Here is a 45,573-nt window from a genome sequence, read left to right as displayed (position 1 = left end):
TGCTCGCGTTCGTGCAGATCATCGTGCACCTCGTGTACTTCCTGCACATGAACAGCTCGTCGGGCCAGCGCTGGAACGTGATGGCGTTCAGCTATACGGTGCTCACGGCGGCGATCCTGATCGTCGGCACGCTGTGGGTGATGCACAACGTCAGCATGAACATGATGTCGCGCTGAGCGGCATCGCGGCGCAAGGCGCCATCCGGGAAAGCGGCACGCGAGTGCCGCTTTTTTTTCGTCCGCGGCGCGGCGCCGGCGCGCGCGGACGGTATGATTCGGCGCGGCCGCGGAACGGCCCGGGCCGTGGGCGGCAGGGCGATGACGCCTTCGCGCCGGCCCGCTGATTGTTACAAGACGTTAGCGGGTACGTCGGGTTGCGATGCCGCGCATCAGTTCTTACAAACTGGAAATATGCGGCGGCGGCGCTTGCCGTTATAGTCGAATCACACATCAAACAACCCCAAAGAGGAATCCATGAAGACCTTGCGTGTTGCCTCGCTCTTGACCGGTATGGCGGCCTTGCTCGTGTCGGGCGCAGCAATGGCGGGTGTCAGTGTCGGGATCAATGTCGGCGTACCGGCTCCGGTTTACGTCGCACCCGCGCCCGTATATGCGCCGCCGCCGCCGCCGGTCATCTACCAGCCGGCGCCGGTTTACGCGCCGGCCCCGGCGATCGTGATCGGCTGGCACGGCGACCGCTACTGGGACGGCCGGCGCTACTGGGGCCGCGACGAGTGGTATCGCCGTCATGGCGGCCGTCCCGGCTGGGATCGCGGGCATGGTCACTGGGATAACGGCCGCCACAACGGCTGGCACTGATCGAGGGGTTGCGCGCGCGTGATGCGTGCGCCGTCCGCGCACGATGAAACCGCCCGCGTGGCGGTTTTCTTTTGGCTCGCCGGGTTGAATGGGTAGAATCGTCCTTCGTTACTACCCTCATTCGACCGACAGGGCCTCTATGACGAAGGGTTCGCCCCGGGCCGCCGCCACGCGAGCCCGTTTCGGCGCGTGGCGCGCCGTACGGGCCGCCGGCCGGATCGCCGCGGTGTGCGTGGCGCAGGCCTTGCTGGCCGCGACGGCCGCACACGCAGCCTACGCGATCGCGCAGTACGGCGAGCCGAAGTATCCGCCGGGCTTCAAGCATTTCGACTACGTCAATCCCGACGCGCCGAAGGGCGGCACGCTCGTGCTCGCAAACCCGAACCGGCTGACGTCGTTCGACAAGTTCAACCCGTTCACGATGCGCGGCAATCCGGCGCCGGGCATCGACATGCTGTTCGAGAGCCTTGCAACGGGCAGCTCGGACGAACCGGCGTCCGCGTACGGGCTGCTCGCGGACGACATCGCGGTCGCACCGGATCGCCGGTCGGTCACGTTCCACCTGAATCCGCGCGCGCGCTTTTCCAACGGCGATCCGGTCACGGCCGACGACGTCAGGTTCTCGTTCGAGACGCTGAAAAGCAAGCTTGCCGCGCCGCAGTTCGGCGCGTATTTCGCGGAGATCACGAAGGCCGTGGTCGTCGATCCGGCCACCGTGCGCTTCGAATTCCGCAGCGCGAATCGCGAGTTGCCGCTGATCGCGGGCGGCGTGCCGGTGTTTTCGCGCAAGTGGGGATTGCGCGCGGACGGCTCGCGCATCCCGTTCGACCAGCTCGCATTCGAGCAGCCGATCGGCAGCGGCCCGTACGTGATCGAGCGCTACGACAACGGCCGCACGATCACCTATCGGCGCAACCCCGCGTACTGGGGCGCCGACCTGCCGGTGCGGATCGGCACCAACAACTTCGAGCGGATCGTCTACAAGCTGTACGGCGACGGGGTCGCGCGGCTCGAGGCATTCAAGGCCGGCGAATACGACGTGCTCGTCGAGTACATCGCGCGCAACTGGACGCGGCGCGACGTCGGCAAGCGGTTCGACAGCGGCGAGCTGGTCAAGCGCGAATTCCGCCAGCATAACGGCGCGGGCATGCAGGGCTTCTTCATGAACCTGCGCCGGCCGCTGTTCCGCGACGTGCGCGTGCGCCAGGCGCTCGATCTCGCGTTCGACTTCGAATGGCTGAACCGGCAGCTGTTCTACAGTGCGTACACGCGGCTCGACAGCTATTTCGCCGACACCGACCTGCAGGCGACCGGCGCGCCGGGCGCGGGCGAGTTGAAGCTGCTGGAGCCGCTGCGCGCGCAGCTCGACCCGGCGGTGTTCGGCCCGATGGTCACGCAGCCGGACACGAACCCGCCGGGCTCGCTGCGCGCAAACCTGCTGAAGGCGCGCGCACTGCTCGCACAGGCCGGCTGGACCTATCGCGACGGCGCGCTGCGCAACGCGAAAGGCGAGCCGTTCACGTTCGAGATCCTCGACGATGCGGGCGGGGCGATGGAAGGCGTCGTGACGGCCTATCGGCGCAACCTCGCGAAGCTCGGCATCGACGTAAGCTTTCGCACGGCCGATTTCGCACTGCTGCAAAAGCGCCTCGACGCATTCGACTACGACATGACGACGATCCGGCTGCCGGGCGTGCAGGTGCCGGGCGCCGAGCAATATTCGCGTTACGCCAGCAAGTTCGCCGACGAGCCGGGCTCCGACAACGTCATCGGGCTGAAGTCGCCGGCCGTGGACGCGCTGCTGGAGGCGCTCGGCGCCGCGCAGACGCGCGAAGACCTGCTCGACGCGACGCACGCGCTCGACCGCGTGCTGATGCACGGCTACTACGCGGTCCCGCAGTGGTACAGCACGACGCACCGGATCGCGTACAAGCGCACGCTCGCGTATCCGCAGACGCTGCCGCTGTACTATTCGGCCGAGGGCTGGGTCGTGTCGACGTGGTGGGCGAAGCCCGATCACTGAGCCGCGCCGGCCCTTCGTCCAACCCCGCCTACCGATCGCGAGTCGACGCCCTATGTGGAGCTACATCCTCAAACGCCTGCTGCTGATGATCCCGACGCTCGTCGGCGTGCTGACCCTCACGTTCGCGGTGATCCAGTTCGTGCCGGGCGGCCCGGTCGAACAGGCCGTGCAGGAATTGCGCAAGGGCGCGACGGAGCAGGGCGCGGTGCCGTTCGGGATGCGTGCGCACACCGGCGTCGACGCGCAGCAACTCGCGCAGCTCAAGGCGCTGTACGGTTTCGACAAACCGCCGCTGGAACGCTACTGGCTGATGCTCAAGCGCTTCGCGCGCTTCGATCTCGGCGACAGTTACTTCCGCCACCAGAGCGTGTGGTCGCTGGTCGTGCAGAAGCTGCCCGTATCGATCAGCATCGGGCTGTGGACGTTCTTCCTCACGTACCTCATATCGGTGCCGCTCGGCATCGCCAAGGCCGTGCGCAACGGTTCGCCGTTCGACGTTGCGACGAGCCTCGTCGTGCTGGTGGGCTATGCGATCCCGGGCTTCGTGCTCGGCGTGCTGCTGCTCGTGCTGTTCGGCGGCGGCTCGTTCTGGCAGCTCTTTCCGCTGCGCGGCCTCACGTCGGACAACTTCGCGCAACTGTCGCTCGTCGGCAAGGTGCTCGACTACCTGTGGCACATCGCGCTGCCGATCGCCGCGTCGGTCGTCGGCAGCTTCGCGGTCGTCACGATGCTCACGAAGAATGCGTTCCTCGACCAGATCCGTCGGCAATACGTGCTGACCGCGCGCGCCAAAGGGCTCTCCGAGCGCAGCGTGCTGTGGAAGCACGTGTTCCGCAACGCGATGCTGCCGCTGATCGTCGGCTTCCCCGCCGCGTTCATCGGCGCGTTCTTCACGGGCAGCCTGCTGATCGAGACGCTGTTCTCGCTCGACGGTCTCGGGCTGCTGTCGTACGAGTCGGTCGTGCGCCGCGACTATCCGGTCGTGCTCGGCACGCTGTACCTGTTCACGCTGATCGGGCTCGCGACCAAGCTGATTTCCGATCTCTGCTATGTGTGGGTCGATCCGCGCATTCAATTCGACAACCTGGAGCGCTGACATGAAACCGTCCGTCTGCATGCCCGGCGCCACCGGGCGAGGTGCGCGATGAACCGGGCCGTCGTGTCTCCCCGCATCGACGCGGCGCGCGCACGCGTGTCGCCGTCGCCCGCGCGCCGGGTGTGGCAGCGCTTCCGGCAGCAGCGTCTCGGCTACTGGAGTTTCGTGATCTTCGTCGTGGCCTTTGCCGCAAGCCTCGCGGCGCCGCTGTGGTCGAACGACAAGCCGCTCGTCGTGCGCTACGACGGCCAGTACTATTTCCCGCTGTTCCATGCGTATCCGGAGACGACATTCGGCGGCGACTTCCCGACGCCGGCCGACTATCTCGACCCGTACGTGCGTCAACGGCTCGAGGCGCCCGGCAACTTCGTCGTCTACCCGCCGAACCGTTACTACTACGACACGCTGAACTATTTCTCGAACGTGCCGAACCCCGCGCCGCCGTCGCGCGCGAACTGGCTCGGCACCGACGCGCAGGGGCGCGACCTGCTCGCGCGGCTCGTGTACGGGTTCCGCGTGTCGGTCGAATTCGGGCTGATCCTGACCGTGATCGGCACGCTGCTCGGGATTGCCGCGGGCGCCGTGCAGGGCTTCTTCGGCGGCCGCATCGACATCGTCGGGCAGCGGCTGATCGAGATCTGGAGTTCGTTGCCGGAGCTGTATCTGCTGATCATCTTCGCGTCGATCTTCGAGCCGAGCTTCCTGCTGCTGATCGTCCTGCTGTCGCTGTTCGGCTGGATCGGGCTCGCCGATTACGTACGCGCGGAATTCCTGCGCAACCGCACGCAGGACTACGTGCGCGCCGCGCGCGCGATGGGGCTCACGAACTGGCAGATCATCTGGCGCCATGTGCTGCCGAACAGCCTCACGCCGGTGATCACGTTCCTGCCGTTCCGGATGAGCGGCTCGATCCTCGCGCTCACGAGCCTCGATTTTCTCGGGCTCGGCGTGCCGCCGCCAACGCCGAGCCTCGGCGAGCTGCTCGCGCAGGGCAAGGGCAACCTCGACGCCTGGTGGATCTCGCTGTCGACGTTCGGCGTGCTGGTCGCGACGCTGCTGTTGCTGACATTCATGGGCGACGCGCTGCGCAACGCGCTCGATACGCGCATCGCCGCGTCGGTGCGCGCGGCGGGGGGGCAGCGATGAGCGAAGCGGTCGTATCGACGCAGCACGAGCCGCTGCTGTCGCTCGAACATCTGCACGTGCGCTTCGGCGACACGGTCGCGGTGGAGGACGTGACGCTCGCGATCGGCCGCGGCGAGCGCGTCGCGCTCGTCGGCGAATCGGGGTCGGGCAAGAGCGTGACCGCGCTGTCGATCCTGCGCCTGTTGCGCGACGCCGAAGTCGGCGGCGCGATCCGCTTCGCGGGGCAGGACCTGACGGGCAAGAGCGAGCGCGAGATGCGCGGGCTGCGCGGCTCGGACATCGCGATGATCTTCCAGGAGCCGATGACGGCGCTCAACCCGCTCTATACGATCGGCGTGCAGATCGGCGAGACGATCGTGCTGCACGACGGCGTGTCGGCCGTCGAGGCGCGCAAGCGCGCGATCGCGCTGCTGGCGCGCACGGGCATCGCGGAGCCGGAGAGGCGCGTCGACAGTTATCCGCACCAGTTGTCGGGCGGCCAGCGGCAGCGCGCGATGATCGCGATGGCGCTCGCGTGCCGGCCGCGCCTGCTGCTGGCCGACGAGCCGACCACCGCGCTCGACGTGACGATCCGCGCGCAGATCGTCGACCTGCTGCTGGAACTGCAGCGCGACGAAGCGGAAAAGCGCGGGATGGCGATCCTGCTGATCACGCACGACCTGAATCTGGTGCGGCACTTTGCGCAGCGCGTCGCGGTGATGGAGCACGGCCGGCTCGTCGAGAGCGGGCCGGTCGAGCGGATCTTCGCGGAACCCGAGCATCCGTATACGCAGCGGCTGCTGAACAGCCGGCCGCAACGCGCGGTCGCGCCGGTGATGCCGATCGCGCCCGTGGTGCTCGACGCGCGCCACGTGAGCGTGCAGTTCGCACGCAAGCGGCCGGGCTTCGCGGGCTGGTTCGGCACGGTGCCCGTGACGGCCGTTGCCGACGTGTCGGTGTCGGTGCGGCAGGGCGAAACGCTCGGTATCGTCGGCGAATCCGGATCCGGGAAGTCGACGCTCGCGATGGCGCTGCTCGGGCTGCAGAAGACGGCCGGCGGCGAGATCGAGTTCCAGGGGCGCGCGCTGTCGACCTATCGCGGCCGCGAACGGGCCGCGCTGCGCTCGAACATGCAGGTCGTCTTTCAGGATCCATTCAGTTCGCTTTCGCCGCGTCACACGATCGAGCGGATCGTCGGCGAGGGGCTCGAGCTGCATCGCCCGGAATTGACGCCCGATGCGCGCCGCGCGAAGTCGCTCGCGGTGCTGCGCGAAGTCGGCCTCGACCGTACGGTGCTGCATCGCTATCCGCATGAATTCTCGGGCGGGCAGCGTCAGCGGATCGCGATCGCGCGCGCGCTGGTGCTGGAGCCGCGCATCCTGATCCTCGACGAGCCGACCTCCGCGCTTGACGTGTCGATCCAGCAGCAGGTGCTGAAACTGCTCGCGAACCTGCAACGAAAATACAACCTCGGCTATGTATTCATCAGCCACGACCTGGAGGTGATCGGGGCGATGGCGCACCGCGTCGCGGTGATGCAGGACGGCGCCGTGGTCGAGTCGGGGGACGTAACCGACATCTTTACCACACCGTCACATCCTTACACACAAAAACTATTGAAAGCGGTCTGGAAAGCGTGATAAGCCGCCAATGGTCTGACCATCTCGATTGTATTTATTAATTTGTTTTGACAAACGATTACGCGCTGGCTAGTATCGACCGAAATTTTCCGCCAATCAGCTGATTTTTAAGCAAATTCCATCGACCAATGCAGCATCGATCCCTGACCCAGGCATGCGCGCGCACCGTCGCCGGGCTGTTCATCGGCGCCCTGTTCGCAGCAGCTTCCGGCGCGTTCGCCGACGAAGTCAGCAGTTTTAACCAGAATGTCACGAATTCGACCCAGAACGGGTCGGGTTCCTCCCTCCAGCAGACCAGCGCACAGCCGTCGAGCGGCGGCGCGAAGTCGTTCCTGTCCGGCATGGCCGGCAAGGCCGGCGACGTGGTCGTCAGCGCGCTGAACATGATCGGCGTGCGTTATCGCTGGGGCGGCAACTCGCCGGATTCGGGCCTCGACTGCAGCGGCTTCGTGCGCTACGTGTTCCAGGACACCCTCGGCATGTCGCTGCCGCGCCGTGCGGAAGAAATGAGCCGCGTCGGCGAGAAGGTGAGCATGAGCAACCTCAAGCCGGGCGATCTCGTGTTCTTCAATACGATGCGCCGCACGTTCTCGCACGTCGGCATCTACATCGGCGACAACAAGTTCGTGCACTCGCCGTCGACGGGCAGCACCATCCGCGTAGACGATCTCGACAGCGGCTACTGGGAAAAGCGGTTCACCGGCGCGCGCCGGATCGAATCGGAGTTCCCGATGAAACCCGAAGATCTGCGCCAGCGCGTACGCGCGACGATCGGCGACGATTCGGCGAACGGCAACAACTGATCTTTGCCGGTCAACCGGCCGGATCGAAACACCCTGTCACCGAAAGGCGGCAGGGTGTTTTGTTTTGGGCGGCGCAAGCGGCGGGCTGAATGCCGTACCGCCTTCCTGCGGCGGGCCGGCGGTGCGCGCCGGCCCGGGACATCGGGTGCTTCTTATGCGGCGGCGACGCTGCGTGCCGCCGCGAGCTTGCGCTGCAGTTCGGGCATGATGCGCGCGACCGCTTCCTCGCCCGCGAGGATCGCCGCGTTGCGCTGGTTGAAGTCGCTGCCGCCCATTGCCGCAAGGTTCGGCCGGATCACGACGTCCGCATATTTGTCGAGCTCGTAGGTCTTGATCGTCTGGCCCATGATCGTGAAGGTCTGCAGCAGCATCTCGATCGGGTTGCCGGTCGCCGCGCCCTCGGGCCGTGCCGAGATGTCGACCGCGATCACGAAGTTCGCGCCCATCTTGCGTGCATACGAGGCGGGCACCGGGCTGACGAGGCCGCCGTCGACGTATTCGCGGTTGCCGATCTTCACCGGTTCGAACACCGACGGCACACTGCACGACGCGCGTACCGCGAGCCCCGTGTTGCCCTGCTGGAACAGGATCGGCTGACCGCTCTGCAGATCGGTCGCGACGATGCCGAGCGGCTTCGCCATTTTCTCGATCGACCGGTTGTTGAGCGTCTTGTTCAGGAAGTTCTGCAGCGCGACGCCTTGCAGGAGGCCGCGCGAGCGGAACGGCAGCGCCCAGTCGCTGATCGCCGCCTGATCCATGTCGAGCGCGATCTTGTTGATCTGCAGCGCGCTCATGCCCGACGCGTAGAGTGCGCCGACCACCGAGCCCGCGCTCGTGCCCGCGACGATTTCGACCGGGATGCCGCGCGCCTCGAGCGCCTTCAGCACGCCGATGTGCGAGAAGCCGCGGGCGGCGCCGCCGCCGAGCGCGATGCCGATCTTCACGGGCTTGTCTTGCGACTGCGCGGTGCCGGACGGGTTGCCGGGGCGGGACTTGTCGCCGAACGAGGTGCAGGCGGCGAGGCTGGCGGACGCGCACGCGATCGTGAAGTGGCGGCGTGACAGGCGAGGGGACGACATCGAATGATTCTCCGGCGACTTGGCGGCGGGTCACACGGCCCGCGGCGGCGATAGGTTCCGAGCAGCCGCACGGCGGTCCCGTGCGGCCGGCGCCGCGCCGGCTGGCGGCCGCGGCGCGCACATCATAAAGCAAGCGGCGCCCTTGGCGCGATGTCCGTCGCGAGTATAATTCCGGCTTCTTTCCCGTTCCGGGCGTCGCCGGCTCCATTGCTGTCCGGGCTGCCGCCGTCGTCCCGCGTCGAATCATTCACGCGCCCCAGGCGTCCGAGTTACCGTTTATGACCCGTCCTGTCCGTACCCGCTTCGCGCCGAGTCCCACCGGCTTCATCCACCTCGGCAACATCCGCTCCGCGCTCTATCCGTGGGCGTTCGCCCGCAAGATGAAGGGCACGTTCGTGCTGCGCATCGAGGATACCGATGTCGAGCGTTCGTCGCAGGAGGCGGTCGACGCGATCCTCGAGGGAATGCAATGGCTCGGCCTGGATTTCGACGAAGGCCCGATCTACCAGATGCAGCGGATGGATCGCTATCGCGAGGTGCTCGCGCAGATGCTCGAGAAGGGGCTCGCGTACCCGTGCTACATGTCGTCCGAGGAACTCGACGCGCTGCGCGAGCGCCAGCGCGAGGCGGGCCTGAAGCCGCGCTACGACGGCACGTGGCGCCCGGAGCCCGGCAAGGTGCTGCCGGAGCCGCCGGCAGGCGTCAAGCCCGTGCTGCGCTTCCGCAATCCGCTGACGGGCACGGTCGTGTGGGACGACGCCGTGAAGGGGCGTGTCGAGATCTCGAACGAAGAGCTCGACGACCTCGTGATCGCGCGCCCGGACGGCACGCCGATCTACAACTTCTGCGTGGTGGTGGACGACATGGACATGGGCATCACGCACGTGATCCGTGGCGACGACCACGTGAACAACACGCCGCGCCAGATCAACATCCTGAACGCGCTCGGCGGCGAGGCGCCGGTCTACGCGCACCTGCCGACCGTGCTGAACGAGCAGGGCGAGAAGATGAGCAAGCGGCATGGCGCGATGAGCGTGATGGCGTATCGCGACGCGGGTTTCCTGCCCGAAGCCGTCGTCAACTATCTTGCGCGTCTGGGCTGGTCGCATGGCGATGCCGAAATCTTCTCGCGCGAACAGTTCGTCGAATGGTTCGACCTCGAGCATCTGGGCAAGTCGCCCGCGCAGTATGACCACAGCAAGCTGAGCTGGCTGAATGCGCATTACATCAAGGAAGCGGACGACGCGCGCCTGGCCGGGCTGGCCAGGCCGTTCCTCGCTGCCCTCGGCGTGGACGATGCGGCGCTCGCGACGGGCCCCGCACTCGACGCCGTGGTCGGGCTGATGAAGGATCGCGCGACGACGGTCAAGGAGATCGCGGAAGGCGCCGCGATGTTCTACCGTGTGCCGGCGCCGGACGCCGATGCGCTGGCGCAGCACGTGACCGACGCGGTGCGGCCGGCGCTGGCCGATCTCGCCGTCGCGCTGAAGGCGGCCGACTGGACGAAGGAGGCGGTGTCCGCCGCGCTGAAGGCGACGCTTGGCGCGCACAAGCTGAAGATGCCGCAACTCGCGATGCCGGTGCGTCTGCTGGTGGCGGGTACGACGCATACGCCGTCGATCGATGCGGTGCTCGTGCTGTTCGGTCGCGATGCCGTGGTGTCGCGCATCGAGGCGGCGCTGGCTTGAGATGCGGGGCGAGCGAAGCTGCCGATGCGTGACCTCGCGGCAGCTTCGCAAAAAATTTCGCTCGAATCGCAAAAAGGGTATTTACAAGTTCAAAGTTGGTCCATATAATCTCATTTCTGTTCTGCAAGGGGGTATAGCTCAGCTGGGAGAGCGCTTGCATGGCATGCAAGAGGTCAGCGGTTCGATCCCGCTTACCTCCACCATCAGAACAAGCTGGATTGATTTGCGAAGCAGCAGTGGTAGTAATAAATGCTTCACAAAATGATTCAAAGCAGTTAGAATCTCGGCCTTCGCTGTTGATTGAAAAGTGAATAGCGAAAGTCAGACAGATCTGAAAAGATTTTGTCCCCTTCGTCTAGAGGCCTAGGACATCACCCTTTCACGGTGAGTACAGGGGTTCGAATCCCCTAGGGGACGCCAGATTCAGCGGCGTTTCGTAGAAATGTCGCAACACGCGCAGGAACGTAACCGACGTCCTGCGGGTGAGGGTGCAGAAAGCTGGAGCGGTAGTTCAGTCGGTTAGAATACCGGCCTGTCACGCCGGGGGTCGCGGGTTCGAGTCCCGTCCGCTCCGCCAGAACGAAGCCCGTTCAAGACGTTTTTGAGCGGGCTTTTGTATTAAAGATGTAGGCAGTACGTAGTCCCCTTCGTCTAGAGGCCTAGGACATCACCCTTTCACGGTGAGTACAGGGGTTCGAATCCCCTAGGGGACGCCAGATTCAGCGGCGTTTCGTAGAAGTGTCGCAGCGCTTGCAGGAACGTGACGTTGTCCTGCAGGCGAGGGTGCAGAAAGCTGGAGCGGTAGTTCAGTTGGTTAGAATACCGGCCTGTCACGCCGGGGGTCGCGGGTTCGAGCCCCGTCCGCTCCGCCAGAACGAAGCCCGTTCAAAGCATGTTTTTGAACGGGCTTTTATATTGAAGATGTAGGCAGTACGTAGTCCCCTTCGTCTAGAGGCCTAGGACATCACCCTTTCACGGTGAGTACAGGGGTTCGAATCCCCTAGGGGACGCCAGATTCAGCGGCGTTTCGTAGAAATGCGCAACGCGCAGGAAGTAACCGACGCCTGCGAGGGTGCAGAAAGCTGGAGCGGTAGTTCAGTCGGTTAGAATACCGGCCTGTCACGCCGGGGGTCGCGGGTTCGAGTCCCGTCCGCTCCGCCATAAAATGAAGAAGCCCGCCTTGTGCGGGCTTTTTCATTTGCGTTTCCGGTTGCGCCCATCGGCGGGTGAAACGGCGAAACGGCAAAGTGGTCGCGGTCGCCTGCGCGATTTCCGGCGCGCACGGCACGTCGCGCACCCGGGCGGCAACCCGCTACGAGAAATCCGCGATTGCATCCGCACGCGACTGCGCTATCGTGGCGGGGTGCGTTCTCGACCCCTGCGCGATGCTCGATCCGACCGACCTGCGACTCCTCTATCAGCTCCGGCCCGCGGAGGCTGGCGATTTTCCGTTCGCCGAGGCGCTGACGCACGGCAACATGGGCGGCTACTACAAGCGCCATGGGCTCGTGTGGCGCAGCGACCTGTTCTACGCGAGCTGGCGCGAATCCGAGAATTTCATCCTCGAGGCCGACGGCGAACGCATCGGCGTGCTGCGCGTGACCGAGGAGGGCGATTCACTGCATATCCGCGACGTCCAGATCGCCGCCGGTCATCGCGGCCAGGGTGCCGGCACCTACATGCTCGACATGGCGCACCGCTGGGCGCGTGCGCGCGGGCTGAACGAATTGCAGCTGCGGGTGTTCGTCGACAATCCCGCCGCGCGTCTCTATTTGCGCATGGGCTATCGGGTAGCCGGGTCGCGGCTCGCGCAACTGGGCTCGATCCGCCACATGGTGCGGCCGGTCTGACGGCGTGGCGATGCGAAGCGCGTCGATCCGTCAGTCGACGGCGTCGATCGCGTCGTCGTCCGCGGCCTCATCTCCTGTGAGGCTGCCGTCCGGGCCGCGGTGCTCGTAGCCGCGCAGCATGAAGGCGCGCGGGCTTTCGCCGAATGCCCGGCGGAACATGGCCGAGAACGCGCTCTGGCTCTGGTAGCCGAGTTCGCGCGCGATATGCGACAGCGGGCGCCCCTGGTTCAGCAGCGGGATTGCCCGCGCCAGCAACGCCTGCTGGCGCCACTGCGAAAAGCTCACGCCCAGTTCCTGCTTGAAGAGCCGTGAAATCGTGCGGGTGCTCGCGCCGACCTCGCTTGCCCAATGTTCGAGCGACTCCGCATGCGCCGGATGGGCGAGTACCGATTCGCACAGCATGCGCAGCCGCTTTTCGTCGGGCATCGGCACCGCGAGCGGCAGCGGTTCGGCGTGACTCAGTTCGTCGAGCACCAGTTCGCACAGCAGGCGCTCGCGCGCGGTATTCAGGTCACGGGCGTCGAGCGCGACGATCAGTTCGCGCAGGAGCCCGGTCACTTCGACGACGCGGCATGCGTCGAGCCCGCCCGGCACGATCGACTCGTCGATGTACAGTGTGCGCAAATACGCTTCCTCGACGATCACGACTTCGTGCGTGACGCGCGGCGGTACCCAGATCGCGCGGGACGGCGGCACCATCCATGTCGTGCCGGTCGTCGCGACGCGCAGCACGCCGCGCGATGCGTACGCGAGTTGCGCCCACGCATGCGTGTGCAGCGGGATGCGGTGCCCGGCGTCGACCCGCCGTGCGCGCACGCGCATCGGATGGATGGCGGTCGGCGCGAATTCGGGCGGGATGTCGATGACGTACGGGTTCGATACGTCGGCTTGGACGGGCGGATTCATGGGCGATACACGGGCAGCGCAGCAGCGATGCCGTTATTGTAGAAGGCGCCGCGCAAGCGCATGCGGCGGTTTGTCCGGCGATCATGCCGCGTTCAAATGAACTTTGCATGCGGCCCGGCGAATCCGGGCGACCGGCGGGGCTGCGCGCGCTTGCGCGTTCGAACCAACGGGCCGTTGCCGTGGTCTATCCGTGCTTGAGCGGTTTCGCACGAAGCGTGCGAACACGGCAACATGCGAATCAAAGAGGAGAATCACGATGCGTTACGTATTCGTCTACGGCACCTTGAGAAACGGCGAGGCCAACGACATCGGTCGCGCGGCCGCAAGGTACGGGATTGCCGAGCCGACGTTGCTGGGCGCCGCGGCGCTGTCGGGCGAACTCTACGACTTCGGCACGTATCCGGGGATGATCGCCGCGCCGGCCGGCACGTCGCTGGTCTGGGGCGATGTCTACGAGGTCGACGACCGGCTCGTTCCCGTGCTCGACGAGATCGAGCGCGTCTATCCGGGTGTCGACTCGCTGTTCAAGCCCGAAGACGTGACCGTCGAACTCGGCGGCCGGCAATACGCATGCCTGTATTACCCGGTCGCCGCGCACGCGGTAGCCGGGCGCCCGCGCATCGGGTCGGGCGACTGGGTCCAGCACCGGCGCGAGCGCGAAGCCGTCTGACCGGTCGCGCGGGCCGATTCCGTCGACAACGAAAAAGCGCCCCGAGGGGCGCTTTTTTGATGCCGTCCGCGCATGCGACCGGCTCCGGCGTGTGGCCGGCCCCGCTCGCAGCGCGCAGCGTCGTCAGATTTCCTCGTACAGCGGCAGCGTCAGGAACTCGGTAAAGCCTTCCGACGTCGACATCTGTTCGAAGATGGCCGCGGCGCGCTCGTAAGGCTGCGTGTTGCCGCCGACCGACTGCTTCACGTTGTCGAGTTCGGCCTTCGTGTATTCACGCACGAGTTCGGCCGTGACCTTGCGGCCGTCGTCGAGCACGCCCTTCGGCGAGCGGATCCACTGCCACACCTGCGAGCGGGAAATCTCGGCCGTGGCCGCATCTTCCATCAGGTTGTGGATCGGCACGCAGCCGTTGCCGTCGAGCCACGCACCGAGGTAGTGAATGCCGACGTTGATGTTGTTGCGCAGGCCGGCTTCGGTGATCGGCGCTTCCGGCTGGAAGTCGAGCAGGTTGCTGCCTTCGATCTGCACGTCGTCGCGCTGCTTCGCGATCTGGTTCGGCCGGTCGCCGAGTACCTTGACGAACTCTTCCATCGCGATCGGCACGAGGCCCGGGTGCGCAACCCAGCCGCCGTCGTAGCCGTCGGTCGCGTCGCGCTGCTTGTCGGAGCGCACGCCGCCCATCGCCTTGTCGTTCGCTTCCGGATCGTTCTTGATCGGAATCAGCGCGCTCATCCCGCCGATCGCCGGCGCGTTGCGCTTGTGGCAGGTCTTGAGCAGCAACAGCGCGTACGCGCGCATGAACGGCACCGTCATCGTGATCTTCGAACGGTCGGCGAGGCAGAAATCGCGATCGTTCTTGAACTTCTTGATCGCCGAGAAGATGTAGTCCCAGCGGCCGGCGTTCAGGCCCGAGCTGTGCTCGCGCAGTTCATGGAGGATCTCGTCCATCTCGAACGCGGCGAGGATCGTCTCGATCAGCACCGTCGCGCGGATCGTGCCGCGCGGCACACCGACCGCTTCCTGCGCGGCGACGAAGATGTCGTTCCACAGGCGCGCCTCGAGATGGCTCTCCATCTTCGGCAGGTAGAAGTACGGGCCCGAGCCGCGCGCGAGCAGTTCCTTCGCGTTGTGGAACAGGAACAGCGCGAAATCGAAGATGCCGCCGGACACGCGCTGACCGTCGACCGTCACGTGCTTTTCGTCGAGATGCCAGCCGCGCGGGCGCACGATCAGCGTCGCGACCTTGTCGTTCAGACGGTAGGACTTGCCGTTCTGCTCGAGCGAGATCGTGCGGCGTACCGCGTCCTTCAGGTTGATCTGGCCGTCGATCTGGTTCGTCCAGCTCGGCGCGTTCGAATCCTCGAAGTCCGTCATGTACGAATCGGCGCCCGAGTTCAGCGCGTTGATGATCATCTTGCGCTCGACGGGGCCCGTGATCTCGACGCGGCGGCATTGCAGGTCGGCCGGCAGCGGCGCGACCTTCCAGTCGCCTTCTCGGATCGCCTGCGTGTCGGCCAGGAAATCGGGGCGCTCGCCCGCGTCGAGGCGTTTCGTGCGTTCGACGCGCGCCTGCAGCAACGCCTTGCGGCGCGGTTCGAACGTGCGGTGCAGCGCCGCGACGAGCTCGAGCGCTTCGGGCGTCAGGATTGCTTCGTAACCCGGCTTGATGTCGCCGGTGATCGTCATGCCTTGCGGCAGCGTGATCGGGGTGCTCATGAGTCTCATCTCCTTGGTCGGTCAGTTGCGGTTTCGGTGAAGGGGGAAGGCGGCAGTTGCGAGCGTCATGCACCCGGGCCGGGGCGCGTGCGGTTCGCGGGTCTGCCGGACGGAGCCGGGGTGGCGAGAAAGGCGAGCAGGTCGGCCATGCCGGTGCCGGTGCCGTCGGGCGGCGCGCCGAGTTCCTCGGCGGGCGCGCCCGTGCGGTTGAGCCAGAACGTCGTGTAGCCGAACCAGGCGGCGCCGGCGACGTCCCACGCGTTCGACGACACGAACACGATGCCGCGCGGGTTCGGACCGAACGCGGCGGTGCCGAGCGCGTAGGCGGCCGGGCTCGGCTTGTACGCACGCACGGCGTCGGCCGACAGCACGCGATCGAACAGCCCGGACATGCCGGCGCTCTTGATCGCGATGTCGAGCATCTGCGGGTTGCCGTTCGACAGGATCGCGAGCGGCGGCCTGGGTTCGAGCGCGCGCAGCTTGCGCAGCGCGGGTACCGTGTCGGGATAGGTGGACAGGCACGCATATTCGTCCATCAGCCGCTTCTCGGCCGCGCTGTTCAGCGCGAGGCCGAGCGCGCGCGCGGCGAACCGCAGCGCGTCGAGCGTGATGTCCCGGAACGGGCGATAGCGGGCGCCGGCCGGATCGGCGAGCGTGCGCAGTTGCGAGTATTCGATCTGCTTGCGTCGCCACAGCTGCGACAACCGTTCCCCGTGACCGGGAAACATCTGCTCGGCCGCGGCCACGACCGCATGCACGTCGAACAACGTGCCGAATGCGTCGAAGAGGATAGCGTCGGGAGAGGAGAGTGTCGTTGTGGCCGACATAGCCTTGCGCTCCAGTTTCAGAGGTCGGGTCGATTCTATTCGTGCTCGTGGAGACTAAAAAAGAGGCTAATCATCACTTGATCTTTTACTTTCATATACCTAATCTTGACCGGTTTAAGCTATCCGAAGGGCGGCCACGCCGTCCTGGCGAGTCATGGACCGGTTCAAGCAGATCGAAACGTTCGCCGCCGTCGCGGCGAAGGGCAGCCTGTCGGCGGCCGCGCACGCGGAGGGCGTCGCGCCGGCGATCATCGGCCGCCGCCTCGATGCACTCGAGGAGCGGCTTGGCGTCAAGCTGCTGGTGCGCACGACGCGCAAGCTGACGCTGACGTTCGAGGGGTCGGCGTTCCTCGAGGATTGCCAGCGGATCATCAACGACATGCAGAATGCGGAGGCGAGCGTGTCCGCCGGCGGCGTCAAGGCGAGCGGCCACCTGCGCATTTCCGCGCCGGCGGGCTTCGGCCGGCGGCACGTCGCGCCGCTCGTGCCCGAATTCAGCGTCGGGCATCCCGACGTATCGGTCACGCTCGACCTGTCCGACCGGATGGTCGACCTCGTCAACGAGGGGTTCGATTGCGCGGTGCGGCTGGGCGAGCTGCCCGACTCGTCGCTGGTGTCGCTGAGGCTCGGCGAGAATCGCCGCGTGTGCGTCGCTTCCCCCGCGTATCTGGCACGGCGCGGCACGCCGGCCACGCTCGCGGAGCTGGCGCGGCACAACTGTCTCGCGCTGGCGGCGAACGCAAACCAGCAGCGCGGCTGGACGTTCCAGGACGACGACGGGGTCGTGTCGATCCGCGTGAACGGCACGATGGAATGCTCGGACGGCGCCGTGCTGCACGAGTGGTGCCTGGCCGGCCACGGCCTCGCGTGGCGTTCGTGGTGGGAAGTCGGCGACGACATCGCGGCCGGCCGGCTCGTCAGCGTGCTCGACACGTTCGCCGCCCCGCCGATCGGCATCCACGCGGTGTTTCCGCAACGCAGGCATCTGCCGCTGCGCGTGCGCCTGTTTCTCGACTACCTGAAACACACCTACGAGCGGCCCGGATATTGGGGCGAGTAGGCCGCGCGTGCCCGCGCGTTTCCGATATGAGGGCGAACCCGCTGCCGGCGCCGGTTGCGCGGTTTCGCACACTACAATCGTAGGAGACATGACCGATGCGTCGCGGCCGGCCCGGACGGGATTGCGGCGCGCGGCGTGCGTCTGACGAAGGAGGGCGCGATGTTCCGGCACATCCTCGTTCCAACCGACGGTTCCGAACTGTCGCAAAAGGCGATCGACGGTGCGATCGATCTGGCTCGGGCGGTCGGTGCGCGCGTCACGGCGTACGCGTGCCTGCCGCAGTATCCGTACTCGCCGTTTTCCGAGGTGATCATCGAGCCGCCCGCCGATTTCCGGGCGCGCAGCGAGCGCGAGGCGCGCGCGCATCTCGACGAGGTCGAATCGGCGGCGAAGGCTGCCGGCGTCGACTGCGACACCTGGACGAGCGTGCATCCGTCGCCGTATCTCGGCATCATCGAGGCGGCCGAACGCGGCGGCTGCGACGTGATCTTCATGGCGTCCCACGGGCGCCGCGGGCTCGGCAGCTTGCTGATCGGCAGCGAGACGCAGCGTGTGCTGACCCATACGAAAATTCCGGTGATCGTCTATCGGTAACGCGGCGCGGCCGCCGGCGCAAAAAAAGGGCGCGCCGGACGGAGCCGGCGCGCGTCGTTGCTGGCGGCCCGCGGGCCGCGCGGCGGGTCGCACGATCGGTATCGTGCGCCTGCCGTCTCCTCCCTGATTTTCATTCGGTCGCCGATGCCTTGCCGTCGCAGGACGGGGCAGGGCATCGGCATGGCGCCGGGTGCGCGTTACGCGACCTTCTTGCCGTCGAAGAACTGTTCGTCCTCGGTCGAGCCGTGCAGCGCGGTGGTCGACGCTTCGCGCTCGATCGTCTGCGTCACCGTGTCGAAATAACCGGTGCCGACTTCCCGCTGGTGCTTGACGGCCGTGAAGCCCTTGTCGGCCGCCGCGAACTCGGCTTGCTGCAGCTCGACGAACGCGCTCATCTGCGTGCGGGCATAGCCGTGCGCGAGGTTGAACATCGAATAGTTCAGCGCATGGAAGCCGGCGAGCGTGATGAACTGGAACTTGTAGCCCATCGCGCCGAGCTCCCTCTGGAATTTCGCGATCGTCGCGTCGTCGAGGTTCTTCTTCCAGTTGAACGACGGCGAGCAGTTGTACGACAGCAGCTTGCCCGGGAACTGCTTGTGGATCGCCTCCGCGAACTTCTTCGCATACTCGAGATCCGGCTTGCCCGTTTCGCACCAGACGAGGTCGGCGTAAGGCGCGTACGCGAGGCCGCGCGAGATCGCCTGCTCGAGGCCCGGCTTCGTGCGGAAGAAGCCCTCCACCGTGCGCTCGCCGGTCAGGAACGGCTGGTCGTTGCCGTCGACGTCGGACGTGATCAGGTCGGCGGCCTCCGCGTCGGTGCGTGCGACCAGCACGGTCGGCGCGCCCATCACGTCGGCCGCGAGGCGCGCCGCCGACAGTTTCGCGACGGCTTCGCGCGTCGGCACGAGCACCTTGCCGCCCATGTGGCCGCACTTCTTCACCGACGCGAGCTGGTCTTCGAAGTGGACGCCCGACGCGCCGGCCTCGATCATGGCCTTCATCAGTTCGAACGCGTTCAGCACGCCGCCGAATCCGGCTTCCGCATCGGCGACGATCGGGGCGAAGAAATCGACGTAGCCGTCGTCGCCCGGATTCTTGCCTTCCGACCACTGGATCTGGTCGGCGCGCGTCAGCGTGTTGTTGATGCGCTTCACGACGAGCGGCACCGAGTTTGCCGGGTACAGCGACTGGTCCGGGTACATTTCGCCGGCGACGTTCGCGTCGCCGGCCACCTGCCAGCCGGACAGGTAGATGGCTTTCAGGCCGGCCTTCACCTGCTGCATCGCCTGGTTGCCGGTCAGTGCGCCGAGCGCGTTGACGAACGGCTCTTCGTTGATGAGGCGCCACAGCTTTTCCGCGCCGCGCCGGGCCAGCGTGTGCTCGATCGGGATCGAGCCACGCAGGCGCACCACATCTTCAGCCGAGTAGCTGCGCTTGATGCCCTTCCAGCGCGGGTCGGTTTCCCACTGCTGTTGCAGTTCCTGTGCCTGTTGCTGACGCGACATGATGAGCTCCTGGATGCGGTGCGTTGCCTGATGGGTTGAATCTGACGATGGTGAGGCGATTCTCGAAGCCGGAAGCAGTGCCTCGCGTTTCGTGAAGTCTTGTATAAGAGTCTAGGCAAATCGGCGGGAGCGAAACAGGGGCGGCGGCGGGAAGTTGCTGATTTTTTAGTTGTTTTAAATCAGCGACTTATAGTTTTTATTCCAAGATAAGAAATGCATTTTCCCATCCCGCAATCGTATGGGTTGTGCCGTGCAGCACGATTTTTTACGACGCAAAAAAATTTTCCGCATCGTGAAATGGTGGGCGGGGCGAAAAAAAACCGGCGCAGGTGCGCCGGTTGCCGGATTGGCGGAGCCATCCGTCGGGCGGCCGGGAGCCGCCCGTGTGTGCTTACGATGCGGAATTGCCGCGGCGCGGGCCGCTGCTGCGCTGGCCATCGCGACGCGGGCCGCCGTCACGGCTGCCGCCCGGCTTGCCGCTCCAGCCGCCGCCATTGCCGCTGCCGTAGCTGCGGCCGTTGCCGCCGTGACCGCCGCCCGGCTTGCCGCCGAAACGCCGGCCGCCGTTACCGCCGCCCGGACGGCCGCGACCGCCGTTGCCGCCGTTGCGCGGGGGCGCCTTGCGCGGTTCGAAACCTTCGATCACGTTGACCGGCAGCGGCGCACGGACGAAGCGCTCGATGCGCTTGAGCGCGCCTTGCTCGGCATGGTGCACAAGGCTCACCGCGATGCCCGAACGGCCTGCACGGCCGGTACGGCCGATGCGGTGCACGTAGTCTTCCGCGAACTTCGGCAGGTCGTAGTTGAACACGTGCGTGATGCCCGGGATGTCGATGCCGCGAGCCGCGACGTCGGTTGCCACCAGCACGCGCACGCGGCGCTCGCGCAGCGCACGGATCGTGCGGTTGCGCGCGCCCTGCGGCAGGTCGCCGTGCAGCGCGGCCGATTCGAAGCCTGCGTCGGCGAGACGGCCGGCGAGCTGGTCGGCGTCGATTTTGGTCGCCGTGAAGATGATCGCCTGGTCGAGCGCGTCGTCGCGCAGCAGGTGATCGAGCAGGCGATCCTTGTGGTCGCGGTCGTCGACGTAGTGCACGGTCTGCGCGATGTTGGCGCGCGACTCGAGGCGCTGCTGGATCTCGATGCGTTCGGGATCCTTCAGCAGGCGGTTCGTCAGCGAACCGATCTTGCCGTCGAGCGTGGCCGAGAACAGCATCGTCTGGCGCGACTCGGGCGTGGCGTCGACGATCGTCTCGATGTCTTCGATGAAGCCCATGTCGAGCATGCGGTCGGCTTCGTCGAGCACGAGCATCTTCAGCTCGGACAGGTCGATGCGGCCGCGCTCGAGGTGATCGAGCAGGCGGCCCGGCGTGGCGACCAGGATTTCCGGGTTCTTCGCGAGCAGCATCAGCTGCTGGCCGTAGGCGACGCCGCCGAGGATGCTGACCGTGCGCAGGCGCTTCAGGTGCTTGCCGTACGTCGAGGCGGCCGTGGTGACCTGCATCGCGAGTTCGCGGGTCGGCGTCAGCACGAGCAGGCCCGGGCGGGCGACGGGTTGCGGGCGGCGCACGCGGCGGTCGCCCTGGTTCGGTTCACGCGGCGCGCGCGGTTGCTGCGCCTGCGTCTTCTGGAGCTGCGCGAAACGTTCGATAGCGGGCAGCATGAATGCGGCGGTCTTGCCCGAACCGGTCGGGCTCGAGACCAGCAGGTCACGGCCGGCGATGCCGGCCGGAATCGCGCGCTGCTGCACCGGCGTCGGCTTCACGTAGCCGGCTGCCTGCAGCGCGGAGACGATCTCCGGCGACAACCCGAGCGACGCGAAGCTCGGCTCGTCCGACGCCGGTTCGACTGCGGCCGGTGCGGCGGCGTCGAGACCGAGCGCCTGGTCGGCGATCGCGTTGAGCGGGCTGGAGTTGATGCTCGAAGTCATAACAATCCTTGAAACACAGTGGGTGAAACGTCGGCGCCAATCGCGCATACCCAAGTCGTCGGATTCAGCGAGCAAATCGGGAAACGGGTGCAATCCGCCGAACCATCGGCGGATGAGGCATTAGAAGCTGTTTTGGGTGCGGCGCGCTTCAGGAGCGGGGCCGCCAGCCTGATAAGTGACGACCGCGAAGGTCGAAGCAGGAGGGGACAGGTTCTAAACCGGATTGGAGCTTAACGCTACGAGGCGTCGGGCCGGAACGGCTTGCGAGCCGAGCGCGGGGATGACGCAGGCAGCATTATAAAGAGATTTGCTGCGCTGCGCCACTGATTTGATTGCCTATTGCGGTTGCGGGGGATCCGGTCAGGAAGCCGTGCCGTTCTTCAGCGATTCGACGAGTTCGATGTACTGCTGCTTTGCCGCATCCTGCGACGTGCCCTTCAGCGCATCCCAGGCGTCGTACTTGTATTTGCCGACGATATCGGTGAAGCCCGGCTTGTCGCCGTGCGCATCGCCGTCGGTGGCCTGCTTGAAGAGTGCGTACAGGCGCAGCAGGGTCAGGTTGCCCGGCCGTTCCGTCAGTTGCTTGACGTCGATCTGGGCCTGGTCGAATTGGGCGGTGAGGTCGCTCATCGGGTGTCTCCGTAAGGGTTTCAGGTCGGGCGATCTTAACAAGCGGGCCGCCGCGCGGGGTCGAGCGATCCTTCCAAACCGCCGGCTGCGCGGCGCGCAGGCCCGGATCGGGTCCGATCGCCCGTGGGAGCGGGGCGTCGCATTACAATGTCGGCCATGACGCAAACAGTGCTCCTCGCCATCGATACGTCGACCGAATACTGCTCGGTCGCCCTGCTGCGCTCGGCTCATGCCGATGACGCCGTTTCCAACCCGCAAACCTGGGTCCGTCACGAGCTGACGGGCGCCGTGTCGAGCACGCGCGTGCTGCCGGCGATCCAGGAACTCTTCGCCGAATCGGGGCTGACGCTCGCCGATTGCGATGCGATCGCGTTCGGCGCGGGCCCCGGCTCGTTCACGGGCCTGCGCACCGCGACCGGCATTACCCAGGGCCTCGCGTTCGGAAGCGGGCTGCCGGTCGTGCCGATCGGCACGCTGCTCGCGTGCGCCGAGCACGCGCGGCTGCGCACGCCCGGCACGCAGCGCGTGCTTGCCGCGCTGGACGCGCGGATGGACGAAGCCTACTGGGCGGACTTCGTCTGGGACGACGGCGCCGGCGACTGGCAGACGCTGCATCCGGCTTCGCTCGATGCACCGGGCGCCGTCGGCGTGCCCGACGTGCCGTTCACGCTCGCAGGCAATGCGGCTGCTGCGTTCGGCGCGCAGTGGCCGGCCGCGGCCCGTGCGGCCGCGATCGACGGCGACGCGCTGCCGCATGCGCTGGCGGTCGCCCATGCCGCGCTGCGCGCGTTCCGCGCAGGGCGGACGGTGCCGGCCGACCAGGCCGCGCCCGAATACGTGCGCGACAAGGTCGCGCAGACGACCGCCGAGCGCGTCGCGGCACGGGCCGCGCAGGCGGCTGGAGCGAAGGGATGACCGGCGTGTTGCTGAGCGACCGCTATCTGGCGCCGATGACGGATGCCGATCTCGACGAGGTCGTCGCGATCGAGCACGTCGCCTACGAATTCCCGTGGAGCCGCGGCAACTTCGAGGATTCGCTGCGCAACGGCTATCTGGGCGTGTGCCTGCGGCACGTGACGGGCTCGATGATCGGCTATTGCGTGCTGATGCCGGTGGTCGACGAGATGCATCTGCTGAACCTGTGCGTTGCGCCGGCCGCGCAGCGCGCGGGCGCCGGCCTCGCGCTGCTGCGCGAGGCCGTGCGCATTTCGGGTGCGGAGCGGCTCGACGGCGTGCTGCTCGAGGTGCGGCCGTCCAATGCGCGCGCGATCCATCTGTATGAGCGCTTCGGCTTCGTGACGATCGGCCGGCGCAAGAACTACTATCCGGCGAAGCATCACAGCCGGGAGGACGCGATCGTGATGCGTCTGACGCTGAACAAGGACGAGGGGGACGCGCATGGCGTGGGCTGAAGCGGCGCTCGAGGAAATGGGCCTCGCGCAGATCTGGGTGCGGCGCGGGGAGCGCGCGGATGAAGGCGTGCCGGCCGATGTGCCCGCCGTCGCGCCGGCCGGTGCGACGGGCGGCGTGTCCGCCGACGCGGCCGGGCAACCGATGCGCGCGGCGCGTGGGCCGGCGCGCGACGATATGGGGCAGGCGGCCGACGCGTCGCCGGTTCGCGAGCCGGTGGGCGCGCCGCGCCGTGTCGCCGTTGACGATCGCGCGCCCGTATCGGCGGTATCGGCGGTATCGGCCGATGCGATGCCGCGGCAGGACGACCTGCCGCCGGCCGAGGCGGACGATTTCGCGTGGTTCGACGCGGCCCCGCCGGGCGAACCCGCGCCGGCGGCCGAGTCGCGGCGGGCCGAAGCGCCGGTTGCGGCGCTCGACTGGGATGCGCTGGCCGCGCGCGTGGCCGACTGCACGCTGTGCCGGCTGTGCGAGAAGCGCACCAATACCGTATTCGGCGTCGGCGACCGCGAAGCGGACTGGATGCTGATCGGCGAAGCGCCGGGCGAGAACGAGGACAAGCAGGGCGAGCCGTTCGTCGGCCAGGCCGGCAAGCTGCTTGACAACATGCTGCAATCGCTGTCGCTCAAGCGCGGCGACAACGTGTACATCGCGAACGTGATCAAGTGCCGGCCGCCGGGCAACCGCAACCCCGAGCCGGACGAGGTCGCGAACTGCGAGCCTTATCTGCAGCGGCAGGTCGCGCTCGTGAAGCCGAAGCTGATCGTCGCGCTCGGACGTTTCGCCGCGCAGACCTTGCTGAAGACGGATGCAAGCATTGCGTCGCTGCGCGGTCGCGTGCATGCGTATGAAGGCGTGCCGGTGATCGTGACCTACCACCCGGCATACCTGCTGCGCAGCCTGCAGGACAAGTCGAAGGCATGGGCCGACCTGTGCCTCGCGCGCGACACGTTCAGGCGCACCGGGGGCGCCGACGCGAACGGATCGGCCGGGCAATGACGGCCGGCGCGGCGTTCGCATGCGTCGATACGCTGCGCGACGTCGCGGTTCGCGATCTGGGCTGGCTGCTCGCCAGCCCGAGCCTGCTCACCGCGGTCCCGGGCGCGCCGCTGGCGCTCCCTTGGCCGGACGCGGCCGGGCGGGCGGCGGTCGAAGCGTGGCTCGTCGCGCTCGATGCGCGGCCGGAGCCGCTGCATCGCGCGCTCGACGGGCTGCGGCCCGTGCGGCTCGGCCGCTACGCGGAATGCCTGCTCGAGTATTTCCTCACGCACGGCCCGTCGCTGCGGCTCGTCGCGGCCAATCTGCCGCTGCGCAGCAACGGCAAGACGCTCGGCGAAGTCGATTTTCTCGTCGACGCGCCGGACGGGCGGCGCCTGCACTGGGAACTCGCGGTGAAGTGCTATCTCTGCGCACCGGTGCACGCCGATGCGTCGCTGGCCGATTTCGTCGGCCCCAACCTCGTCGACCGGTTCGATCGCAAGCGCAGCCGGCTGCTCGACCACCAGTTGCGGCTCGGCGATCGCGACGGATTTTCGCGGCTCGGCTACGGCGCACCGTCCGACGCACAGATGTTCATCCGGGGCTGGCTGTTCTATCCGCACGGCGTGCCGTTGCCGCCGGTGTCCGTGGAAATCGCGCCGGATCACCCGCGCGGCTTCTGGCTGACGCACGCGCAGTGGCCGGCGTGGGCGGCCGCGCAGCGCGCCGGCGCCGGATGGAGCGTGTTGCCGCGGCTGGCGTGGCTCGCGCCGCGGCGGGTTGCCGCCGACGCCGGCTTCGAACCCGAGCCGCTGGCCGCCGCGCTCACGCTGCCGTCCGTGTTGACGACGCGCGAGGCCCCCGCACTGATCGGCATCCATGAGAAGGGCGGCGACGGCACGTGGCGCGAGACGTCGCGCGGCTTCATCGTGCCCGACGACTGGCCGGCGCGCGCGCGGGCGTTCGCCGCACAGGATGGCTGACGTCGCGTCAGCCGGTGCTTACCACCAGCGGTGGAAGTGATGGACGGGGCCGGCGCCGTGCCCGACGTCGAGGCGGTCGCTCGCCGCGATCGCGCCGGTCAGGTAGGCCTTCGCTTCGCGTACGGCGCTTTCGAGGTCGGGCCGTTGGGGCAACAGCGCGGCGATCGCCGCCGATAGCGTACATCCCGTGCCGTGCGTGTTGTTGACGGGAACGCGCGGACCGTCGAGCCGGACGGTCCGCGTCGCGTCGACGAGCCAGTCGGGGCTCGCGGACGCATCGGGCAGGTGACCGCCTTTCATCAGCACTGCGTGCGCGCCGGCCTGCAGCAACGCCCGGCCTTGCCGGACCATGTCGTCCTCGGTGATCGCGGGCGCGTCGCCGAGCAGCGCGGCGGCTTCGGGCAGGTTCGGCGTGACGACGGTGGCCAGCGGCAGCAGCGCATCGCGCAGTGCGTCGACCGCATCGGGCGCGAGCAGCGCGTGGGAACTCGTCGAGATCATGACCGTGTCGAGCACGACGAAGCGCGGCGTGTAACGCCGCAGCGCGTCGGCAACCGCGTGCACGATTGCCGCATTCGCGAGCATCCCGATCTTGACCGCATCGATACGGAGATCGCCGAATACCGCGTCGAGCTGCGCGGTCACGAACGCCGCGTCCGGCGCATGCACGCCCGTCACGCCGCGCGTGTTCTGCGCGGTCAGCGCGGTAATCGCGCTGGCGCCGTAGGCGCCGAGCGCGGAGAACGTCTTCAGGTCGGCCTGGATGCCCGCGCCGCCGCCCGAATCGGAGCCGGCAATCGTCAGGAGGTTGGGTATCGGGTGCGTCATCGGGGCAATGCGCCGGTTCGAAGACCGGCGCCGGCGGACAGGAACGGGAAGGGGCGCGTCAGTGCCGCGACTCGCCGATCAGCGCGACCGAGTCGAACTGGCGCTGGTTCGCCTGGTGACGGCGCATCACGAGCCACATCGTCAGGCAGACGAACGTGCCGAACAGCACGATCACGACGCCGACCGGCACGTCGAGCCACACCAGCACCGCATACAGGCACAGCATGACGAGCACCGAGAGGTTCTCGTTGAAGTTCTGCACCGCGATCGAGTGGCCGGCCGACAGCAGCACGTGGCCGCGATGCTGCAGCAGTGCGTTCATCGGAACGACGAAGTAGCCGGACAGTGCCCCGACGCAGATCAGGAAGATGTACGCGATGATCAGGTACACGGGCATGCGCAGGTGGCCGAAGTGCGCGGCCCAGTGCGGCGGAAACAGGTCGCGCGAATAGAACGCCATCAGCATCACCGCGATGCCCATCACGATGCCGACGGGCAGCACGGTCAGCGACTTCTTGAGCGGCACCCGGCTGGCCGCGGCAATCGCGCCGGCTGCAACGCCGAATGCGACGACTGCCTGCAGCAGCGCGCCCTCGGATAGCGACATGCCCAGCGAAACCTCGGCCCATTTCAAGACGATGAACTGCAGCGTCGCTCCGGCTCCCCAGAACAGTGTCGTGACGGCGAGCGAAATCTGGCCGAGCTTGTCGCGCCAAAGCACCATGAAACAATCGGCGAAGTCGGCCACCAGCTTGATCGGTCCGCGTTCCTGCTTCGGGTAGCGGGCGCCGGTATCGGGAATGCGCAAATTGAACAGCGCCGCTATCACGTAGATCGACAGGATGACTGCGATTGCGGCTTCGGCAGGCGTATTGATCCACGTCGGCGTGTGCGCAATCACGTGCGATGCGATGTGCGGGCTGATCAGCGCGCCACCGAGCACGGTGCCCAGGATGATCGAGCTGACGGTCGTGCCTTCGATCCAGCCGTTCGCGGCAACTAGCCGGTCGGCCGGCAACAGCTCGGTGAGAATGCCGTATTTCGCGGGCGAGTAGGCCGCTGCACCGAAGCCGACGATCCCGTACGCGATCAGCGGATGGGCGCCGAACAGCATGATCAGGCAGCCGATCACCTTGATCGAGTTGGTGATGAACATCACGTGGCCCTTGGGGCGCGAATCCGCGAACGCGCCCACATATGCCGCCAGCACCACGTAGGACAACACGAAGAACAGCTTCAGCAGCGGTGTCATCCAGTTGGGGGCGTGGAGGTCTTTCAGCAGGGCGATGGCGGCGATGAGGAGCGCACTGTCGGCCAGCGACGAGAAAAACTGCGCGGCCATGATGGTGTAAAAACCTTTTTTCATCTGATGCGATGCTTTCGTCGCTGCGGCAGGGCCGCGTAGGCCGCCTGGTATGCGATCGGCTTATTCCGTTCGAAATGGGTTGTGCGCACGGCTTTATAACATGAAAATACGCCAACTCGGACTAGCAAGATTCCCCGATCGTTCCGCAAATTGTCGGCTTCAGTGCTCAAAAGGCGCGGTAAGCTGATGATTCGCAAGCGTCTTTACGTAAATTTCCCATGCCGCGCCCGATCTCCGCCACCATTCACACCGCCGCTCTCGCGAACAATCTCTCCGTCGTCCGCCGCTTTGCCGGCCCGTCCAAGGTCTGGGCGGTCGTCAAGGCCAACGCGTACGGTCACGGTCTCGCACGTGCGTTTCCCGGCCTGCGCGGCACCGACGGTTTCGGCCTGCTCGACCTCGACGAGGCGGTCAAGCTGCGCGAACTCGGCTGGGCCGGCCCGATCCTGCTGCTCGAAGGCTTCTTCCGCTCGACCGACATCGACGTGATCGACCGCTACAGCCTGACGACGACCGTCCACAACGACGAGCAGATGCGGATGCTGGAAACGGCACGGCTGTCGAAACCGGTCAACGTGCAGCTCAAGATGAACAGCGGGATGAACCGGCTCGGCTACTCGCCCGAAAAATACCGCGCCGCGTGGGAGCGCGCCCGCGCGTGCCCCGGCATCGGCCAGATCACGTTGATGACCCATTTTTCGGATGCGGACAACGAGCGCGGCGTCGCCGAGCAGCTCGCGACGTTCGAGCGCGGCGCGCAGAACATTGCCGGCGCGCGCAGTCTCGCGAATTCGGCGGCCGTGCTGTGGCACCCGGATACGCGCTTCGACTGGGTCCGGCCGGGGATCGTGCTGTACGGCGCGTCGCCGTCCGGGTTGTCGTCCGATATCGCCGACACGGGGCTGAAGCCCGCGATGACGCTCGCGTCCGAGCTGATCGCGGTGCAGACGATCGCGAAGGGCCAGGCCATCGGCTACGGCTCGACGTTCTCCGCACAGGCGCCGATGCGGATCGGCGTCGTCGCGTGCGGCTACGCGGACGGCTATCCGCGCGTCGCGCCCGAAGGCACGCCCGTGATCGTCGACGGCATCCGCACGCGGATCGTCGGCCGCGTGTCGATGGACATGATCACCGTCGATCTGACCCCGTGCCCGCAGGCCGGCATCGGCACACGCGTCGAGCTGTGGGGCAACGCGCTGTCGATCGACGACGTCGCCCGCCATTGCGGCACGATCGGCTACGAGCTGATGTGCGCGGTCGCCGGCCGCGTGCCGGTGCGCGCGGAATAAGGGCGTCACGCGTGGCCAAACAGAAAACCGTCTACGTCTGCAGCGAGTGCGGCGGGCAGACCCCGAAGTGGCAGGGGCAGTGCCCGTCGTGCCAGGCCTGGAACACGCTCGTCGAATCGGTTGCCGAGTCGCCGTCCGCCCACCGTTTCCAGTCGCTCGCGAAGCGGGCGCCCGTCCAGCGCCTCGTCGACATCGAGGCGGCCGACGTGCCGCGCTTCTCGACCGGCATCGGCGAATTCGATCGCGTGCTCGGCGGCGGGCTGGTTGCCGGCGGCGTCGTGCTGATCGGCGGCGACCCGGGCATCGGCAAGTCGACGCTCTTGCTGCAGTCGCTCGCCGACATCGCGAACGAGCGGCGCGCGCTGTATATCAGCGGCGAGGAATCGGCCGCGCAGATCGCGTTGCGCGCGCAACGGCTGGCGTTGCTCGACGGTGGCACGCCGGCGGCCGAACTGAAGCTGCTCGCCGAGATCCAGCTCGAAAAGATCCAGGCCGCGATCGACGCGGAACGGCCGGACGTGGCCGTCATCGACTCGATCCAGACCGTCTATTCGGAGGCGCTCACGTCGGCGCCGGGCTCGGTCGCGCAGGTGCGCGAATGCGCGGCGCAGCTCACGCGCATCGCGAAGCAGTCGGGCACCGCGATCATCATGGTCGGGCACGTGACGAAGGAGGGCAACCTGGCCGGCCCGCGCGTGCTCGAGCACATCGTCGACACGGTGCTGTATTTCGAAGGCGACACGCATTCGTCGTTCCGGCTCGTGCGCGCGTTCAAGAACCGCTTCGGCGCCGTCAACGAGCTGGGCGTGTTCGCGATGACCGAGCGCGGGCTGCGCGGCGTCGCGAATCCGTCTGCGCTGTTCCTGTCGCAGCACGAGCAGGTCGTGCCCGGCTCGTGCGTGCTCGTCACGCAGGAGGGCACGCGTCCGCTGCTCGTCGAAATCCAGGCGCTCGTCGATACGGCGCACGTGCCGAATCCGCGCCGGCTCGCGGTCGGCCTCGAGCAGAACCGGCTCGCGATGCTGCTCGCGGTGCTGCACCGGCATGCGGGCATCGCGTGCTTCGACCAGGACGTGTTCCTCAACGCGGTGGGTGGCGTGAAGATCACCGAGCCGGCCGCCGACCTCGCGGTGCTGCTCGCGATCCATTCGTCGATGCGCAACAAGGCGCTGCCGAAGGGGCTGATCGTGTTCGGCGAAGTGGGGCTGGCGGGCGAGATCCGGCCGTCTCCGCGCGGGCAGGAGCGGCTGCGCGAGGCGGCGAAGCTCGGCTTCACGTCCGCGCTGATTCCGAAGGCGAACGCGCCGAAACAGGCGATCGAGGGGCTGAACGTGATGGCCGTCGAGCGCATCGAGCAGGCGATCGACCGCGTGCGCGATCTCGAGTGACCGGCCCGGCAGCCATGCCGGCCGGGCCTGCCTGCGATCTGTCGCGTAATTCGTTGTAAAGAATATGTAGGGTTCTGTAACCCGCCGGACATTGCTTTTCCCTATCCTTTGCCGGATTGTCGAACCGCGCAACGCAAAGGGAACCTATGTTGAAATCGTATGGGGAAGCGCCGGGCGACCGCCTTTACAACCTGCGCGGCTGCCGCGTGTCGGAGCCGATTCTCCAGCCCTGGGGCGGCGGATGCCGGATCGTCGAATGGATCGACGACGAAGGGCGGCTGGCGCGCAAGGTCGTGTCCGAGGACGTGACGGAAGCGGAAGTTGCCGCGGCGATCCGGCGGCCGACCGAAGGGCGCCGGCACCTGATGGGCGACGACGAGCAGATGCCGCGCGACACGCTGCCGCGCCGCTGAGCCGGCAGCGCGGCGAGCTGCCCGCGCACCGGGAACGACAACGATCACTGAACAGGCCGGGCCGGCGTGCCCGGCCTTGTCGCATCCGGGCCCGGCGCAAGGGGTGTGGCCCGGGCGAGGCACCGGGGCGCCCCGAAGCGGCCCGCACGCCGGGCCGGCGTATCGGCCGGCCGTGCAGCGGCCGCTGTCAGCCGATCTGCTCGAGTTCTTCCTGCGCGGCGAGCCAGTCGGCCTCGATCGTTTCGAGGCGCGAGGTGACGTCCCCGAGCTTGCGGATCGCGTCGGTCAGTTCCGTCTTGCGTGCGGCCTCGTAGCTCGCCGGATCGGCGACGAAGGCGTCGAGCCGCGCCTTTTCCGCGTGCAGCGCCTCCATTTCCTTTTCGAGCTTCGTGATGCGCGTCTGCAGCGGCTTTTTCAGCACCGACAGGCGCTGCCGTTCCTCGGCGGCCTGACGTTTCTGGTCCTTGCGGTTGGCGGTGGCGCCCGCGCCCGGCGAAGCCGCGCTGTCGGCCTTGGCGGCCGCGCGCTGCTCGGCCGCGTGCTGCAGCAGCCAGTCGCGGTAGTCGTCGAGGTCGCCGTCGAACGGCTGCAGGCGGTGCTTCGCGACCAGCATGAACTGGTCGGTCGTCGCGCGCAGCAGGTGGCGATCGTGCGAGACGAGGATCAGCGTGCCCTCGAACTGCGCGAGCGCCATCGTCAGCGCGTGACGCGTTTCGAGGTCGAGGTGGTTGGTCGGTTCGTCGAGCAGCAGCAGGTTCGGCTTCTGCCAGATGATCAGCGCGAGCGCGAGGCGTGCCTTCTCGCCGCCCGAGAACGGGCCGACCGGGGTCGTCGCCATGTCGCCCGAGAAATTGAAGCCGCCGAGGAAGTCGCGCAGTTCCTGCTCGCGCGTGTCGGGTGCGAGCCGCGCCAGATGCGCGAGCGGCGAATCGTCCTCGCGCAGCGTTTCGAGCTGATGCTGCGCGAAATAGCCGATGGTCAGCCCCTTGCCGTCGCGCACCTGGCCGGACAGCGGCGCGAGCGTGCCCGCCAGTGTCTTGATCAGCGTCGACTTGCCCTGGCCGTTCGCGCCGAGCAGGCCGATGCGCTGCCCGTTCTGGATCGACAGCGCCACGCGGTCGACGATCGGGATTTCCGCGCCGTTGTCGGCGTGGTAGCCGCAGCGGACCTCTTCCATCACCATCATCGGGTTCGGCGCGGCGTCGGGTGTGCGGAATTCGAACGTGAACGGCGACGCGATGTGCGCGGGCGCGATCAGCTCCATCTTCTCGAGCGCCTTCATCCGGCTTTGCGCCTGCTTGGCCTTGGTGGCCTTGGCCTTGAAGCGGTCGACGAAGCTCTGCAGGTGCTCGATCGTCTTCTGCTGCTTTTCGTAAGCGCTTTGCTGCAGCGCCAGCTGCTGGGCGCGCAGCACTTCGAACTGCGAGTAGTTGCCGCCGTAGCGCTTCACCTGGCGGCTGTCGAGATGCAGCGTGACGTTGCAGATCGAATCGAGGAATTCGCGGTCGTGCGAAATCACGACGAGCGTGCCGGGGTAGCGATGCAGCCAGTCTTCGAGCCAGACGATCGCGTCGAGGTCGAGGTGGTTCGTCGGTTCGTCGAGCAGCAGCAGGTCGGAGCGGCACATCAGCGCCTGCGCGAGATTCAGGCGCATGCGCCAGCCGCCGGAAAAGCTGGCGACTGATTCGCGCGTCTGCGCGAGCGTGAAGCCGAGGCCCAGCAGCAGCGCTTCGGCGCGGGCGGGCGCGGTGTAGCCGTCGGCGTCGGCAAACGCCGCGTGCGCGTCGGCTTCGGCGGCGCCGTCATGCGCGGCCGATGCGGCGGCGATGCGCGCCTCGATCTCGCGCAGCGCGGCATCGCCGTCGAGCGTGTACTCGAGTGCCGAGCGGTCGACCGCGGGGGTCTCCTGCGACACATGGGCGATCCGCCACGACGGCGGCATCGAGAAATCGCCGCCGTCCGAGTGCAGCTCGCCGCGCAGGACGGCGAACAGCGTCGACTTGCCGGCGCCGTTCGCGCCGATCAGGCCGGCTTTCTCGCCGGGATTGAGTACGAACGAGGTCGACTCGAACAGCGGCTTGGTGCCGCGCGCAAGGCTGAACTGATTGAAACGGATCACGGCGGAAATGACTGGCCAAAACCGCTATTCTAGACTGCGCGCCGCTTGTGCCGGACATCGGCCGTTCGGCGAGTGCCGCAACGCTGCAATTTCGCCTAGACTCCACGTCGATCCGGTTTCGTAAAAGGAGTGCCCGATGTCCACCCTGTATTCGTTCAGCGCAGAGACGCTCGCCGGCGCGCCGGCCACGCTCGATGCGTATCGCGGCAAGGTGCTGCTGATCGTCAACACCGCGAGCGAGTGCGGTTTCACGCCGCAGTACGCGGGTCTGCAGAAGCTGTACGACCAGTACGCGGCGCGCGGCTTCTACGTGCTCGGTTTCCCGTGCAACCAGTTCGGCAAGCAGGAGCCCGGCGACGCCGCGCAGATCGGCGCGTTCTGCGAGCGCAATTACGGCGTCACGTTCCCGATGTTTGCGAAGATCGACGTGAAGGGCGACCATGTGCATCCGCTGTACCGCTACCTGACGGACGAGGCGCCGGGCATTCTCGGGCTCAAGGCGATCAAGTGGAATTTCACGAAATTCCTGATCGATCGCGAAGGGCGCATCGTCAAGCGCTACGCTCCGTCGACCAAGCCCGACGAGATCGCCGCGGATATCGACAAGCTGCTGTGACGGCGGCGGGGCGTTTGCCGCTGCGCCGGTAGGTAGCCGCGCGGGCGCCGGTGGCGCCCGGGCCGTTACAGGATCGGCGCGAACAGCCGCGCGACGTGCATCGCGATGCGCCGCCACGCGGGCGACCGGCGGTATTCGTCCGCATCGACCTCGTACGCCTGCGCGAAGTCGGCGTCGAGCATCGTCTCGACCTCGTCGGCGAATGCGCGGTCGACGGTCAGCACCATGATCTCGAAATTGAGGCGGAACGAGCGGTTGTCGAGATTCGCGCTGCCGATCGCGGCCGCGCTGCGGTCGATCAGCACGACCTTCTGGTGCAGGAAGCCGGGACGGTAGCGGAACACCTTGACGCCGGCATCGACCAGGTCGCGCGCGTACAGCTTCGACGCCTCGAACACCACATAGTGATCGCGCCGGCTCGGGATCAGGATGCGTACGTCGACGCCGCGCATCACGGCGAGCTTCAGCGCGGAGATCACGGCCTCGTCGGGGACGAGGTACGGCGAGGTGATCCAGACGCGTTCGCGCGCGGCGTTGATCGCCTCGACGAAGAACAGCGAGCCCGTTTCCTGCTTGTCGGCCGGCCCCATCGGCACCGCGAGGCAATGCATGTTGTCGCCCGGCTGCGCCGGCGGCGGCAGCGCGAGCGGTGGCAGTTTCTGCGTCGCCCAGTGCCAGTCTTCGGCGAACACGTACTGGATGCTCGCGACCACCGGGCCGCGGATCTCGATGTGCGTGTCGCGCCACGGCGACAGGCGCGGCTTCGCGCCGAGATATTCGACGCCGACGTTGTGGCCGCCGACGAACGCGCGATTGCCGTCGATCACGACGATCTTGCGATGGTTGCGGAAGTTGAGCTGGAAACGGTTGACGAATTTGCGGTTGGTCGCGAACGGGTGAACCTCGACGCCGCCCCGGCGCAGCGCGTCGACATAGCTGTGCGGCAGGTCGAAGCTGCCGATGCTGTCGTACAGCAGGCAGCAGCGCACGCCGGCTGCCGCGCGCGCGAGCAGCGCGTCGCGCAGCATCTGGCCGAGCGCATCGTCGCGCACGATGAAGAACTGGACGACCACGTAATCGCGCGCGGCGTCGATGGCCGACAGGATCGCCGAGAACGTCGCTTCGCCGTTCACGAGCGTGCGCACCGAGTTGCCGCCGAGGAACGGCATGCCGCCGAGCCGCGTGAGCGCGAGCACGGCCGCCTGGCCGATGGCGTCGGCGGCCGGGCCGTCGGTTGCGTCGGTGCTGAGCCAGGGCGAGCGCGGTGTGTGCATGCGCAACATCTCCAGCTCGTGGCGCCGCGCGTCGACGTAGCCGGAGAACTTGCTGCGCCCGAGGAACAGGTACGGAATGAGCGTCAGGTACGGCATGGCCGCGAGCGAGACGGCCCACGCGATCGCGCCTTGCGACGTGCGCGTGTTCATGATCGCGTGGAACGCCGCGACGATCCCGAGCACGTGGATCGTCAGGATCAGGGTACCGAGATGTAGCCAGTCGAGGGTCATGGGCGCGTGACGGACTCCTGAAGTCGTGCGGCGCGGCGGCCGCTTACGCGCATCTTACCCAACCGCGCGGCGCAGCGGTGTACCGCGCCGCACGGAAAGGAGGCTCAGGCCTTGCGCGGCAGGTCCGACGCCTGGATCAGGAACACGGCATCGTCGCCCGCGCTGGTGGGCAGCCACGTGAGTTCGAGGCCGCCGAACGCGGCTTCGACGTTGTCGCGCTCGTTGCCGATCTCGACGACCAGGATACCGTCGTCGTGCAGCCAGCGATGCGCTTCGGCGACGATGCGTCGGACGATGTCCATCCCGTCGTCGCCGCCCGCGAGCGCCATCTCCGGCTCGTGCCGGTATTCGGGCGGCAGCGCGGCCATCGACGATGCGTTCACGTACGGCGGGTTGGTCAGGATCACGTCGTAGCGAGCGTCGGGATCGGCGCGGAACGCGGGCAGCGGTGCATAGAGGTCGCCGCGGTGCAGCGTGATGCGATCTTCGAGGCCGTAGTCGCGCACGTTGATCTCCGCGACTTCGAGTGCCTTGTCGGACAGGTCGACCGCATCGACCTCGGCGTTCGGGAACGCGCTGGCCGCCAGGATCGCGAGGCAGCCGGAGCCCGTGCACAGCTCGAGCACCGCGCCGACCTGCTCGGGATCGGCGACGTACGGCTGCAGCCCGTCGTCGAGCAGTTCGCCGATGAACGAGCGCGGCACGATCACGCGCTCGTCGACGTAGAAGCGGTGGCCGTGCATCCAGGCTTCATGCGTGAGGTACGCGGCCGGCACGCGGTCGGCCGCGCGCCGTTCGATCACGGCAAGCACGGCCGCGATTTCGTCGGGCAGCAGCCGCGCATCGAGGAACGGCTCGAGCGTGTCGAGCGGCAGCTCGAGCGTGTGCAGCACGAGGTAGGCCGCTTCGTCGTACGCGTTGTCGGAGCCGTGGCCGAATGCGAGCTTCGCCTTCGAGAAGCGCGTGACCGCATAGCGCAGCAGGTCCCGGACAGTTGCAAAAGGTGTCGTCATGCGAGGCTCCGTCAGGCGATCAGTTGTTCGAGCACGCGGCGGTACACGTTCTTCAGCGGATCGATGAAGCGCACCTCGATGTGTTCGTCGATCTTGTGGATGCTGCCGTTCGGCGGGCCGAACTCGATCACCTGCGGGCAGATGCGCGCGATGAAGCGGCCATCCGACGTGCCGCCCGTCGTCGACAGCTCGGTCGTGATGCCGGTCTCGGCACGGATCGCGTTTTCCAGCGCGCCCGACAGCTCGCCGCGCGGCGTGAGGAACGGCAGGCCGCTCACCGACCACTTCAGCGTGTATTCGAGGCCATGCTTGTCGAGGATCGCATGCACGCGCGCCTGCAGGCCTTCGACCGTGCTGGCGGTGGAAAAGCGGAAGTTGAACAGCAGGTCGGCGTGGCCGGGGATCACGTTGGTCGCGCCGGTGCCGGCGTGCAGGTTCGATACCTGCCAGGTGGTCGGCGGGAAATATTCGTTGCCTTCGTCCCATTGCTCGACGGCGAGCTCGGCGAGCGCCGGCGCGAGCAGGTGGATCGGGTTCTTCGCGAGGTGCGGATACGCGATGTGGCCCTGGATGCCCTTGACGACCAGTTCGCCCGACATCGACCCGCGGCGGCCGTTCTTGACGACGTCGCCGAGCGCGGCGGTCGACGTCGGCTCGCCGACGATGCAATAGTCGAGGCGCTCGCCACGCGCCTGCAGCAGCTCGACGACCTTCACGGTGCCGTCGGTGGCAGGGCCTTCCTCGTCGCTCGTGATCAGGAACGCGAGCGCGCCGCGGTGGCCGGGATGGGCCGCGACGAATTCCTCGGCTGCGACGACGAACGCCGCGAGCGACGTCTTCATGTCGGCCGCGCCGCGGCCGTACAGCTTGCCGTCGCGATGGGCGGGAATGAACGGCGGCGAGCTCCACTGCTCGAGCGGGCCGGTCGGCACGACGTCGGTGTGGCCCGCGAATGCGAGCAGCTTGCCGTCGCGGCCGTCGGTGCCGCGCTTGACGGCCCACAGGTTCGTCACGCCGTGCGACGCGATGGTCTCGCATTCGAAACCGAGCGCGGCGAGGCGCTCGGTCATGATCTGCTGGCAATGCTGGTCGTCGGGCGTCACGGACGCACGGGCGATCAGCTGTTCGGTAAGGGCTAGGGTGGCGGACATGGTTCGGACCACTTTCGATAAAAAATGCCGGCGCGGTGGCCGGCAGCGACAGGACATCGGGCCCTCAGGGCTCGGTGCGGGCGGCCCTATGCGGCAAACAGCGCCGCGTATTGGTCGGCCGCGAAGCCGAGCGATTTCACGCGGCCGTTGACGACGAGCACGGGACGCTTGATGACCGACGGCTTGTGGATCATCAGCGCAACCGCGCCGGTTTTCGTTTCGGCGGCCGCCTTCATCGCGTCGTCCAGGCCGCGCCACGTCGTGCCGCGCTTGTTCACGAGCGCGTCGAGCGACACGTCCTTCAACCAGTCTTCAACCAGCGGCGCGCTGACGCCGAGCTTCTTGAAATCGTGGAACTCGAATTCGACGCCGTGATCGTCGAGCCACACGCGGGCCTTCTTCACGGTGTCGCAGTTCGGAATGCCGTAGACGACCACGGTGCGCGGCTTCGCCATCAGTCGCCTCGCAGCAGCTCGTTGAGGCCGACCTTCGCGCGGGTCTTCGCGTCGACCTTCTTGACGATCACCGCGCAGTACAGGCTGTGCGAGCCGTCCTTCGACGGCAGGTTGCCGGCGACGACGACCGAGCCGGCCGGGATGCGGCCGTAGCTGACTTCGCCCGTTTCGCGATCGTAGATCTTCGTGCTCTGGCCGAGGTACACGCCCATCGAGATCACCGAGTTTTCCTCGACGATCACGCCTTCGACGACTTCCGAGCGCGCGCCGATGAAGCAGTTGTCCTCGATGATGACCGGGTTTGCCTGCAGCGGCTCCAGCACGCCGCCGATGCCGACGCCGCCCGACAGGTGGACGTTCTTGCCGATCTGCGCGCACGAGCCGACCGTCGCCCACGTGTCGACCATCGTGCCTTCGTCGACGTAGGCGCCGATGTTCGTGTACGACGGCATCAGCACGACGTTCTTCGCGATGAACGAACCGCGGCGCGCGATGGCCGGCGGAACGACGCGGAAGCCGCCCGCGGCGAAATCTTCAGTCGTGTAGTTCGCGAACTTCGACGGCACCTTGTCGTAGAACTGCGAGTAGCCGCCGGCCGGCATCGGCGCGTTGTCCTCCAGGCGGAACGACAGCAGCACGGCCTTCTTCAGCCACTGGTGCACGGTCCAGTTGCCGTCGATCTTCTCGGCCACGCGCAGCGCGCCTTTGTCGAGCTGCTCGATCGCGTGCGCGACGGCTTCACGGACGTCGGCCGGTGCGGCCTTCGGCGACAGCTCGGCGCGGTTTTCCCAGGCGGTATCGATGATTTGCTGAAGTTGTTGCGACATGTTCGTTTTCGCAGGAGATGGATGGAATTGATCGGATTGGACGATTACCGCGCGAGAGCCCGGCAGAAATCGACGATGCGTTGCGCGCCCTCGACGCATTCGGGGGTGCCCGCGACGAGCGCGATCCGGATGAAATCGCGGCCCGGATTCGTACCGTGCGCATCGCGCGCCAGATAGGAACCGGGCAGAACCGTCACATTATAGTCGGCGTACAGGCGGCGGGCGAACTCGGTGTCCGACAGCCCGGTGCGGGACACGTTCGCCCACAGGTAGAACGCAGCGTCGGGCAGTTTCACGTCGAGCACGTCGGCGAGCATCGGCGTGACCGTGCTGAACTTCTGCAGGTACAGCGCGCGGTTCTCGCGCACGTGTGCCTCGTCGTTCCACGCGGCGATGCTCGCGTGCTGCCAGACCGGCGACAGCGCCGCGCCGTGGTACGTGCGGTACAGCAGGAATTGCTTCAGCAGCGCGGCGTCGCCGGCGACGAAGCCGGAGCGCATGCCCGGGACGTTCGAGCGCTTCGACAGGCTCGACAGCATCACGAGACGCTCGAAGCCGCGGCCGAGGCGATGCGCGGCCTCGAGGCCGCCGAGCGGCGGCGCCGCCTCGTCGAAGTAGATTTCCGAATAGCACTCGTCGGACGCGATCACGAAACCGTGCCGGTCGGACAGCGCGAACAGCTCGCGCCAGTCGTCGAGCGTCAGCACGGCGCCGGTCGGGTTGCCGGGCGAGCACACGTACAGCAGCTGCGTGCGGGCCCACACGTCGTCGGGCACGGCCGCGTAGTCGCACGCGAAGTTGCGGGCCGGGTCGCTGTTCGCGAAATAGGGTTCGGCACCGGCCAGCAGTGCCGCGCCTTCGTAAATTTGATAGAAAGGATTCGGACAGAGTACGATCGCCTTCTCGCCCCGTTCGGACGGACGGGCGTCGATGACGGTCTGGGCGAGCGAGAACAGCGCTTCGCGCGACCCCGACACGGGCAGCACCTGCGTGGCCGGATCGATCGCGGGCAGCCCGTAGCGGCGCTCCAGCCAGTGCGCGATCGACGTGCGCAGCGCGTCCGAGCCGGCGGTGGCCGGGTACGACGCGAGCCCGTCGAGCGAGGCCACCACGGCGTCGCGGATCAGCGCCGGAGTCGCGTGCTTGGGCTCGCCGATGCCGAAGCTGATCGGTTTGAGGGCGCCGGACGGCGTCACGTCCTTGAACAGGGCGCGCAGCTTTTCGAAGGGATAGGGCTGGAGCGAGTCGAGTCGAGGGTTCACGGGCGAAGCGGCCATCGCGGCCGGTTGGAGCGAAAGAAGCGGCAGGCGCGCCGCACGGCTGCGAACGGGCGCCGACGGCGCGCGGGTCGCAACGAATGATTATAGCGTGACGGAATGTGGTCGCGGCCCGCCGGAACGGCGGCCGGGCCGGTCGAACAAAAGGTATCGAATCAAATGAATAACGCGGTACGCGGCAGTCTGCCGACGCTGGCCATCCTGATCGGCGCATCGGTATGGGGCCTGATCTGGTATCCGTTGCGGATCCTCGCGTCGCTCGGCCTGACGGGCACGCTGGCGAGCGCGCTGACGAGCCTCGTCGCGTTCCTGTTCGTGGTCGTCGCGCGGCACCGCACGATCGCGACGCTGCGCTGGCACTGGGTGCTGCCCGGCATCGCGGTGACGGCCGGCGTGACGAACCTCGGGTTCGTATGGGGCACGATCCACGGCGAGGTGCTGCGCGTGATGCTGCTGTTCTACCTGACCCCGGCGTGGACCGCGATCTACGCGCACTTCCTGCTGCGCGAGCGGCTCACCTGGGCCGGCGCCGGCCTTGCCGCGCTGTCGATCGGCGGCGCGATGCTGATGCTGTGGTCGCCGCAGCTCGGCCTGCCGCTGCCGGCCAGCCCGGCCGAATGGGCCGGCCTCGCCGCCGGGCTGAGCTTCGCGATGAGCAACGTGCTCGTGATCAAGGCGAGCCGCGAGCTGCCGGAGATGCGCGCGGAGATGCGCACCGCGACGCTGTTCGGCGGCGCGGCGGTGTTCGGTGCGATCGCGTCGCTGTTCGAGGGCTGGCCCGCCGTGCCGGCGGGCGGCCAGCTCGGCGTCGCCGCGCTGATCATCGCCGCGATCGGCGTGACGATGGCGTCGAACAACCTGCTCGTGCAATACGGGCTCGCGCGGGTGCCGGCGAACCGTGCGTCGATCATCATGCTGTTCGAGATCGTGATCACCGCGCTGTCGGCATGGGTGTTCGCGAACGAGCTGCCGACCGCGCGCGAGTGGGCCGGCGGTGCATGCATCGTGCTGGCGACGCTGCTGTCGAGCCGGGTCCATCGCACTGCGCCGGCATCGGACAAACCCGGCGACGGTCGGGACGACGCACGCGCGATGGTATGATGGAAGCCGTTTGCGGGGCCCAACGCTGTATGCGCGCGGCCCCGTTTTTGAATTCCGGGGCGCGTCGCGCGCATGGGCCGTCCGGCCTTGCGCCGTGCGGCTCCGTCCGTTTCACACCTTCTTCACATCCGATACCGCCGTGCGTCTGAGCTCGATCAAACTCGCTGGCTTCAAATCCTTTGTCGATCCCACGCATTTCCAGGTTCCGGGCCAGCTTGTCGGCGTGGTGGGCCCGAACGGGTGCGGCAAGTCCAACATCATCGACGCCGTGCGCTGGGTGCTCGGCGAGTCGCGCGCATCCGAGCTGCGCGGCGAATCGATGCAGGACGTGATCTTCAACGGCTCGACCGCCCGCAAGCCCGGCAGCCGGGCCAGCGTCGAACTGATCTTCGACAACTCCGACGGCCGCGCGGCCGGCCAGTGGGGCCAGTACGGCGAGATTGCCGTGAAGCGCGTGCTCACGCGCGACGGCACGTCGAGCTACTACATCAACAACCTGCCGGCGCGCCGCCGCGACATCCAGGACATCTTCCTCGGCACGGGCCTCGGGCCGCGCGCGTACGCGATCATCGGGCAGGGCATGATCGCGCGGATCATCGAGGCGAAGCCGGAAGAGCTGCGCGTGTTCCTCGAGGAAGCCGCAGGCGTGTCGAAGTACAAGGAACGCCGCCGCGAAACCGAGAACCGCCTGCACGACACGCGCGAGAACCTGACGCGCGTCGAGGACATCGTCCGCGAACTCGCCGCGAACCTCGAGAAGCTCGAGGGGCAGGCTGTCGTCGCGACCCGCTACAAGGAACTCGTCGCCGACGGCGAGGAGAAGCAGCGCCTGCTGTGGCTGCTGCGCAAGAACGAGGCCGCCGGCGAGCAGCAGAAGCAGCAGCGCGCGATCGAGCAGGCGCAGATCGACCTCGAGGCGCAGACGGCAAAGCTGCGCGAGGTCGAGGCGCAGCTCGAGACGCTGCGCGTCGCGCATTACGCGGCGAGCGACGCGATGCAGGGCGCGCAGGGTTCGCTCTACGAGGCGAATGCCGAAGTGAGCCGCCTCGAAGCCGAGATCAAGTTCATCGTCGAGTCGCGCAATCGCGTACAGGCGCAGATCGCCGCATTGAACGCGCAGCGCGAGCAGTGGCGCGCGCAGGCCGAGAAGGCGCAGGACGAGCTCGAGGAAGCCGAAGAGGCGCGCGCGATGGCCGACGAGAAGGCCGCGCTCGCCGAGGACAACGCGGCCGCGAAGCATGACGCGCTGCCGGCGCTCGAAGCGAAGTGGCGCGACGCGCAGGCGCAGCTCAACGACGAGCGCGCGCGGATCGCGCAGACCGAACAGTCGCTGAAGCTCGAAGCCGCGCACCAGCGCAACGCCGACCAGCAGCTCCAGCAGCTTCAGCAGCGCCATGAGCGCCTGAAGAGCGAGGCGGGCGGGCTCGATGCGCCGGACGAAGCGCAGCTCGAGGAGTTGCGCATGCAGCTCGCCGAGCAGGAAGAGATCCTCGCCGAAGCGCAGGCGCGCCTTGCCGACGCGCAGGAAACGGTGCCGCGGCTCGACGGCGAGCGCCGCGCCGCGCAGGATCGCGTGCAGGCCGAAGCCGCGCAGATCCACCAGCTCGAGGCGCGTCTTGCCGCACTGAAGCAGCTGCAGGAAAACGTGCAGACGGAAGGCAAGGTGCAGCCGTGGCTCGACAAGCACGAGCTCGGCGCGCTGCCGCGTCTGTGGAAGAAACTGCACGTCGAGCCGGGCTGGGAAGCGGCGCTCGAGGCCGTGCTGCGCGAGCGCCTGGCCGCGCTCGAGGTGTCGAATCTCGACTGGGTGAAGGCGTTCGCGACCGACGCGCCGCCCGCGAAGCTCGCGTTCTACGCACCGCCCGCGGCCGGCGAACCGCCTGCCGCGGTGGCCGGGTTGCGTCCGGTGCTGTCGCTCGTGCGCATCGACGACGCGGGCATCCGCGCGGTGCTGAACGACTGGCTCGGCAGCGTGTATGTCGCCGACGACATCGCGCAGGCGCTCGCGACGCGCGCGCAGCTGCCGGCAGGCGGCGCGTTCGTCGTCAAGGCCGGCCATATCGTCACGCGGGTCGGCGTGCAGCTTTACGCGGCCGATTCGGAGCAGGCCGGGATGCTGGCCCGCCAGCAGGAAATCGAAAACCTCACGCGCCAGGTGCGTGCACAGGCGCTGCTCGCCGACGAGGCGCGTACGGCCGCCGTGCGCGCGGAAGCCGCGCACACGCAGGCCACGCAGGCGCTCGGCGACGTGCGAGCGCAGGCCGAGCGCGCGACGCAGCGCGTGCACGCGCTGCAGATGGACGTACTGAAGCTCGCGCAGGCGCACGAACGTTACACGCAGCGCAGCACGCAGATCCGCGAGGAACTCGAGGAAATCGGCGCGCAGATCGAGGAACAGCGCGCGCTGCGTGCGGAGTCGGAAGCGAATTTCGAGCGTTTCGACGGCGAGCTCGCGGAACTGCAGGCGCGTTTCGAGGACAACCAGCTCGCGTTCGAATCGCTCGACGAGTCGCTGACGCAGGCGCGCCAGGAAGCGCGCGACCTGGAACGCGGCGCGAACGACGCGCGCTTCGCCGCGCGCAATGCGGTAACCCGGATCGACGAACTCAAGCGCAGCATCCAGGTCGCGCACGAGCAGAGCGAGCGCGTTGCCGCGTCGCTGGAAGACGCGCGCGCCGAACTCGAGACGATCAACGAGCAGACCGCGCACACGGGCCTGCAGGACGCCCTCGAGGTGCGTGCGGTGAAGGAAGAGGCGCTGCAGGCCGCGCGGATCGAGCTGGACGACCTGACCGCGAAGCTGCGTGCGTCGGACGAGCAGCGGCTCGTCGCCGAGCGCTCGCTGCAGCCGCTGCGCGACCGCATCACCGAATTGCAGTTGAAGGAGCAGGCCGCGCGCCTGTCCGTCGAGCAATTCGCCGAGCAGCTCGCGGCGGCCGAGGTCGACGAGGCCGCGTTGTCCGCGAAGCTGACGCCGGACCTGAAGCCGTCGTACCTGCAGGGTGAGGTCACGCGGCTGAACAACGCGATCAATGCGCTCGGCCCGGTGAACATGGCCGCGCTCGACGAGCTGAAGGCCGCGAGCGAGCGCAAGGTGTTCCTCGACGCGCAGTCGGCCGACCTGATCGACGCGATCACGACGCTCGAGGACGCGATCCACAAGATCGACCAGGAAACCCGCACGCTGCTGCAGGGCACCTTCGACGAAGTCAACCGCCACTTCAGCGACCTGTTCCCGCGCCTGTTCGGCGGGGGCCAGGCGAAGCTGATCATGACGGGCGACGAGATCCTCGACGCCGGCGTGCAGGTGATGGCGCAGCCGCCGGGCAAGAAGAACGCGACGATCCACCTGCTGTCCGGCGGCGAAAAAGCGCTGACCGCGACCGCGCTGGTGTTCGCGATGTTCCAGCTGAATCCCGCGCCGTTCTGTCTGCTCGACGAGGTCGACGCGCCGCTCGACGACGCGAACACCGAGCGTTTCGCGAATCTCGTGCGCGCGATGTCCGACAAGACGCAGTTCCTGTTCATCTCGCACAACAAGATCGCGATGGAAATGGCGCAGCAACTGATCGGCGTGACGATGCAGGAGCAGGGCGTGTCGCGGATCGTCGCGGTGGACATGGAAACCGCCGCGGGTTTTGCCCAGAATTGACGTTTGACGAAACCGGACCGCGTTCGCGCGGCGCATGGGCGCCCGTTCGCGGGTCCGACGAACAAGAATTGCTGATGGAGCGTGCATGGACGAGTTGACACTCGGTTTGATCGGCGCGGGCGCCGTCGTGGTAGGCGGCGTCGTGGTCTACAACGCGTGGCAGGGCGCCAAGGTGCGGCGCAGGATGCCGCGCCCGATGCCGGAGGAAGCGGCCGAGGCGATGAGCCGCCCGGAGCGGGACGACGAGCTGCCGTTCATCGAACCGGTCCGTCAGCCGGTGCGGCGCGAGCCAGCAGCGCCGGTCGCCGCGGCGGCCACGTCGGCCGCGCCGGTCGAGGCGGCGCGGGTCGAGCCGACGTTCGGTGGCGCGGCACCGGCCGATACGCCGGCCGATCTGCAGGCCGAAGCAACCGGCGCCGACTTGCCGTCCGAGGCGGGCGAATCGGCCGCCGGCGAGGAAGCCGCGCCGGTTGCCGTGCATGAAGCGGCCGAGCCGGCCGAACCGGTGCTGCCGGCCGCGACTACGATCTCGTCGGCGCCGCCCGCGATCGTCGATCGCCGGATCGACTGCATCGTGCCGATCCGTCTCGCCGGGCCGCTGCCGGGCGACAAGATCCTGCCCGCCGCGCAGCGGCTGCGCCGCGCGGGCAGCAAGCCCGTGCACATCGAGGGCAAGCCGGAAGGCGGCCAGTGGGAGCTGCTGCAGAACGGCGTGCGCTACGAGGAACTGCGCGCGGCCGCGCAGCTCGCGAACCGCAGCGGCGCGCTGAACGAACTCGAGTTCTCCGAATTCGTGACGGGCGTCCACCAGTTCGCCGATGCGATCGACGGCGCGCCGGAATTCCCGGACATGATGGAAACGGTGGCGATGGCGCGCGAGCTCGACGCGTTTGCCGCGCAGTGCGACGCGCAACTGTCGATCAACGTGATGTCGGACGGTGCGCCGTGGTCGGCCAACTACGTGCAGGCGGTCGCGTCGCAGGACGGGCTGCTGCTGTCGCGCGACGGCACGCGTTTCGTGAAGCTCGACGCGAAGCAGAACCCGGTGTTCATGCTGCAGTTCGGCGATACGAACTTCCTGCGTGACGACCTCACGTACAAGGGGGGCAACATGATCACGCTGGTGCTCGACGTGCCGGTTGCCGAAGAGGACATCCTGCCGTTCCGGCTGATGTGCGATTACGCGAAATCGCTGTCCGAGCGGATCGGCGCGCGGGTCGTCGACGATTCGCGCCGGCCGCTGCC

General features: G+C 67.4%; 39 protein-coding genes and 7 tRNA genes (1 of these 46 only partly in view). 30 read left to right on the top strand and 16 right to left on the bottom strand.

The annotated features are described in order from the left end of the window. The 7 genes from GQ56_RS0114920 to GQ56_RS0114890 all read left to right on the top strand — a co-directional run. Window positions 1–176: cytochrome o ubiquinol oxidase subunit IV (locus tag GQ56_RS0114920; protein WP_031399412.1), on the top strand; the 176-nt coding region annotated here is incomplete at its 5' end. Window positions 177–473: 297 nt separating this feature from the next. Beyond that, complete coding sequence (locus tag GQ56_RS0114915; protein WP_031399411.1) at window positions 474–818, top strand: hypothetical protein; 345 nt, start codon at window positions 474–476, stop codon at window positions 816–818. 139 nt (window positions 819–957) lie between these two features. After that, window positions 958–2,841 (top strand): extracellular solute-binding protein, encoded by a 1,884-nt coding sequence (locus GQ56_RS0114910; RefSeq protein WP_031399410.1) that lies wholly within the window; start codon window positions 958–960, stop codon window positions 2,839–2,841. 52 nt (window positions 2,842–2,893) lie between these two features. Beyond that, entirely contained in the window at window positions 2,894–3,937 is a 1,044-nt protein-coding gene (locus tag GQ56_RS0114905; RefSeq protein WP_031399409.1) for a microcin C ABC transporter permease YejB, read from the top strand. A gap of 48 nt (window positions 3,938–3,985) precedes the next feature. Then, entirely contained in the window at window positions 3,986–5,083 is a 1,098-nt protein-coding gene (locus tag GQ56_RS0114900; RefSeq protein ID WP_031399408.1) for an ABC transporter permease, read from the top strand. After that, window positions 5,080–6,702: an ABC transporter ATP-binding protein gene (locus GQ56_RS0114895; protein WP_031399407.1), complete on the top strand. Its 1,623-nt coding sequence runs from the start codon at window positions 5,080–5,082 to the stop codon at window positions 6,700–6,702. Before GQ56_RS0114900 ends, GQ56_RS0114895 begins: the two co-directional genes overlap by 4 nt. 128 nt (window positions 6,703–6,830) lie before the next feature. Continuing rightward, complete coding sequence (locus GQ56_RS0114890) at window positions 6,831–7,505, top strand: C40 family peptidase (protein ID WP_031399406.1); 675 nt, start codon at window positions 6,831–6,833, stop codon at window positions 7,503–7,505. Between the two features lie 152 nt (window positions 7,506–7,657). Here the strand turns inward: GQ56_RS0114890 and GQ56_RS0114885 are convergent, their stop codons facing one another. Next, window positions 7,658–8,584, bottom strand: coding sequence for a patatin-like phospholipase family protein (locus GQ56_RS0114885; RefSeq protein WP_031399405.1), 927 nt, complete (start codon window positions 8,582–8,584; stop codon window positions 7,658–7,660). A gap of 278 nt (window positions 8,585–8,862) precedes the next feature. Between GQ56_RS0114885 and gltX the strand changes: the two genes are divergently transcribed. The 9 genes from gltX to GQ56_RS0114840 all read left to right on the top strand — a co-directional run bounded on the left by gltX (window position 8,863) and on the right by GQ56_RS0114840 (window position 12,122). Further along, on the top strand, window positions 8,863–10,272 hold the full coding sequence (gene gltX / locus GQ56_RS0114880) for a glutamate--tRNA ligase (protein ID WP_031399404.1): 1,410 nt from the start codon (window positions 8,863–8,865) through the stop codon (window positions 10,270–10,272). Window positions 10,273–10,399: 127 nt separating this feature from the next. After that, window positions 10,400–10,475, top strand: a tRNA-Ala gene (locus tag GQ56_RS0114875). 141 nt (window positions 10,476–10,616) lie between these two features. Further along, window positions 10,617–10,692, top strand: a tRNA-Glu gene (locus tag GQ56_RS0114870). Between the two features lie 80 nt (window positions 10,693–10,772). Beyond that, window positions 10,773–10,849 (top strand) — tRNA-Asp (locus GQ56_RS0114865). A gap of 63 nt (window positions 10,850–10,912) precedes the next feature. Continuing rightward, a tRNA-Glu gene (locus GQ56_RS0114860) sits at window positions 10,913–10,988 on the top strand. 79 nt (window positions 10,989–11,067) lie between these two features. Then, window positions 11,068–11,144: transfer RNA gene (locus GQ56_RS0114855), tRNA-Asp, on the top strand. 65 nt (window positions 11,145–11,209) lie between these two features. Continuing rightward, a tRNA-Glu gene (locus GQ56_RS0114850) sits at window positions 11,210–11,285 on the top strand. Window positions 11,286–11,356: 71 nt separating this feature from the next. Beyond that, window positions 11,357–11,433 (top strand) — tRNA-Asp (locus GQ56_RS0114845). Between the two features lie 224 nt (window positions 11,434–11,657). Then, entirely contained in the window at window positions 11,658–12,122 is a 465-nt protein-coding gene (locus GQ56_RS0114840; protein WP_031399403.1) for a GNAT family N-acetyltransferase, read from the top strand. Window positions 12,123–12,152: 30 nt separating this feature from the next. On the opposite strand, the gene GQ56_RS0114835 is transcribed toward GQ56_RS0114840, so the two are convergent. Next, window positions 12,153–13,028: an AraC family transcriptional regulator gene (locus GQ56_RS0114835; protein ID WP_031399402.1), complete on the bottom strand. Its 876-nt coding sequence runs from the start codon at window positions 13,026–13,028 to the stop codon at window positions 12,153–12,155. Between the two features lie 256 nt (window positions 13,029–13,284). On the opposite strand from GQ56_RS0114835, the gene GQ56_RS0114830 reads away from it, so the two are divergent. After that, window positions 13,285–13,698, top strand: coding sequence for a gamma-glutamylcyclotransferase family protein (locus GQ56_RS0114830; protein ID WP_031399401.1), 414 nt, complete (start codon window positions 13,285–13,287; stop codon window positions 13,696–13,698). A gap of 123 nt (window positions 13,699–13,821) precedes the next feature. On the opposite strand, the gene aceB is transcribed toward GQ56_RS0114830, so the two are convergent. Together aceB and GQ56_RS0114820 are read right to left on the bottom strand one after the other, a co-directional pair. Further along, on the bottom strand, window positions 13,822–15,414 hold the full coding sequence (gene aceB / locus GQ56_RS0114825) for a malate synthase A (RefSeq protein WP_031399400.1): 1,593 nt from the start codon (window positions 15,412–15,414) through the stop codon (window positions 13,822–13,824). A gap of 65 nt (window positions 15,415–15,479) precedes the next feature. Continuing rightward, the gene (locus tag GQ56_RS0114820; RefSeq protein ID WP_031399399.1) at window positions 15,480–16,241 is read right to left on the bottom strand and encodes a haloacid dehalogenase type II; all 762 of its coding nucleotides are present in this window, start codon (window positions 16,239–16,241) and stop codon (window positions 15,480–15,482) included. Between the two features lie 154 nt (window positions 16,242–16,395). Here GQ56_RS0114820 and GQ56_RS0114815 point away from each other — a divergent pair, with 154 nt between their 5' ends. After that, window positions 16,396–17,301, top strand: a complete 906-nt coding sequence (locus GQ56_RS0114815; RefSeq protein ID WP_031399398.1) for a LysR family transcriptional regulator — start codon at window positions 16,396–16,398, stop codon at window positions 17,299–17,301. Window positions 17,302–17,460: 159 nt separating this feature from the next. After that, window positions 17,461–17,895, top strand: a complete 435-nt coding sequence (locus tag GQ56_RS0114810; protein ID WP_031399397.1) for a universal stress protein — start codon at window positions 17,461–17,463, stop codon at window positions 17,893–17,895. Window positions 17,896–18,092: 197 nt separating this feature from the next. Here GQ56_RS0114810 and aceA read toward each other — a convergent pair whose 3' ends face one another. The 3 genes from aceA to GQ56_RS0114795 form a co-directional block, all read right to left on the bottom strand. Further along, window positions 18,093–19,400, bottom strand: coding sequence for an isocitrate lyase (aceA, locus tag GQ56_RS0114805; protein ID WP_031399396.1), 1,308 nt, complete (start codon window positions 19,398–19,400; stop codon window positions 18,093–18,095). A gap of 391 nt (window positions 19,401–19,791) precedes the next feature. Then, complete coding sequence (locus GQ56_RS0114800) at window positions 19,792–21,327, bottom strand: DEAD/DEAH box helicase (protein WP_031399395.1); 1,536 nt, start codon at window positions 21,325–21,327, stop codon at window positions 19,792–19,794. Window positions 21,328–21,687: 360 nt separating this feature from the next. Then, entirely contained in the window at window positions 21,688–21,957 is a 270-nt protein-coding gene (locus GQ56_RS0114795; RefSeq protein WP_031399394.1) for an acyl-CoA-binding protein, read from the bottom strand. 147 nt (window positions 21,958–22,104) lie between these two features. On the opposite strand from GQ56_RS0114795, the gene tsaB reads away from it, so the two are divergent. Genes tsaB through GQ56_RS0114775 form a run of 4 tightly spaced genes read left to right on the top strand, consistent with a single transcriptional unit; the run spans window position 22,105 to window position 25,328 of the window. After that, a complete protein-coding gene (gene tsaB, locus GQ56_RS0114790; protein ID WP_031399393.1) occupies window positions 22,105–22,872 on the top strand; it encodes a tRNA (adenosine(37)-N6)-threonylcarbamoyltransferase complex dimerization subunit type 1 TsaB in 768 nt (255 codons plus the stop codon). Further along, window positions 22,869–23,369, top strand: a complete 501-nt coding sequence (gene rimI, locus GQ56_RS0114785; RefSeq protein ID WP_031399392.1) for a ribosomal protein S18-alanine N-acetyltransferase — start codon at window positions 22,869–22,871, stop codon at window positions 23,367–23,369. Before tsaB ends, rimI begins: the two co-directional genes overlap by 4 nt. After that, window positions 23,356–24,366, top strand: coding sequence for a uracil-DNA glycosylase (locus GQ56_RS0114780; RefSeq protein WP_031399391.1), 1,011 nt, complete (start codon window positions 23,356–23,358; stop codon window positions 24,364–24,366). The genes rimI and GQ56_RS0114780 overlap by 14 nt, the downstream gene beginning before the upstream one ends. Beyond that, on the top strand, window positions 24,363–25,328 hold the full coding sequence (locus GQ56_RS0114775; RefSeq protein ID WP_031399390.1) for a DUF1853 family protein: 966 nt from the start codon (window positions 24,363–24,365) through the stop codon (window positions 25,326–25,328). Before GQ56_RS0114780 ends, GQ56_RS0114775 begins: the two co-directional genes overlap by 4 nt. Window positions 25,329–25,346: 18 nt before the next feature. Here GQ56_RS0114775 and thiD read toward each other — a convergent pair whose 3' ends face one another. Beyond that, window positions 25,347–26,156 carry a bifunctional hydroxymethylpyrimidine kinase/phosphomethylpyrimidine kinase gene (gene thiD, locus GQ56_RS0114770; RefSeq protein ID WP_031399389.1) on the bottom strand — a complete coding sequence of 270 codons (810 nt, stop codon included), beginning with the start codon at window positions 26,154–26,156 and terminating at the stop codon, window positions 25,347–25,349. A gap of 58 nt (window positions 26,157–26,214) precedes the next feature. Continuing rightward, the gene (gene lplT / locus GQ56_RS0114765) at window positions 26,215–27,522 is read right to left on the bottom strand and encodes a lysophospholipid transporter LplT (protein ID WP_031399388.1); all 1,308 of its coding nucleotides are present in this window, start codon (window positions 27,520–27,522) and stop codon (window positions 26,215–26,217) included. Window positions 27,523–27,740: 218 nt separating this feature from the next. Between lplT and alr the strand changes: the two genes are divergently transcribed. The 3 genes from alr (at window position 27,741) to GQ56_RS0114750 (ending at window position 30,612) form a co-directional block, all read left to right on the top strand. After that, a complete protein-coding gene (gene alr, locus GQ56_RS0114760; RefSeq protein WP_031399387.1) occupies window positions 27,741–28,811 on the top strand; it encodes an alanine racemase in 1,071 nt (356 codons plus the stop codon). 11 nt (window positions 28,812–28,822) lie between these two features. Next, window positions 28,823–30,199 carry a DNA repair protein RadA gene (gene radA, locus GQ56_RS0114755; RefSeq protein WP_031399386.1) on the top strand — a complete coding sequence of 459 codons (1,377 nt, stop codon included), beginning with the start codon at window positions 28,823–28,825 and terminating at the stop codon, window positions 30,197–30,199. Window positions 30,200–30,345: 146 nt separating this feature from the next. Further along, the gene (locus GQ56_RS0114750; protein ID WP_031399385.1) at window positions 30,346–30,612 is read left to right on the top strand and encodes a DUF2866 domain-containing protein; all 267 of its coding nucleotides are present in this window, start codon (window positions 30,346–30,348) and stop codon (window positions 30,610–30,612) included. 187 nt (window positions 30,613–30,799) lie between these two features. Here GQ56_RS0114750 and GQ56_RS0114745 read toward each other — a convergent pair whose 3' ends face one another. After that, window positions 30,800–32,731, bottom strand: a complete 1,932-nt coding sequence (locus tag GQ56_RS0114745; protein WP_031399384.1) for an ATP-binding cassette domain-containing protein — start codon at window positions 32,729–32,731, stop codon at window positions 30,800–30,802. A 136-nt stretch (window positions 32,732–32,867) separates the two neighbouring features. Between GQ56_RS0114745 and GQ56_RS0114740 the strand changes: the two genes are divergently transcribed. Next, window positions 32,868–33,347, top strand: a complete 480-nt coding sequence (locus tag GQ56_RS0114740) for a glutathione peroxidase (protein WP_031399383.1) — start codon at window positions 32,868–32,870, stop codon at window positions 33,345–33,347. Window positions 33,348–33,412: 65 nt separating this feature from the next. Here the strand turns inward: GQ56_RS0114740 and cls are convergent, their stop codons facing one another. The 6 genes from cls to dapC all read right to left on the bottom strand — a co-directional run bounded on the left by cls (window position 33,413) and on the right by dapC (window position 39,575). Then, complete coding sequence (gene cls / locus GQ56_RS0114735) at window positions 33,413–34,852, bottom strand: cardiolipin synthase (RefSeq protein WP_031399382.1); 1,440 nt, start codon at window positions 34,850–34,852, stop codon at window positions 33,413–33,415. Window positions 34,853–34,956: 104 nt separating this feature from the next. Then, the gene (prmB, locus tag GQ56_RS0114730; RefSeq protein ID WP_031399381.1) at window positions 34,957–35,865 is read right to left on the bottom strand and encodes a 50S ribosomal protein L3 N(5)-glutamine methyltransferase; all 909 of its coding nucleotides are present in this window, start codon (window positions 35,863–35,865) and stop codon (window positions 34,957–34,959) included. A gap of 11 nt (window positions 35,866–35,876) precedes the next feature. Continuing rightward, entirely contained in the window at window positions 35,877–37,016 is a 1,140-nt protein-coding gene (dapE, locus tag GQ56_RS0114725) for a succinyl-diaminopimelate desuccinylase (protein WP_031399380.1), read from the bottom strand. Between the two features lie 86 nt (window positions 37,017–37,102). Further along, entirely contained in the window at window positions 37,103–37,471 is a 369-nt protein-coding gene (locus GQ56_RS0114720; protein WP_031399379.1) for an ArsC family reductase, read from the bottom strand. Beyond that, complete coding sequence (gene dapD, locus GQ56_RS0114715) at window positions 37,471–38,298, bottom strand: 2,3,4,5-tetrahydropyridine-2,6-dicarboxylate N-succinyltransferase (RefSeq protein WP_031399378.1); 828 nt, start codon at window positions 38,296–38,298, stop codon at window positions 37,471–37,473. Before dapD ends, GQ56_RS0114720 begins: the two co-directional genes overlap by 1 nt. A gap of 44 nt (window positions 38,299–38,342) precedes the next feature. Continuing rightward, on the bottom strand, window positions 38,343–39,575 hold the full coding sequence (gene dapC, locus GQ56_RS0114710) for a succinyldiaminopimelate transaminase (RefSeq protein ID WP_031399377.1): 1,233 nt from the start codon (window positions 39,573–39,575) through the stop codon (window positions 38,343–38,345). Window positions 39,576–39,734: 159 nt separating this feature from the next. Here dapC and GQ56_RS0114705 point away from each other — a divergent pair, with 159 nt between their 5' ends. The 3 genes from GQ56_RS0114705 to GQ56_RS0114695 all read left to right on the top strand — a co-directional run. After that, the gene (locus GQ56_RS0114705; protein WP_031399376.1) at window positions 39,735–40,676 is read left to right on the top strand and encodes a DMT family transporter; all 942 of its coding nucleotides are present in this window, start codon (window positions 39,735–39,737) and stop codon (window positions 40,674–40,676) included. Between the two features lie 139 nt (window positions 40,677–40,815). Further along, entirely contained in the window at window positions 40,816–44,328 is a 3,513-nt protein-coding gene (gene smc, locus GQ56_RS0114700; protein WP_031399375.1) for a chromosome segregation protein SMC, read from the top strand. An 85-nt stretch (window positions 44,329–44,413) separates the two neighbouring features. Continuing rightward, window positions 44,414–45,573 carry the 5' portion of a cell division protein ZipA C-terminal FtsZ-binding domain-containing protein gene (locus tag GQ56_RS0114695; protein ID WP_031399374.1) on the top strand. The gene runs 112 nt beyond the window's last position, so only the first 1,160 of its 1,272 coding nucleotides appear in the window; it begins with the start codon at window positions 44,414–44,416; its stop codon lies beyond the right edge, outside the window.

Source organism: Burkholderia paludis, assembly GCF_000732615.1.
In the GTDB taxonomy this organism is placed as follows: Bacteria; Pseudomonadota; Gammaproteobacteria; order Burkholderiales; family Burkholderiaceae; genus Burkholderia; species Burkholderia paludis.
The sequence above is the reverse complement of the archived record's forward strand: the minus strand, read 5'-3'. Positions and strand labels throughout refer to the sequence as shown.

Excerpts from the sequence above, each read along its gene's own strand:
- prmB (WP_031399381.1), bottom strand. The coding sequence starts at position 35,865 with ATGACGACACCTTTTGCAACTGTCCGGGACCTGCTGCGCTATGCGGTC.
- GQ56_RS0114740 (WP_031399383.1), top strand. The coding sequence starts at position 32,868 with ATGTCCACCCTGTATTCGTTCAGCGCAGAGACGCTCGCCGGCGCGCCG.
- alr (WP_031399387.1), top strand. The coding sequence starts at position 27,741 with ATGCCGCGCCCGATCTCCGCCACCATTCACACCGCCGCTCTCGCGAAC.
- thiD (WP_031399389.1), bottom strand. The coding sequence starts at position 26,156 with ATGACGCACCCGATACCCAACCTCCTGACGATTGCCGGCTCCGATTCG.
- GQ56_RS0114795 (WP_031399394.1), bottom strand. The coding sequence starts at position 21,957 with ATGAGCGACCTCACCGCCCAATTCGACCAGGCCCAGATCGACGTCAAG.
- GQ56_RS0114890 (WP_031399406.1), top strand. The coding sequence starts at position 6,831 with ATGCAGCATCGATCCCTGACCCAGGCATGCGCGCGCACCGTCGCCGGG.
- dapE (WP_031399380.1), bottom strand. The coding sequence starts at position 37,016 with ATGTCCGCCACCCTAGCCCTTACCGAACAGCTGATCGCCCGTGCGTCC.
- GQ56_RS0114815 (WP_031399398.1), top strand. The coding sequence starts at position 16,396 with ATGGACCGGTTCAAGCAGATCGAAACGTTCGCCGCCGTCGCGGCGAAG.
- lplT (WP_031399388.1), bottom strand. The coding sequence starts at position 27,522 with ATGAAAAAAGGTTTTTACACCATCATGGCCGCGCAGTTTTTCTCGTCG.
- gltX (WP_031399404.1), top strand. The coding sequence starts at position 8,863 with ATGACCCGTCCTGTCCGTACCCGCTTCGCGCCGAGTCCCACCGGCTTC.
- GQ56_RS0114750 (WP_031399385.1), top strand. The coding sequence starts at position 30,346 with ATGTTGAAATCGTATGGGGAAGCGCCGGGCGACCGCCTTTACAACCTG.
- GQ56_RS0114820 (WP_031399399.1), bottom strand. The coding sequence starts at position 16,241 with ATGTCGGCCACAACGACACTCTCCTCTCCCGACGCTATCCTCTTCGAC.
- GQ56_RS0114835 (WP_031399402.1), bottom strand. The coding sequence starts at position 13,028 with ATGAATCCGCCCGTCCAAGCCGACGTATCGAACCCGTACGTCATCGAC.
- GQ56_RS0114780 (WP_031399391.1), top strand. The coding sequence starts at position 23,356 with ATGGCGTGGGCTGAAGCGGCGCTCGAGGAAATGGGCCTCGCGCAGATC.
- GQ56_RS0114910 (WP_031399410.1), top strand. The coding sequence starts at position 958 with ATGACGAAGGGTTCGCCCCGGGCCGCCGCCACGCGAGCCCGTTTCGGC.
- GQ56_RS0114900 (WP_031399408.1), top strand. The coding sequence starts at position 3,986 with ATGAACCGGGCCGTCGTGTCTCCCCGCATCGACGCGGCGCGCGCACGC.
- GQ56_RS0114895 (WP_031399407.1), top strand. The coding sequence starts at position 5,080 with ATGAGCGAAGCGGTCGTATCGACGCAGCACGAGCCGCTGCTGTCGCTC.
- GQ56_RS0114915 (WP_031399411.1), top strand. The coding sequence starts at position 474 with ATGAAGACCTTGCGTGTTGCCTCGCTCTTGACCGGTATGGCGGCCTTG.
- GQ56_RS0114830 (WP_031399401.1), top strand. The coding sequence starts at position 13,285 with ATGCGTTACGTATTCGTCTACGGCACCTTGAGAAACGGCGAGGCCAAC.
- aceB (WP_031399400.1), bottom strand. The coding sequence starts at position 15,414 with ATGAGCACCCCGATCACGCTGCCGCAAGGCATGACGATCACCGGCGAC.
- GQ56_RS0114775 (WP_031399390.1), top strand. The coding sequence starts at position 24,363 with ATGACGGCCGGCGCGGCGTTCGCATGCGTCGATACGCTGCGCGACGTC.
- GQ56_RS0114800 (WP_031399395.1), bottom strand. The coding sequence starts at position 21,327 with ATGACTTCGAGCATCAACTCCAGCCCGCTCAACGCGATCGCCGACCAG.
- rimI (WP_031399392.1), top strand. The coding sequence starts at position 22,869 with ATGACCGGCGTGTTGCTGAGCGACCGCTATCTGGCGCCGATGACGGAT.
- GQ56_RS0114720 (WP_031399379.1), bottom strand. The coding sequence starts at position 37,471 with ATGGCGAAGCCGCGCACCGTGGTCGTCTACGGCATTCCGAACTGCGAC.
- GQ56_RS0114885 (WP_031399405.1), bottom strand. The coding sequence starts at position 8,584 with ATGTCGTCCCCTCGCCTGTCACGCCGCCACTTCACGATCGCGTGCGCG.
- GQ56_RS0114905 (WP_031399409.1), top strand. The coding sequence starts at position 2,894 with ATGTGGAGCTACATCCTCAAACGCCTGCTGCTGATGATCCCGACGCTC.
- aceA (WP_031399396.1), bottom strand. The coding sequence starts at position 19,400 with ATGTCGCGTCAGCAACAGGCACAGGAACTGCAACAGCAGTGGGAAACC.
- dapD (WP_031399378.1), bottom strand. The coding sequence starts at position 38,298 with ATGTCGCAACAACTTCAGCAAATCATCGATACCGCCTGGGAAAACCGC.
- dapC (WP_031399377.1), bottom strand. The coding sequence starts at position 39,575 with ATGGCCGCTTCGCCCGTGAACCCTCGACTCGACTCGCTCCAGCCCTAT.
- GQ56_RS0114705 (WP_031399376.1), top strand. The coding sequence starts at position 39,735 with ATGAATAACGCGGTACGCGGCAGTCTGCCGACGCTGGCCATCCTGATC.
- GQ56_RS0114810 (WP_031399397.1), top strand. The coding sequence starts at position 17,461 with ATGTTCCGGCACATCCTCGTTCCAACCGACGGTTCCGAACTGTCGCAA.
- tsaB (WP_031399393.1), top strand. The coding sequence starts at position 22,105 with ATGTCGGCCATGACGCAAACAGTGCTCCTCGCCATCGATACGTCGACC.
- cls (WP_031399382.1), bottom strand. The coding sequence starts at position 34,852 with ATGACCCTCGACTGGCTACATCTCGGTACCCTGATCCTGACGATCCAC.
- GQ56_RS0114840 (WP_031399403.1), top strand. The coding sequence starts at position 11,658 with ATGCTCGATCCGACCGACCTGCGACTCCTCTATCAGCTCCGGCCCGCG.